The organism is Alkalispirochaeta americana, assembly GCF_900156105.1.
GTDB lineage: Bacteria > Spirochaetota > Spirochaetia > DSM-27196 > Alkalispirochaetaceae > Alkalispirochaeta > Alkalispirochaeta americana.
This window is the reverse complement of sequence record NZ_FTMS01000012.1, coordinates 57,422-115,092: the sequence shown is the minus strand read 5'-3', so window position 1 is coordinate 115,092 and position 57,671 is coordinate 57,422. Positions and strand designations below refer to the sequence as shown.

At 59.6% G+C, this 57,671-nt stretch carries 45 protein-coding genes and 2 tRNA genes (2 of these 47 running past the window's edge); 9 read left to right on the top strand and 38 right to left on the bottom strand.

Annotated features, from left to right (window positions below):
* A protein-coding gene (locus BW950_RS10150; protein WP_076489186.1) for a methyl-accepting chemotaxis protein crosses the window boundary here: on the bottom strand, positions 1-230 show its 5' portion. Its footprint begins 1,861 nt before the window's first position; 230 of the gene's 2,091 nt are visible here — the first part of the coding sequence; its start codon is at positions 228-230; its stop codon lies beyond the left edge, outside the window.
* 183 nt (positions 231-413) lie between these two features.
* Here BW950_RS10150 and BW950_RS10145 point away from each other — a divergent pair, with 183 nt between their 5' ends.
* Positions 414-1,268, top strand: coding sequence for a substrate-binding periplasmic protein (locus BW950_RS10145; protein ID WP_143559202.1), 855 nt, complete (start codon positions 414-416; stop codon positions 1,266-1,268).
* Here the strand turns inward: BW950_RS10145 and BW950_RS10140 are convergent.
* Both BW950_RS10140 and BW950_RS10135 read right to left on the bottom strand, forming a co-directional pair.
* On the bottom strand, positions 1,255-2,163 hold the full coding sequence (locus BW950_RS10140; RefSeq protein ID WP_076489185.1) for an EamA family transporter: 909 nt from the start codon (positions 2,161-2,163) through the stop codon (positions 1,255-1,257). The two genes, BW950_RS10145 and BW950_RS10140, sit on opposite strands and share 14 nt — an antisense overlap.
* Positions 2,164-2,181: 18 nt before the next feature.
* The gene (locus tag BW950_RS10135) at positions 2,182-3,222 is read right to left on the bottom strand and encodes a sugar phosphate isomerase/epimerase family protein (RefSeq protein ID WP_076489184.1); all 1,041 of its coding nucleotides are present in this window, start codon (positions 3,220-3,222) and stop codon (positions 2,182-2,184) included.
* Between the two features lie 21 nt (positions 3,223-3,243).
* Between BW950_RS10135 and trkA the strand changes: the two genes are divergently transcribed.
* Together trkA and BW950_RS10125 are read left to right on the top strand one after the other, a co-directional pair.
* Positions 3,244-4,650, top strand: coding sequence for a Trk system potassium transporter TrkA (gene trkA, locus BW950_RS10130; RefSeq protein WP_076489183.1), 1,407 nt, complete (start codon positions 3,244-3,246; stop codon positions 4,648-4,650).
* Positions 4,647-6,095, top strand: coding sequence for a TrkH family potassium uptake protein (locus tag BW950_RS10125; protein ID WP_076489182.1), 1,449 nt, complete (start codon positions 4,647-4,649; stop codon positions 6,093-6,095). Before trkA ends, BW950_RS10125 begins: the two co-directional genes overlap by 4 nt.
* A gap of 43 nt (positions 6,096-6,138) precedes the next feature.
* On the opposite strand, the gene BW950_RS10120 is transcribed toward BW950_RS10125, so the two are convergent.
* From BW950_RS10120 to BW950_RS10055, 14 genes are all read right to left on the bottom strand, one after another.
* A complete protein-coding gene (locus tag BW950_RS10120; RefSeq protein ID WP_076489181.1) occupies positions 6,139-7,410 on the bottom strand; it encodes a hypothetical protein in 1,272 nt (423 codons plus the stop codon).
* Positions 7,400-10,267, bottom strand: coding sequence for a FecR family protein (locus BW950_RS10115; RefSeq protein WP_076489180.1), 2,868 nt, complete (start codon positions 10,265-10,267; stop codon positions 7,400-7,402). Before BW950_RS10115 ends, BW950_RS10120 begins: the two co-directional genes overlap by 11 nt.
* Positions 10,248-12,104 carry an adenylate/guanylate cyclase domain-containing protein gene (locus BW950_RS10110; RefSeq protein ID WP_083943921.1) on the bottom strand — a complete coding sequence of 619 codons (1,857 nt, stop codon included), beginning with the start codon at positions 12,102-12,104 and terminating at the stop codon, positions 10,248-10,250. Before BW950_RS10110 ends, BW950_RS10115 begins: the two co-directional genes overlap by 20 nt.
* On the bottom strand, positions 12,101-13,447 hold the full coding sequence (locus tag BW950_RS10105; RefSeq protein ID WP_076489178.1) for an InlB B-repeat-containing protein: 1,347 nt from the start codon (positions 13,445-13,447) through the stop codon (positions 12,101-12,103). The genes BW950_RS10110 and BW950_RS10105 overlap by 4 nt, the downstream gene beginning before the upstream one ends.
* A complete protein-coding gene (locus tag BW950_RS10100) occupies positions 13,444-14,511 on the bottom strand; it encodes a cadherin-like beta sandwich domain-containing protein (RefSeq protein ID WP_076489177.1) in 1,068 nt (355 codons plus the stop codon). Before BW950_RS10100 ends, BW950_RS10105 begins: the two co-directional genes overlap by 4 nt.
* A 2-nt stretch (positions 14,512-14,513) precedes the next feature.
* The gene (locus tag BW950_RS10095) at positions 14,514-14,900 is read right to left on the bottom strand and encodes an Lcl domain-containing protein (RefSeq protein WP_083943928.1); all 387 of its coding nucleotides are present in this window, start codon (positions 14,898-14,900) and stop codon (positions 14,514-14,516) included.
* Positions 14,861-16,831: an InlB B-repeat-containing protein gene (locus BW950_RS10090; RefSeq protein ID WP_159438778.1), complete on the bottom strand. Its 1,971-nt coding sequence runs from the start codon at positions 16,829-16,831 to the stop codon at positions 14,861-14,863. The genes BW950_RS10095 and BW950_RS10090 overlap by 40 nt, the downstream gene beginning before the upstream one ends.
* A gap of 315 nt (positions 16,832-17,146) precedes the next feature.
* A complete protein-coding gene (locus BW950_RS10085) occupies positions 17,147-19,414 on the bottom strand; it encodes a fibronectin type III domain-containing protein (protein ID WP_076489174.1) in 2,268 nt (755 codons plus the stop codon).
* Between the two features lie 357 nt (positions 19,415-19,771).
* Positions 19,772-22,255, bottom strand: a complete 2,484-nt coding sequence (hrpB, locus tag BW950_RS10080) for an ATP-dependent helicase HrpB (RefSeq protein WP_076489173.1) — start codon at positions 22,253-22,255, stop codon at positions 19,772-19,774.
* Between the two features lie 17 nt (positions 22,256-22,272).
* Positions 22,273-23,925, bottom strand: coding sequence for a methyl-accepting chemotaxis protein (locus BW950_RS10075; protein ID WP_076489172.1), 1,653 nt, complete (start codon positions 23,923-23,925; stop codon positions 22,273-22,275).
* Between the two features lie 127 nt (positions 23,926-24,052).
* Positions 24,053-25,480 (bottom strand): pyruvate kinase, encoded by a 1,428-nt coding sequence (gene pyk, locus BW950_RS10070; RefSeq protein WP_076489171.1) that lies wholly within the window; start codon positions 25,478-25,480, stop codon positions 24,053-24,055.
* A 166-nt stretch (positions 25,481-25,646) separates the two neighbouring features.
* Positions 25,647-27,287, bottom strand: a complete 1,641-nt coding sequence (locus BW950_RS10065; RefSeq protein WP_076489170.1) for an AMP-binding protein — start codon at positions 27,285-27,287, stop codon at positions 25,647-25,649.
* 82 nt (positions 27,288-27,369) lie between these two features.
* The gene (locus tag BW950_RS10060; protein WP_076489169.1) at positions 27,370-28,083 is read right to left on the bottom strand and encodes a CPBP family intramembrane glutamic endopeptidase; all 714 of its coding nucleotides are present in this window, start codon (positions 28,081-28,083) and stop codon (positions 27,370-27,372) included.
* A gap of 179 nt (positions 28,084-28,262) precedes the next feature.
* Positions 28,263-28,335: transfer RNA gene (locus tag BW950_RS10055), tRNA-Gly, on the bottom strand.
* 23 nt (positions 28,336-28,358) lie between these two features.
* Between BW950_RS10055 and sfsA the strand changes: the two genes are divergently transcribed.
* The gene (gene sfsA, locus BW950_RS10050; protein ID WP_076489168.1) at positions 28,359-29,621 is read left to right on the top strand and encodes a DNA/RNA nuclease SfsA; all 1,263 of its coding nucleotides are present in this window, start codon (positions 28,359-28,361) and stop codon (positions 29,619-29,621) included.
* Between the two features lie 30 nt (positions 29,622-29,651).
* On the opposite strand, the gene BW950_RS10045 is transcribed toward sfsA, so the two are convergent.
* Positions 29,652-31,475 (bottom strand): hypothetical protein, encoded by a 1,824-nt coding sequence (locus BW950_RS10045; RefSeq protein ID WP_143559201.1) that lies wholly within the window; start codon positions 31,473-31,475, stop codon positions 29,652-29,654.
* Between the two features lie 127 nt (positions 31,476-31,602).
* Positions 31,603-31,911: a hypothetical protein gene (locus tag BW950_RS10040; RefSeq protein WP_076489166.1), complete on the bottom strand. Its 309-nt coding sequence runs from the start codon at positions 31,909-31,911 to the stop codon at positions 31,603-31,605.
* A 64-nt stretch (positions 31,912-31,975) separates the two neighbouring features.
* Between BW950_RS10040 and BW950_RS10035 the strand changes: the two genes are divergently transcribed.
* A complete protein-coding gene (locus BW950_RS10035; RefSeq protein WP_234969086.1) occupies positions 31,976-32,530 on the top strand; it encodes an 8-oxo-dGTP diphosphatase in 555 nt (184 codons plus the stop codon).
* 47 nt (positions 32,531-32,577) lie between these two features.
* On the opposite strand, the gene BW950_RS10030 is transcribed toward BW950_RS10035, so the two are convergent.
* The 4 genes from BW950_RS10030 to BW950_RS10015 all read right to left on the bottom strand — a co-directional run bounded on the left by BW950_RS10030 (position 32,578) and on the right by BW950_RS10015 (position 35,745).
* A complete protein-coding gene (locus BW950_RS10030) occupies positions 32,578-33,201 on the bottom strand; it encodes an ATP:cob(I)alamin adenosyltransferase (protein ID WP_143559200.1) in 624 nt (207 codons plus the stop codon).
* Positions 33,202-33,365: 164 nt separating this feature from the next.
* Positions 33,366-34,400 (bottom strand): sigma-70 family RNA polymerase sigma factor, encoded by a 1,035-nt coding sequence (locus tag BW950_RS10025; protein WP_234969085.1) that lies wholly within the window; start codon positions 34,398-34,400, stop codon positions 33,366-33,368.
* Positions 34,401-34,568: 168 nt separating this feature from the next.
* Positions 34,569-35,492 carry a LysM peptidoglycan-binding domain-containing M23 family metallopeptidase gene (locus tag BW950_RS10020; RefSeq protein WP_076489164.1) on the bottom strand — a complete coding sequence of 308 codons (924 nt, stop codon included), beginning with the start codon at positions 35,490-35,492 and terminating at the stop codon, positions 34,569-34,571.
* A gap of 180 nt (positions 35,493-35,672) precedes the next feature.
* Positions 35,673-35,745, bottom strand: a tRNA-Pro gene (locus BW950_RS10015).
* A gap of 168 nt (positions 35,746-35,913) precedes the next feature.
* Between BW950_RS10015 and BW950_RS10010 the strand changes: the two genes are divergently transcribed.
* Together BW950_RS10010 and BW950_RS10005 are read left to right on the top strand one after the other, a co-directional pair.
* Positions 35,914-37,449, top strand: a complete 1,536-nt coding sequence (locus tag BW950_RS10010; protein ID WP_076489163.1) for a peptidylprolyl isomerase — start codon at positions 35,914-35,916, stop codon at positions 37,447-37,449.
* Entirely contained in the window at positions 37,436-39,070 is a 1,635-nt protein-coding gene (locus tag BW950_RS10005) for a 6-hydroxymethylpterin diphosphokinase MptE-like protein (RefSeq protein WP_076489162.1), read from the top strand. The genes BW950_RS10010 and BW950_RS10005 overlap by 14 nt, the downstream gene beginning before the upstream one ends.
* A 20-nt stretch (positions 39,071-39,090) precedes the next feature.
* Here BW950_RS10005 and BW950_RS10000 read toward each other — a convergent pair whose 3' ends face one another.
* Genes BW950_RS10000 through BW950_RS09990 form a run of 3 tightly spaced genes read right to left on the bottom strand, consistent with a single transcriptional unit; the run spans position 39,091 to position 41,533 of the window.
* A complete protein-coding gene (locus tag BW950_RS10000; RefSeq protein WP_076489161.1) occupies positions 39,091-40,038 on the bottom strand; it encodes a 1-phosphofructokinase family hexose kinase in 948 nt (315 codons plus the stop codon).
* A complete protein-coding gene (locus tag BW950_RS09995; protein ID WP_076489160.1) occupies positions 40,035-41,204 on the bottom strand; it encodes an iron-containing alcohol dehydrogenase in 1,170 nt (389 codons plus the stop codon). Before BW950_RS09995 ends, BW950_RS10000 begins: the two co-directional genes overlap by 4 nt.
* A complete protein-coding gene (locus tag BW950_RS09990; RefSeq protein ID WP_076489159.1) occupies positions 41,201-41,533 on the bottom strand; it encodes a YhbY family RNA-binding protein in 333 nt (110 codons plus the stop codon). The genes BW950_RS09995 and BW950_RS09990 overlap by 4 nt, the downstream gene beginning before the upstream one ends.
* Positions 41,534-41,642: 109 nt before the next feature.
* Here BW950_RS09990 and BW950_RS09985 point away from each other — a divergent pair, with 109 nt between their 5' ends.
* On the top strand, positions 41,643-42,470 hold the full coding sequence (locus BW950_RS09985; protein ID WP_143559199.1) for a hypothetical protein: 828 nt from the start codon (positions 41,643-41,645) through the stop codon (positions 42,468-42,470).
* 30 nt (positions 42,471-42,500) lie between these two features.
* On the opposite strand, the gene BW950_RS09980 is transcribed toward BW950_RS09985, so the two are convergent.
* The 10 genes from BW950_RS09980 to BW950_RS09935 all read right to left on the bottom strand — a co-directional run bounded on the left by BW950_RS09980 (position 42,501) and on the right by BW950_RS09935 (position 53,590).
* Positions 42,501-44,135 carry a DUF2779 domain-containing protein gene (locus BW950_RS09980; RefSeq protein ID WP_076489157.1) on the bottom strand — a complete coding sequence of 545 codons (1,635 nt, stop codon included), beginning with the start codon at positions 44,133-44,135 and terminating at the stop codon, positions 42,501-42,503.
* Positions 44,132-45,361 carry an acetate/propionate family kinase gene (locus tag BW950_RS09975; RefSeq protein ID WP_076489156.1) on the bottom strand — a complete coding sequence of 410 codons (1,230 nt, stop codon included), beginning with the start codon at positions 45,359-45,361 and terminating at the stop codon, positions 44,132-44,134. The genes BW950_RS09980 and BW950_RS09975 overlap by 4 nt, the downstream gene beginning before the upstream one ends.
* On the bottom strand, positions 45,348-46,184 hold the full coding sequence (locus BW950_RS09970) for a tetratricopeptide repeat protein (RefSeq protein WP_143559198.1): 837 nt from the start codon (positions 46,182-46,184) through the stop codon (positions 45,348-45,350). The genes BW950_RS09975 and BW950_RS09970 overlap by 14 nt, the downstream gene beginning before the upstream one ends.
* Before the next feature lie 104 nt (positions 46,185-46,288).
* Positions 46,289-47,110, bottom strand: a complete 822-nt coding sequence (locus BW950_RS09965; RefSeq protein ID WP_076489154.1) for an ABC transporter permease — start codon at positions 47,108-47,110, stop codon at positions 46,289-46,291.
* Positions 47,088-48,644 (bottom strand): ABC transporter substrate-binding protein, encoded by a 1,557-nt coding sequence (locus tag BW950_RS09960; RefSeq protein ID WP_076489153.1) that lies wholly within the window; start codon positions 48,642-48,644, stop codon positions 47,088-47,090. Before BW950_RS09960 ends, BW950_RS09965 begins: the two co-directional genes overlap by 23 nt.
* Positions 48,629-49,327 carry an ABC transporter ATP-binding protein gene (locus tag BW950_RS09955; protein WP_159438777.1) on the bottom strand — a complete coding sequence of 233 codons (699 nt, stop codon included), beginning with the start codon at positions 49,325-49,327 and terminating at the stop codon, positions 48,629-48,631. Before BW950_RS09955 ends, BW950_RS09960 begins: the two co-directional genes overlap by 16 nt.
* Positions 49,324-50,262, bottom strand: coding sequence for an oligopeptide/dipeptide ABC transporter ATP-binding protein (locus tag BW950_RS09950; protein ID WP_076489152.1), 939 nt, complete (start codon positions 50,260-50,262; stop codon positions 49,324-49,326). Before BW950_RS09950 ends, BW950_RS09955 begins: the two co-directional genes overlap by 4 nt.
* Positions 50,262-51,188, bottom strand: a complete 927-nt coding sequence (locus BW950_RS09945; RefSeq protein ID WP_076489151.1) for an ABC transporter permease — start codon at positions 51,186-51,188, stop codon at positions 50,262-50,264. The genes BW950_RS09950 and BW950_RS09945 overlap by 1 nt, the downstream gene beginning before the upstream one ends.
* An 8-nt stretch (positions 51,189-51,196) precedes the next feature.
* Positions 51,197-51,604 (bottom strand): response regulator, encoded by a 408-nt coding sequence (locus BW950_RS09940; protein ID WP_076489150.1) that lies wholly within the window; start codon positions 51,602-51,604, stop codon positions 51,197-51,199.
* 483 nt (positions 51,605-52,087) lie between these two features.
* Positions 52,088-53,590 carry a sigma-54-dependent transcriptional regulator gene (locus BW950_RS09935; protein WP_076489149.1) on the bottom strand — a complete coding sequence of 501 codons (1,503 nt, stop codon included), beginning with the start codon at positions 53,588-53,590 and terminating at the stop codon, positions 52,088-52,090.
* Positions 53,591-53,640: 50 nt separating this feature from the next.
* On the opposite strand from BW950_RS09935, the gene BW950_RS09930 reads away from it, so the two are divergent.
* Complete coding sequence (locus BW950_RS09930) at positions 53,641-54,996, top strand: deoxyribodipyrimidine photo-lyase (protein ID WP_076489148.1); 1,356 nt, start codon at positions 53,641-53,643, stop codon at positions 54,994-54,996.
* Here the strand turns inward: BW950_RS09930 and BW950_RS09925 are convergent.
* Together BW950_RS09925 and BW950_RS09920 are read right to left on the bottom strand one after the other, a co-directional pair.
* Positions 54,965-56,920 (bottom strand): amylosucrase, encoded by a 1,956-nt coding sequence (locus tag BW950_RS09925; RefSeq protein WP_076489147.1) that lies wholly within the window; start codon positions 56,918-56,920, stop codon positions 54,965-54,967. The genes BW950_RS09930 and BW950_RS09925 overlap by 32 nt on opposite strands.
* A 140-nt stretch (positions 56,921-57,060) precedes the next feature.
* Positions 57,061-57,671: the final stretch of a S8 family peptidase gene (locus tag BW950_RS09920; RefSeq protein WP_159438776.1), read on the bottom strand. It continues 826 nt past the right edge of the window; the window shows 611 of its 1,437 coding nt (coding positions 827-1,437); its start codon lies off the right edge, out of view; it ends in the stop codon at positions 57,061-57,063.

The window sequence follows — 57,671 nt, the reverse complement described above, 5'->3', positions numbered from 1 at the left end:
ATGATTCGCCGGGCTGCAAGCGATTCCAGAGCCAGAATCGAGTTACCCATTCGCTCCCGGGTCAGCTTTTCAGCCTCCGTAACAGCTGTCCGAAGGCCCCGGGCAACCTCCTCCTCCAGGATCCGTTGCGCCTGGTTCATTGCCAGGCCGATCAGGAGGGCAAAGGCGAAAACCAGAATGCCTCCGATGGAGGCTGCGACCTTGAACTTTATCGACATCTTTACTGACATGGGCTTACCTCTCTTTTGTTACCTTCCTTTTTAAGAGTACGAGCCGGCCCCTGATTTTTCAAATCGACGGTACCAAGTCACCGAAGGGTTTCCTCCAGGACAGGCCGAGTTTCAAAAGAACCCGGAGCACCTGGATTACCCGGAATAGTTGATGGGAGAAAAAAAAGGAGGTACTTTAGAAGGGTGAAAGACAGAATTGGAAGGAGATTCCCCCGGAGCCCCCTGTTGCTCTTGTTTCTCCTCCTGCCCCCAATCCTGGTGGTTTCTCTACCCCGGGATATTCACCTTACTATCGCCTACGAGAACAAGGAGCAACCTCCCTACTACATGGGAAACACCGAGGAGGTCCTGCCCCGGTTTCCCGGAATCGCCGTTGAGATGGTTCAGGCTCTGGAAGAGGAAATCCCCCGTCTGAGGATAACCCTGGTGAGGGTGCCCTGGAGCAGAAACCTGGCCGGCCTGGGCAACAACTCCTACGATGGAATCTTCAACGCCAGCTACCGGAAAGACCGGTTGCACCTGGGTTGGTACCCTACTACCGACGGGAGACACCAGGGTCCCCCGGACCCGGATCGGCGCATTACCACCCTGCGCTACTCCCTGTACCGGCGAAGAGACTCGTCGCTTCGATGGGACGGAGAGGGCCTTCGGGGAACCCCTTCGGCCCTGAATGCGCTGGGAGCCCCCCTGGGGTACTCGATCGTCCAGGACATGGAGCAACGGGGGATTACGGTGCGGGAGGTGCCCGGCACAACCAACGCTCTGGAAATGATCCTTCTGAGCCGCCTGGAGGGCGCCGTGTTACAGGATGTGACCGCCGATGCCCTTCTGGCAGCAGAGCCCGAGCGGTTTCGCCTCATCGTAAAGGAGGAGATTCCTCTTGAGGAAAAAGACTATTTCCTGATGCTCTCACACCGGTTTGTCCAGGCCCATCCCGGACTGGCCCAACAGATATGGGATACCCTGGGGGAGATCCGCCGAACCCGCAGCGAGGAACTCCATGCACGCTATCTCCCGGCTCGGGCTACCCCAGACTGACAAGAACCAGCCCTGCAATGATGAGCACCGTACCCACCAGGCGTGGCGGCGTCAGACGCTCGTGCAGAAGAACAACCCCCATGAGCGTTCCCAGGGGCAGACTCACCTGGCGAAAGGCTACCACATAGGAGACGTTGCGGGCAAACCCGTAGGCCACCAGGACCAGACCGTAGGCAATCACAATGGCTGCTCCGGCCAAAAACGCTGACCCTCCCCAAAGCGCACCGAGAGACCGGGCGAAGCGGCGAGGCCCCTGCCTGATGGTTCCCAGCACGGCCAGAACACCGGCTGTGACAGCCGATTGAAAGGCCGCATAGACGAGGGGCGCCTGAAAATGCACCAGATCACCCGAGAGGGCTCCCCTGTAGGCGCTCAGGGCTCGATCATCGATCAGGGAATACCCCGTTGTGCCCAGACCGGCCAGAAAGGCGTACAAAATCCATCTTCCCCAAAGATGTTCCGGCGAAAAACGGTCCAGGCGATCCTGGGGAAGCACCAGCAACCCCAGAGTTACCACAACCATCCCTCCCAGGGCGATTCTGCCGGGAGGAGCGCCGTTTCCCAGGAGCAGGGAAAAAAGGGGGACCATGAGAACGGGAAACGCCCTGGCCACCGGATAGGCCACAGAGAGATCCCCCCGCCGATAGGCCCCTGCAAGCCCGCCGAAATAGAGGCCCTGAAATATTCCTGTAGGAAGAAGGTACCACCAGACCACCGAAGGGATCTGGACCACCGCAGGCCACCAGAAACACACCAGAGGAAGGAGCAGCAGCGCACCGGTTGCACTGGCCATGCAGAAATAGGCTCCGTTGGCGCTGTCCCTCTTTCCCAGAAGATTCCACCCGGCGTGGACCAGTGCCGATACCAGCACCAGAAAAATCGCAGTTACCGACATAGAAGAACCTGTTCCACACTAGCCTTCCCTGCCGTGCCGCGAGGGTTGCCCCTGGTTACCCGTACCGGCTCTGTTCCGACTCCGGGCAGAGGAGACGAGAGCGGAAAAATCCTCCGCTTTCTGGCGTGCTCCGGCAAGAAAAGACCGGGGTTCACCGCCGTTTGTCCGGGCATCAATCTCAAAAAGAAGAGGTTTTCCCGGCGGGTAGGGAGAAGCAGCGATAACCTCGGCGATGGTTGTCCAGGGAGAATCCCAGGTGAGGGGCGGGGAATGCTGATCTGCATCCCCACGGTTATCATTCAGATGAAGTGTCCTGAGACGGTTCCGGGCAAGGTCACAGGACCACGCGAAGGCTTTCTCCCCCAGGATAAAGGCGTGGCCCGTGTCCCAGCAAAAGCCAAGATACCCGGCATCGAAGCGCTCAAAAAAATACTCCAGCGTTTCAAAGCCCTGGAGAGATCGGTCCCGCTCTTCAAGATGATCACTCTGAAAGAGATTTTCCAGAACCAGCGAGACCCCGCTGTTCCTGACGTACTGCTCCAGCTCACGGAGGCTCTTCTCACCCTGGCTACGCCATTGATCGATCCGGGAGGGATCGGTGATCATGGGATGGAGGACAACGGTATCGCCACCCAGACAGACTGTCATATCCACGCGGTTTCGTATCAACTCTACTCCGGCGAGACGCTCGTATTCGCAGGAGGAATACCAGCACTTCTCCACACCGCTGGAGCCGTGGGTGTCCATAAGAAAGAGCCCCAGCTCGTTCATGCGGGAGGCGATTGCGCAGATCTCGGGCTGAGTATAGAGAAAATCCGTATTCCAGTGGTGCCCCCACATGACATGGGAGAACCCGGCCAGGGCGATCTCTTCCAGGGCGGGCCCGGGCGATCCCCTGTCGCCGGAGTAGTCGGTATTAACCCCCAGGGCAATCTCCATGGAAGCCTCCTTGCGATCCTGAATGGTCCCATCATACCGAAGGCAACGGGTCTTGTCAGCCGCAGCCTTGGTCCCTGTGCCCCGGCCCGTGACCACTCGGGCCGTGACCACCCGGGCCATTTATGATAGCCTCGGGATCTCGTGAAGACTATAATACTTGGCGGAGGATCCGTGGGGTCCCAGATCGCGCAACAACTTATCGACGACAAGGTGGATGTTGTCCTTATCGAGGAAGATCCGGAGAAAGCACGGATTTTGTCAAACCGTCTGGATTGCACCGTTCTGAACCAGCAAGGCAACAGTCTGGACGCGCTTCGCCGCGCCGGGTGCGCCAGTGCCGATGTCTTTGTAGCCGTGACCGGCTCGGACGAGGTAAACATGGTGGCCTGCGGGCTCGTCTCCAGCGAGTTTCCCCAGCCCCGCAAGATCGCCCGAATCCGTAGCATCAACTATTCCGAGGCGACTCTCTCGTCGCGGAAGTTTCTTGGAATCGACGCCATTGTAAACCCCGAAATCGAAGCATCCCGGGAACTGATTCAAAGCATCGAGCACGGGGCCATGAGCGATGTGATTCTCTTCTCGCACTCGGAACTCCAGATTCGCAACCTTCCCGTCCCCCGGGGGGCCAAAATCATCGGGGCATCCATGAAAGACGCTTTTCTCGAGATTGATGTGACCTTCCTGGTGGCAGCGATCTACCGCGACGACAATTATGTGATCCCCGACGGGAATACCGATATCAGGGAGAACGACATTCTCTATATCGTGGGTAAACGGGACGGTCTGGACGAGGTCTTCCGGGCTTTTGGAAAACATCGGCAGCAACTGGACAAAGTGGTCATCGTGGGAGGCGGCAAAGCGGGAATACTGATCGCGGAACACCTTCTGGGGTATTCCCGGAACCCCCTGCAGGACCGATCGTGGCTTCAGCGTCTGAAAACATCGTTCCGGCAAAAGCACGTGGTTCTGGTGGAGCGCGATGCCAGAAAGTGCAAGAACCTGGCTCAGCGTTTTCCCGAGGCCCTGGTGGTCAACGCCGATATCTCCGAAGAGGGAGTCTTTACCGAGGAAAACCTGACGAACTCGGACCTGGTTCTGGCCGTAACGGATAACCAGGAACTCAACATCGTCACGGCTCTCTCGGCCCGTTCCCTGGGCATTCCCCGGTCGGCAGTTCTGGTGAATAACACCAATTACGCAGCAATTTGCTCGCGCCTGGAGATCGACACCGTCACCAGCGTAAAGCAGGCTGTTATCAACTCGGTCCTCTATAACATCAAGCGTAGCGGTGCCCAGAGCGTCCACAGCCTCTTTGACGGACGACTGGAGGTGCTGGAGTTCCGGGTTGAAGCCGGCTCCCGGCTGGCCGGGCGGCCCCTGCGGGCGGTACGGTTTCCCCAGGATACGCTCCTTCTGGCCGTGAGCCGGGGCGAGGACCACTGGATTCCCGGCGGTGACTATATCCCCCAGGGAAACGATACGGTGGTGATCATCGGCAAGAGAGAGCACGCCGATACACTCCAGGCCCTTTTCGTGGCGGCACCGTGAACAAGCTTCTGGTTCTCCGTATTCTGTCTGTCCTGACCTGGATCACGGCGATTATCCTCCTGATCCCCGCCGGGGTTGCCCTGATCTACCGGGAAGAGGCGGCTTTCCTCGCTTTTATCCAGGTTGCGGTGCCCACAGGAATCATCGGGGCACTTCTTTTCTGGCTCACCCGCAAGAGCGGGATCACCCTCTCGAACCACGATGGATTTTTGGTGGTGACCCTCTCGTGGATCACTGTGGCAGCCCTGGGGGCTCTTCCTTTTTTTCTCACCGGGGCAATACCGAACTACACCGATGCCTTTTTTGAGACCATGTCCGGGTTTACCACCACGGGAGCCACGATCCTCACCGATATCGAGGGGTTGCCCCGGTCGCTGCTTTTCTGGCGATCCTTCACACACTGGCTCGGTGGAATGGGGATCATCGTACTCACCGTGGCGATCTTTCCCCTCCTGGGCTTCAAGGGCCTGCAACTGGTCCGGGCAGAAGCTCCCGGACCATCGGTGGACAAACTCACCCACAAGATCACCCATAGCGCGAAGATTCTCTGGCTCCTGTATATTGGCCTCTCGGCTATCGAAACGGTGCTGCTCATGGTGGCAGGGATGAATCTCTTTGACGCCCTGACCCACACCTTTGGAACCATGGCAACGGGAGGGTTCTCTCCCCGAAACGCCAGCGTGGCCGCCTATAATTCCGTGGCGATCGACATCATCATCACCGTTTTCATGCTTCTCGCGGGGGTCAACTTTGTCCTTTACTACAGCGTCATTACCGGGCGGTTTCGCACGGTCCTGCGCGACACCGAACTGAAGGTCTATCTGGGGATTTTCGCTGCCGCCACGGCGGTTACCACGGTGGCGCTCCACGGCGAGACCTATCGTTCCTGGGGAGAGAGCCTGCGCTATGCCTCTTTTCAGACGGCATCGATCCTCACCACCACGGGCTACGCCACGGCCGATTATCTCTATTGGCCCGGAGCGGCCATGGCAGTGCTCTTTCTCTTGATGTTTGTGGGTGGTTGTGCCGGATCAACCGGCGGAGGAATCAAAGTAGTTCGCCTCACGGCCCTCTTCAAGCAGGGGATCAACGAGATGAGCTACCTGCTCCATCCCCGGGGGGTTTTTTCTCCCCACATGAACCGGACTCCCCTGAAAAAAACGATGCTCCTGGGCATTACGGGGTTTTTTTTCCTCTATTTTCTTCTCCTCCTCCTGACCACACTGGTGGTCTCCTTCAGCGGAGAGTCCTTGCTGACCTCCTTTTCCACAGCCCTGGCTACGCTGGGGAATATCGGTCCCGGATTTGACACGATCGGTCCCACCGGCAATTACGCAGCTTTTCCCCGGGGGACAAAGTGGTTTCTCTCGGCGATCATGCTGATCGGGCGGCTTGAGGTTTTTACGGTGTTGATTCTCTTCACCCCGAGATACTGGAGGAAATAGGCTGTAGCAGGAGATTCCCTGCAAGAGATTTCCTGCAAGAGAATCAGAAATGAACCCCTCCGTGAATGCCGGGACTGATAAAACCTGCCGTCTGCTGGTCGTAAAAAACAGCCTGGATCTGCACCCCCGCCTGAAGGCGCACGGTGCGGGAGAGGCGAAAACTCAGAAATGTCCCGCCAAACAGGGCGGGGTCCAGCGTTTCCATCGATGGCCCCTCGCCGGCCTTGCTGTAGTCGAAGTTCATGGTCGTGTAGGCCAGGCCGGGGCCAAGCCGCCCCACCAGGGCCATGCGGGGATTGAGGCGGTACATCCAGGAACCGTGCAGACCCGAGACAAAAAGCATCGCCTGCAGATCGGCATCGCCCTGGCCGCCTCCAAGAGACGCCAGACTGCAATGAAACCCGATGCCAAAAAAGTTGCGACGGCTCTTGTGAACATAGAGGTCTCCCTGAACGGTCAGCCCCAGGGGATAGGCCCCGTCGCTCCAGAGATCGGTGAACCAGGAGTCAAACAGAGGGATTACCGGGCTCCAGCCCAGGGAAAGGGCGAAATCGAAAGGCTTCTGATATCCCACCGGGAAGGGCACAGATTGCACCAGTCCGCCGGGATTCTTCACAACCAGCCGGTACTCACCGGGGCTGATTCTGTCCAGGGGGAGAAGGAGGCGGATTTCTTCCCGCACAGCGGAAGAGGAATCGCCCTCGAAATATTCGCGGGCCTCCTGATCCAGGGCGATGGCCCGACCCTGATCGTTTTCCAGAGTTACCAGAAGATCTTCCTCCAGATCCTCTCCCCGGAGGAGAATCTGGGACTGGCCCTGCTCCAGAAAAAGTCTCGCGGGCTGGACCTCTGTTATTTGAGGCTGCCGGGCCCGGAGAACCTCCAGGGGTCTCCAGGAGGTCTGCAGATCGGGGCGTCCCAGCAGGTTATACAGGGTAATGCGATAGCGATAGCGACCCGGCGAGAGCTGAACCTCCAGGGAGGGGATCTCGACGTATTCATCCAGAAGAATGTCTCCCCGGCCGTTGGCAATCTCTACCCGATAGCGCAATACGTGATCAACCGCTTCCCATATCAGATGCTGGGTATACCGGGGCTCTCCCCTTTCGTCCAGAGAGAAGGAGAAAGAGGAATGTCCGCCAGAGATATCTGTGTATCCAGGCACCGCCAGAACCGGAACCGGGAAGAGATGCAGTCGAAGCAGAACCAGAAACGCCACCAGAGTGACCGATCTGCCTCGGATGGAGTCTGACACCAAGCACCCCGGGGAGTTCTTCATAAACAACCCCTTCGGGAAAAGGAGTTCAGTAGCCATAGAGAGCATCCTGCAAAAACAGCTGGGGGGCGCGGAGATCGGGCAGGTCCACCCTGAAACGACTCGTGGCGGAAGCCCCCTCCTGAATAACCACCTGGGGTTCCTCCCGAAGCTGTCCTCGAACCTCCCACCGAAAGGTTCCCCGGTCGAGCAGGGAGAGATCCTTCAGGAGAAACTCCGGCTCCTCCAAGAGCAGATCCCCCAAGAGGGATCTTCGGCTTTCTTCACAGATCAGCCGGAAGATATACCGGTTTGCCCCAGCCAGGGGTTGCCAGGAAAATCGAAGGTCCTCGGCCCGGCTCAGATAGGAAACTCCCAGGACGGTCTCCCGGGACGGGGCCTCCAGAACGGGAGGGTCAAGAAGGGGGATCGGGGCAACCGAGAAGCCCCGTGTCTCCCTGCTGGAGAGGTCGAACCCCCGGTATCGGCTGCGTATCTGCCAACGGTACTCTCCCTGGGGCAAACGCTTCAGGGTAACCCGGGTTTCGCCGGTATCGGGATCGGTGGCGGCATGGATGCTGGCATGGTTTTCGACATGGATGCCGAGCGAGAGATCTCCCCCGGAGAACTCCGGGACCTCAACCCTTTGGCCGTCACGAAAGAGTTCGAGGTCGATCGTGCCGGACATCTCCCGGGAGATCCAGGAGAGATCCACTCCCTGGCGCAAGGCCTTCAGCCCGGGAAAGGATGACTGGTCCGGCGGCTCCTGGAGTTCTGCAGGAAAGAGTCTCCGGGAAGAGAAGGTCCCGGTAGAACGATAGCCGATAAGACGGGAGTTCTTCTCCGATTCCAGGGCAAAGGCCTGAAGAACGATCCGGTACGTTCCGGAGGGAAGGCTCCCGAGAGGGATCTCAAAGGATGGATCGGGGAGAAACCGTTCCTCGAAGAGAGGGTCCCCTGACTGGCCTTCCCGGAAAAGTTGCATCCGGTAAAAACCGGCCCCCTCCACGGGGGTCCAGCGAAGCTTCGTCAGATCGCCCTCTAACAGAAGATGCTCCTGACCCGGGGCGGGATACTCAAGGCGGGGCGGATCAAGGGGAGGAACAACCCGGAGCTCCCGGGGCGGTGTTTCCAGAAAGACCGAACCGTCCACGTTGTATGTTCGCAGACGCCAGTGATAGGTTCCCGGAGGCCAGACCCGGCCGAAGATCGATTCGCCCTGGACACGCTCCTCCAGGAAAGGATCGGAAAAATCATCGTCCCGGGATATCTGGACGCTCGTGGGCGCGGAAAAGTTTCGCGACCAGGTGAAGCGGGCCTCGGTCCCCAGCGATCGCGCCAGGGTATAGCCGTCGGGAGGAAAGAGCGCCCGCAAGGCAAACCGGCCGTCCACGATCTCCAGGGATCGGGGCGGGGAAACTTCTGACCAGGAGCCTTCCGAATCTTTCCATCGCACGGTCCACAGGAGGCGACGTTCTTCCGCCAGACCCTTCAGGGCCGAAGGATCAAGAACCAGAAAGGGCTGTTCTGTCTGGACCTTCGCCAGGGGCTGCCCAGGGTCGGGGGAACCCAGCAGAATAAGTTCGTACCGACGAGCGCCCTCCCGGGGAAGCCAGGAAAAGGAGAGGCCTTCTTCGGCAAGGCGCAGGACCTCAAGAAAGGTCCCCTCAGCGGGCTGCCGTAAATCCACAGGCTCCATGTCGTCCCGGGCCGACAGATGAAAGGATCTCTCCCGGGAGGGCTCTGGCGGGTGGAGGTATTCCCCGGGGAAGACGGCGTGGACTCGCCAATACCAGCTTCCCTGATGAAGCTCGTCCAGAGTGAGTCCGGGAAGAGCTGTCCGGAACCTTCGCAGACCGGTGGAAAATTCCCGATCCTGCGATATCTCGAGAAGATAGGCCGTTGCCCCGGGAGATTCTTGCCAGGAAAAGCGCACCCGGGGAGCACCGGCACGATACGAACGGTCTTCGTTATCAGCAGGAGACAAAAGACGGGGCGGTGGCAGATGGTGCCAGGCAAAACGCCTCACAGGAGAGGAGATGTCGCCCGAGGGTGTTCGAAGCCGCCAGTACCACTGACCAGGGCCAAGGGGAAGAGAAACACTTCGAACCTCCCGGGCATCGGCAGGGATCATCAGGTGGTGTTCCACAAGAGGAGACGAGAAATCTGCCGACGAGGCTATTTCCAGCAGAAACTTCCGGTCTTCCTCCAGGAGTTCGACCGCTTCTTCGGCCAGGGAAAAACGGAAGGGGATAATGGCCTCTTCCTGGTATTGATGGATGAGTCGGCTGTTCTGGCGCGGCCAGAGCGGCACTACCTGATGCAACCTGTGCCGGCCTTCTCCTGTGGTGGTATCAAGGGTATAGGTGCTATGCTCCGAAACGACAATGGTTTTTCCCTGATCCGTTACGATCTCGGCCTCTCCCTGCGCAACGTCCACGGAAAACTCTCCGGCATCGCCTGAAATGGTGACTGCCTCGGCGCTGTCGGCGCTGATCCGGGCGGAACCAACCCGAATCGACCGCAGGCCGCTTCCCTGAAGGTCTCCTCCTACGTAGATCGTTCCTTCCAGAAAGTCGATCTCGCGAATCATCCCCTGGAAATCCAGTGCGACCAGGGAGTGTTCCAGGAGGTCCAGAGTTGTCCCGTCGTCGAAGATGATTCCTGCTTCGGACTGACCGGCCGTTCTCAGGGTATCGCCCTGATAGATGAGAGCATGATTGTTCAGACGCTCCCAGCGCAAGCTTCGGGCGGGTCTGCGGGTGGCAGTGCGCCGACGAAAGACAATATGCCCTACCCGGGCTGTCTCATCGCCGCGTGAACTGGCCTGGATCTCCCCGTAATAGGCAAAGCCCAGGCAGAAGACCGCCAGGGCTGCTCCCAGGGAAACCAGAAAATCACTCCGGGAGAATCTCATACTTTACTTCTGTCTCCCAGTCCGGCTCCTTTTTGCCGGGGGTATTCAGCGCTGCCGGGGCAGATAGCCCCAGGAGACGGCGGACTTCGGCCAGCGTTTGGGGTCCCTTGAGACCTTTCAGATTTATCACAGCGTAAATCCTGAGAGGTTCAGTCTTCCCCTTCACTCTGATGGGAGGCATCTCCTCGGCCAGGATGTGCTCCCGCACCAGCTCCCAGGTGAACTCCGAAATGAGGATATCCGTACCCAGGGGTTTATTCAGGGCCTCGATTCGGCTCGCCAGATTGACTGCATCACCGATTACGGTATATTCCATCCGCTCTGCCGAGCCAATTTGTCCCGCCAGGCAGCTCCCGGTGTTAACGCCACAACCGATCCGGATGATAGGCCTGCCCGGCCCTCCCCGATCCTGGTTGAAAGTGAGGAGCGCTTTGCGCATCATCAGCATTGCCTTGACCGACAGCAACGCATCAGCTTCGGCAGAACCCTGCGAGACGGGAGCTCCCCAGACGGCCATGATCGCATCGCCGATAAACTTGTCCACCACCCCGTGGGTTTTCTCCACGCAGGAGACCATGAGGGTCATGTATTCGTTGAGAAACTCCACGACTGCTTCCGGATCCAGCTTCTCGCTGATCGCCGTGAAGGAACGAATGTCGGAAAAGAAGATCGTTGCGGTCTTGCGCTGCCCTCCCAGTTCCAGTTTTCCCTGAAGGGCCTGCTCCGCGATGTCCTTGTTCACAAACTTTCCGAAGGTGTCCTTGATGCGTTCCCGCTCGGCCAGGCCCTGCCCCATCTGAACAAAGCTCTCCGTGAGAAGTCCCAGTTCGTCCCGAGTGGAGGGTTGGAGGCTCAGCTCGAAATGGCCCTCCTGGATCTGGCGAGCCCCCTGAACCAGGGCCATCACGGGCCGGCTCACAGTTTTGGAAAAGAACCACACCGCAAGAACCGAGAGGACCAGAACTATTCCCGTGAGGTACAGGTTCTGGCGAACCACGGCCAGGGCAGCTCCCAGGACGACCTCCCGGGATATTCGGGAGAGGACCGTGGCCTGGCCAAAGGGAATCTTCCGAAAGGCTCCAAAGAAGAGTTCGCCCGACGGCAGCTCGTACTGAAATTGCATTGTTTCCAGGGGAGAGGTGAACATGTGCTCCACCAGCGGGTCCGTGCCATAACTGACCTCCAGAAGGACCAGGTCCTGATCGGGGTGCGCCAGAAGCTCGCCGTTGTATCCCACCAGATAGGGCTCGCTGGCGGCGTTGGTCTGGAGAATCGTCTGAAGCTGTTCGGTGGAAAAGATGAGGACCAGGGCGTTGTCGGACCCCATATCGGTATAGGGGGCGGCCAGGAGTGCCGCAGGGATTCCCATGGCCCCGCTCACGTTGATCAGGATCGATTCTCCCGCGCTGGCCCTCTCGATGACGGTGGCGTTCTGTTCCAGAATAATCCCCACCGTCTCCTTCTCGAGTTCCCAGGCGGCAAGGAAGGTGCGATTATGGAGGGCTTGTTCCCCGGGAACCCCCAGGTAAGCCACCACGGGGTTCCGGGCAAAGTAGTTTCCTCCCGCCAGGTTCTCCGCAGCGGCACTTCCCCCGAACTCCCGCAGGGTATCCAGGAAGGAGAGGGCTCCTGAGTAGAGGGAGTGAAGTTCATTTTCAATCTGCACCGCCAGGATCTGGCTCAGGAGGAGGTTCTGCTCTTCTCCCCGGATTCGGGAATCTTCGGCGTAAAACCAGGTGGCAAGACCCGTTACCAGCCCCATGGAGATAACCACGATCAGTGAGATGATACCGATCAGCTTCACCACCAGGGGAAAGGGCACTCTTCGCTCTCTCACAACTCCCTCCATTGGGCAAAGAGCGTTGTATCGCCGCTCAGAGTGATCTGATCACCGGGGTCGTAGACCTCCCCCCCGCCGGCGCGGGCTGTGCTCCATTGGTGGAACTCCAGATTTTCCCCGGTGTAGCCGGGGGGCGTCAGGCCGGTTGCCTCGGCTACCGTTATAGCTACTCCGGAATCGACTGTTTGCGTGGAGACGGTACCTGTCCCACCGTTCGGGTCGTAGGAAAGCCTGTAGGTCCGATAACAGGTGATGGTATATACCCGGCGGGAAACGCGATCGGGACCGGTGACGGCAACGCGCAGGTCCTTTCGCTCGGGATGATCCAGGATCGGGCTCAAGGCTCCCGAGAGGATTCCGATCCAGGGGCCACCGTCCCAGGAATACTCGATTTTTTGTCCCTCTGCAGCCCCCGCTGCGACAAACCGCAGGGGCTCGCCCCCTGTCAGAGAGATCGTGTAGTCCAGGTGCCCGGCGTTGAAGCCGCTCTCGTGAGACCCGCTGCGCTTCAGTTCACCCGCAACAAAGGAGAAATCGGACAGGGCGTTGGCGGCGCGGAGGAACTCATCGGCGGAAAAGAGCCGCTCCTCCAGGAGATCCCCCGACGAGGGGTCTATCCACCGGTTGGAGACCTGGCCGGTCCAGATGTTCATGGCCTCGCGGAAGGTTCCCCGAAGCACCGGGTCGGGATCAGCGGGGGGCGTATAAAAGGAGATGACCATCGAGTGCGCCCCCCCGGGGATGTCCGCCAGGGAGATTGTAACCCGAGGAGTTCCGGGATCTGAGGTGTCAAAATCTGCACTCTCGTAGGTCGCATTCATCCCGGCGAGCCCCTCGATACTCGCGGTGATCCGGGTGATCCCTATCTGAAGAGGCCAGGCCAGGCGCAGCGAGAGGCTGCCCGAGGTGTCCTGGTCATCCTGGAGGTACTCTACCGCCACGGCCAGAGGATCGTTGGGTCCGCTCTGGAGGGGGATCTCCTCACGCGCTCCCGAGGCAAGGACCGTTCCATCCTGGTCCAGGCCCTCCACGATGAGGTCCCAGGTTCCCGGATAGAGGGTGTCTACCTGATGAGTTGTCTCCGCTCCGGGGATTTCCCAGGAGATCTCCGTGCCGTGGTCCCTGCACGTGAAGCGGCCTTTCCAGTCCTCGATGGACCCGGTGAAATCGGGCATTACCGTGGAGGGGACCACCGTAGCAGGGTGCATCCCCTGTGGCAAAAACCTGAGCTCCACCACAGCGGAGCCGGCTCCCTCCTGAAGCGGCCCGGAAGGCCTTCCCTCGAAGGGGTCGGCGCAGGAAAAGAAAGCAAACAGGAGAACACCGATCAGGGCGATCACGAGCGCACCGCCTGAACGGTGTAGGTCAGGGTTGTCTGCCTGTCGGCAGCCGTGACGGTCACCTCGAGGGTGCCGGTGGTATCGCCCGAAGGAAAGGACAATTTCCGGGTCTCATCGTTGTGGATCAACTCGGGATCGCTATTGTTCCAGCGGAAGGAGATGCGCTGTTGGGCAGAGACTCCCCTGCTCCGAAAGGCGACCTCCTGAGCAACCCCTGCGGTGAAGGTGTAGTTCGTGACGGTGGACGAAAAAGGTTGATCCAGCTCCCCCGGGGCGAGACGGAGTTCTTCCAGTTCGGCCCGGGGGCAGAGAAAGAACCCCTCTGCCAGGTGTCGTTCGTCCCGCAAGGTTCCGTCGGGGTCAATCCATTTATCGGAGATGACTCCGTCCCAGAGGTTGATCGTTTCCAGAAGGGTTGCAGCCACAGTTCCATCGGAACCACCCCGACGGAAGACAATCTTCAGGAACCAGGCTCCCGCAGGAATATCGGAGCCCTCCAGGATGGCCTGTTTTTTCTCCCCCTCGATCCCGACGAGAGAGGGGGCCTCACTGAAGTGGCCCTCGATGGATGCTTCCAGATAGTCCACACCGGTGCTGGCGGGAACGGTCAGGGTGAGGCGAAACCCGCCGCCGGCCGAGGGATCGCCGCTTTGCAGAAACTGCACCGAGGGGGAGCGTTGCTCCGATGCGCCCGGGGAGAGGGATATTCCGAGGTCTTCTCCCCGGGCTATGACCGTCCCCTCCGACGAGAGCCCCTTCACCACCAGATCCCACAACCCGGGATAAAGGTTGTCTATCGTGACCGGCTCACCCGAGCCGGGAGCGCCGGTGGCCACACGCTCGGTCAGGTCTGTCTGGTGGGTGAGGGTAAGATCCCACTCTTCCACAAGGGAGGAGAAATCGGGCATCACCGTGGCCGGCGATATCCTCTCCTGCCCCGGCAGACGGACCGTCAGGACAGGGTTCTCCCCGGGCCGGGAAGATTCCTGGAAGGGTGAACTGCACGATGCCAGAAGGAATACTCCCGGGATCGCCAGGATCCACAAATACCATGGGTGCTTCATGGTCAAAACCTCCGTACCGGGCGGACCGTGTATCGCAAACCTTTATGGGCAGAACTTTCAACGTTGGTGCTACTTCGTGTCCAAGCCTTATCGGGCTCCAGAAAATTCTGTGTTGATGACCAGTAGGCGATCACATCCAGATCAAGATTCGCCCCGGCCGGTGGGTCGGAGGTGTTATACCCCATCATTTCTGCCAGTTCATTCCGTGAGGGCAGAAACCAGTCGTGGTAGTCAACTCCGTCGTGGCTGATCTCAAGAGCGAGACAGACCCGGGCTGCGTTCATTACCTGTGATGACTGCCACTGATCTATGGCAAGAGAGTTCTCAAGACCCGTGCCGATCGTGGAACTCAAGCCATTAATGGATTGATATTCCCCCCCCCGATCCATTCATACCTCGGATCTTCCACCGGACCGTACCAGCCCCTTGGGGCCGCCTCAAGGAAGCGCCAGCCCGCACTCGCGGGATTATCGTGCTCGTAGAAGATAACTCCCCCCGCCGGGCCAATAACACCGACGCTGTAGTTATCGTAATCGACGCGCTGTATCTGCACCGTCTGTTCTGGTGCTTCCCCGCCGCCCTCGTATATGGCCCGGACCGAAATATGATAAACCCCGGGTTCGGTGACACCCGCGATCAGGGCACTCCCGGCGCCGGGAGCAACAGAGAAGGAGCCGTTTTCCGACCCGCCCGTCGGGCCCCACGTGACCTGTATCCCCTCCAGGGCCGGGGAATCGGGATCTGTCCAGGTCAGGGACAAGGTCTGGCTCACATGATTTGCAGAACCCTGAAGATTCTCCACGGGCAACAGATCGGGCTCCCAGGAGGCCCGGAACAAAACATGGTTCCCGGGCATGGTGAAGGTATCCCCAGGCTGATGGAGGCCACCGGGTGCGGGAGGAATGTCATCGCTCTGCCAGCCAAGAAAATCGTAGCCCGACCGCGAAGGAGCAGCGCCCACGGTGACGGTATCCCCCGATGCGTGATCGCTCTCGGCGGGAGCCCCTGTTCCCCCGACAGAGTCGTACCAGACGGTGCAGGTCGAAAGATCGCTCTGCCTCACCCGGATCACCGCGTCTCCCGAGTAGCTCACCCCTTCATAGACCACGGAGACCCCCAGGTTGTAGTCGCCCAGAAGATCTGCCGTCTCCAGATTCAGGGAAGCCCCGGTCTGGCCCGCTATGACATCCCCCTGCAGATACCATCGCCAATCGCTTCCGCCGGCCAGAGGAGATCCCCCGGCGAGGCCCACCGTCACGGATTGTCCCTGAACCGCTTCGAGGGGGTTCGGGGTCAGCACCAGGCCGTGGGATCCCGGCGTTGCCAAATCAATATCCACGGTGATATCGGCCGGTTCCTGGGCCTCCCAGAGGGCGGTAAACCAGACGCTCCGGGGGGGCATGGTGAAGGTATCCCCAGGCTGATGGAGGCCGCCGGGTGCGGGAGGAATGTCATCGCTCTGCCAGCCGAGAAAATCGTAGCCCGACCGCGAAGGAGCAGCGCCCACGGTGACGGTATCCCCCGATGCGTGATCGCTCTCGGCGGGAGCCCCTGTTCCCCCGGATGCGTCGTACCAGACGGTGCAGGTCGAAAGATCGCTCTGCCTCACCCGGATCACCGCGTCTCCCGAGTAGCTAACCCCTTCATAGACCACGGAGACCCCCAGGTTGTAGTCGCCCAGAAGATCTGCCGTCTCCAGATTCAGGGAAGCCCCGGTCTGGCCCGCTATGACATCCCCCTGCAGATACCATCGCCAATCGCTTCCGCCGGCCAGAGGAGATCCCCCGGCGAGGCCCACCGTCACGGATTGTCCCTGAACCGCTTCGAGGGGGTTCGGGGTCAGCACCAGGCCGTGGGATCCCGGCGTTGCCAAATCAATATCCACGGTGATATCGGAATCGGGATAGCGGCAATCCAGGGATATCTCCAGGGAGGGAAAGGTTCGCCCGATCTCGGGAGCTCGAAGATCAATCCGAAAGGCCAGCTGGTGATCGCGGGCATCCTCCCGGGGGTGAAAATGGACCTCCAGAAGGCGGTTATCCACCGCCACAAGCTGGGGCTCGGCAGAAAAGAGCCCCTGATCCCCCACCTCCAGTGTGACGACCAGGTCGAAATCGCGGGGGTTCCGCAGGGTGATTCTCAGGGTGTGGGGCTGGTCCGGGATCGCCCGCGGCAGCGGCGCCGTCTCGCCCTGCCGGGAGAGGCGGTGCGACTCCATCGTCACCAGCGAGAGGCCATCGTCGACAAAACCCCGCACGTCCTGCTGCCATATCCCGGCGGGGGAACAGGAAAAGAGGAGAGCTATTAACCCTGCTGTCATAGAGACCCTGAGTCCCCGCGCGCGTTCCGAAAAAAACCTTGTCATGTGGTATTACCGGCAGGAGTTCCTGCCCACGCTACAAAGCTAGCACCCCGGAACGGAAATATCCGGTGTCAGGCGAGTTTTTTCTTGATTGCCCGCGATCTCTTTATACCTGGAGGGAGTTTTCTGAAGAGAAATCATTCAGATTTTCTGCCTGCCCTCGGGCACACACTAAAGTTCAACGCAGAAAAAGGGCCTGCGAAAGAGTTTCCGCAGGCCCTGCTGTATCCCGACAGACGCCGCTTCAAACGGCGTCTATCCCTCAATCAATCATCAGGGAGTCTTTTCGAAAGAACTCCAATCAGAATAGGAGCGCTGCTGCGTTCCGGCAGCATCCAGAGCACGGATGGTCCAGTGCCATTCCTGATCAGCAACACCGCTGAGATCGAAAATATGGCCGTCCAGAAGATCAACTTCCAAGACAACGAACGTTTCCACTGCAGCGTCTGAGTCAACCGGGGTCGACTCAGCATTATGTAGCTCAAGCCGGTACTGGACATCCACACCGTGCACCGCTTCGGAGATCCGCACCGCCAGCTGGTTCTGGGCGTTATTCCAGCTAGACTGGGCGATGTTCGCCTGGTCCAACCCGTCCAGGAAGTTTCTTGCAACGTTCGATCTGGTGCTTACCATGGTCTCAGTATGGTTCAGCGATTTCATGCGGAAGTAGTATTCCGTACCCCGAACGAAGAGGTCTCCTACCGGGATATCGATACGAAGGTCGTAGCCCTGGTTGGTACTCTCGCTCAAGGTTCCTACTCCGACGACGCTGGCGTTAGAGGTGGTGCCGTTGATCGTGGAGATCAGGGTATACTCACCGTTTTCTTCAGTGGAATAGTAGAGTCTGTACCCTTCGGCACCAAGCGCACCTTGTACAGGATCAGCCTCTACATTCTGCCACTGGACCCGGATCTGTCCAGCCTGTCCACCCTGGGAGTGGTATGCGATATGGGGGGCCACCAGAACGTTGGTAATGGAATCGTCTTGATCGAAGGGAGCCACGTGACCACTGACAGCCACCGACTTTTCGCTGTAGACGCTACCGTCCGCTTTCACCGCGATTACCATATACCAGTAGTAGCGGTGTTCGTCCAATCCTGGTTCAACATCCTCGTCCTCGTAGAAAAGTGTATTTTCGGTCCCTTCCTTCCACTCAAACTCGCTCGGACCCACCAGTTCCACATACGTTCCGTCGGCCGGGTAGCTTGCACCGTGATTATTGGATCGGTAGATGATGTACTGCTCAGCTTCGTCCACTGCAGGCCAGGTGAGTTCAATTTTGTTTGTAAAGGTTCCCGAGGTTGCCGACAACACCGGTTGTGCCAACGTTATAGTGCCAGCTTCGTTGGTGATGTTTCCACTTTCCATATCGGAAAAGAGAGCTACAACACTGGCATCACCTGTATCAACTCCGCGGACCTTGTAGTAATAGGATTTAGTGTATCCTACACCGGCTTCGAGATTTTCATCGCGGTCGTAATACCAGATCTTATCTTCAGCAGAGCCATAGGTGATAAAATCTCCGGGATCGCTTTCCAGAAGAGTCCAGGGACCATCGGGTGATTCAGATCGGTACACCTCATAGGTATCTGCACCGGCAACTTTTTCCCAGGTCAGAATGATCTCTTCCTTGTGGGTGGTTGTGGCGGTCAGGCCTCCGGGGCCATCGAGGATACTTTCGGGTCTGACCGAAAGAGAAACTCCGCTGGCCGTGAAGTAGTCATCGTACGGAAAAGCAACAACACCGTAGATATAGCCCTGGTACAGGTATTCCGGGCCATTATCCAGGCTGACAGCATTCTTGGTCCAGAGGATATCCTCAAAGGGGGCACCAGGAGTATCATCGGCCTCAATAACAACACCAGCGTTTATCAGCTTGTGATCCCGCGCCTGGGGAGTTGTCTCGGCCAGAGCGTTCCGAACATCGGTATCACCCAGATCGAAGCTCATCAACAGATACCCTTTGGCCAGATCGACCCGGTCCCAGGAAACACGACGGAACCCCTGGGAAGTAACCCGTACATTTTCCGGGGCAGGAAGGGGCGTATCGAGCTCCGGAATCGAGGGAACCTCCACGGTGATCGTGCGGGAGACTTTGCTGTCCGCATACAACAAGTCCGATACGTCGGGTCCGCTGTTCCGCATGGCCATAACAGCGTAATTGTACTGCAGATTCTGCATCCGGTTGTCCAGATTGACGTAATCCATGTAGGTGGTGCCTCCACCCACGGTGGGGGCTCTCCCGGCGGGATAAACCATGGGTTCCTCGGCATCTACAATACCGATCAGCTGAAGCGCCGTGGCATCGGGGATACCCCGGTAGATAGCGTACCGCTGGGCATTGTTTACAGGGTTCCAGGACAAATACACGAAGCCGTCGTAGGCACTCGCGGCCAGCCCCTCGGGAGCGGGCAACGTATAGGCCAACTGATCATGGGGCGTATCGTTCGGCTTTTCGTTGTATTCAAAGGGATCAGCGCAAGAAAAGGTCATAATCACCGCTACAGCGATGACCGCAACCACGGGCAATCGAAATTTCATAAAATAATTTCTCCTACTTGTGTAACCAGGGCGATGAGCCCCTCGGCAGATGGTGCTGAGGGGCTCCCAAGAGAATGTCTTTCAGGACAGCAACAACCTCCTTCTAAACTTTTTGAGAGAGGACATTTTTTAAATTTAAAAAAACAATTATTGTTCATATATGCTCTTTGATTAAGCCACTCCAGAAGAACATACCCCGGCCATAAAAAAATTCAATGATAGCCATAATTTTTTTAATCTTTTCCCGAGAAATTTTTTCTGAACCATCAGAGAAGATAGGAACAATAGATACACCGGATATTCACTCCGGAAATATCCGGTGTCAGGCGAGTTTTTTCTTGATTGCCCGCGATTCTTTTATTGTCTGCGCCGCGATCGGGAGCCCTCTCCGGAGGGAATCTCCAGAGGATTCTCGGGCCAGGCGTGTTTGGGGTACCGCCCCCGGAGTTCCCGGCGCACCTCCTGATAGGTAGAGCGCCAGAACCCGGCCAGATCGGAAGTACGCTGTACGGGCCGCCGGGCGGGAGAGAGAAGCTCTACCTCCAGAGGAATACCCGCCGGCCGGGGCAGATCCACCAGGCCAAAAAGCTGCTGTATCCGTGCCGAGAGAATCCACCGGTCTCCCTCGTAGCGAAGACGCTGGCGAAAGCCATCAGGAAGCCGGAAAAAGTCCGGCGCCAGCCGGTCCAGAAGCGGAAGGATATCCCAGGGAACCCGGCCCTGCAAAACAGGAACCATGGACACCGCTTTCAGGCAATCCGCTCCCGGAGAATCCGACAAGACGGAAGGCAGCCACTCATCCAGCGTCTCTTCCAGTCCCTGGTCCGAGAGATCGGGCCAATCCTGCCCGAGCCGGACCCGGTGCGACCAGAGAAAAATCAACCGTTTTTGAAGGCGCCGGGCAGAATCGCTCCACCCCAGGCAGGAAATCCCCTCGCGGCGAACCAGATCAACCAGGGCATCCCGGGCCCGACCCGCCTCTTTCAGGGCCAGGGGAGTCCCTGAAAGGAGGATATCTCCCAGGTATCGCTGCCGGCGAACCCGAACCAGACCATCCTGAAGGAAAAACTCGTCCTGCACCGTTTCACGGTCAGCCACGAGCGAGGACAGGAGAGGCTCTTCCAGAGACATGGCCAGCTGTATCGAGGCGCCAGCCGGCCCCTGCTGGAGTTCGGCGGCAACAATCCAGTCAGGGGCAAAGCCGTCCCGCCCCGGCAAGAGCCGAAACTCGCCTCCCCTGATCAGACGGTAGCGGTTTCCTTCCAGACGACGCCCCACCCGATCGGGAAAGGCGCTCACCAGCAGGCCACTCCATCCCTCGACGCGACCCCGCTCCTCTCCCGAGAGTTTTCCGGGAATCTTCCGGAGGACTCCCTGAATACGCCGGGCCTCGGTTTTGATTCGCCGGGCCGCACCGGGGCGAAGGTCGTCGCTCTCGCTCCCCTGATCCAGATCGTGGTGTTCCAGAATCTCGAGCCGCCCTTCCAGATTGGCCCCGGCACGGCTGGCTGCGTGGGGTTGGAGGATCTCCCCCTCTTCCAGAAGCGCTGCCAGCACAGGGGCCCTCGCAGAATCGCGGGCGTCAAGAACCATGGCAGCCAGACGGGGTTCCAGAGGAAGCTGGTAGAGGGCCTCTCCCCGGGGGGTGATCGTTCCCCGGGGATCGAGAGCTCCCAGATCGGCAAGAAGCTCCCGCGCCTCCAGAAGATGTTCCGCAGGAGGAGGATCGGGCCAGCTGTAGTGGTCCCGCGAGATATCGCCCCAGGCCGCCAGGACAAGAAGAAGCCCCGCCAGATCCGCCGTGGTGATCTCGGGAGGGTCAAAAGGACGAAGCTGTTCCGTCTCGGGCCAGAGCCGCAGCGCCTCGCCCGGCCCCGTCCTGCCGGCCCGCCCCGCCCGCTGGACCGCTGAGGCCTGGCTGATCCGGTCTGTTACCATCCGGCGAACTCCCCTTCCCCGGTCAATCACCGGGCGGCGACGCAAGCCCCCGTCGATCACGCAGGTTATCCCGGGAATGGTCAAGCTGGTCTCGGCAACGTTGGTGGCCACCACAATTCGTTGCTCACCCTCTTTGGGAGGCTCCAGGGCACGATTCTGTTCCCCGGGTGTTTGCCGTCCGTAGAGAGGAAGAACTGTAGCTTCCGGGGCGTTCCGTTTCAGCCGTTCCAGGCAACGGCGGATCTCGCCCTCGCCGGGGAGAAACACCAGTATCCCCTGCCTGCCCCGCCGAAGCCGGGCCAGAGCAACCCCGGCAGCCTGGTCGATCTCGCTTTCTCCCGGACCAGGAGGCAGATATCGGATCTCAAGGTGATGACTTTTTGCCTCGGCCTCCAGCACAGGCACTCCCAGGGAGCGAACCCAGGCAGCATCCAGTGTAGCCGAGAGAATCAGGATCCGGAGATGAGGAGCAAACACATCCTGGGCCTGCCGGGCCAGAACAAAGGACAGGTCCACCGCCAGAGAGCGTTCGTGGAACTCATCAAGAAGAAGGCAGGAAACTCCCCGGAGCTCGGGATTTGCCACAAGACGCCGGAGAAAGACCCCCTCGGTCATGACAAGGATCCTGCAGTTTCGGGGCAGATCTCTCCCGTCTCTGGTGATCCACCCCACAGGAGCGGTCTCCCCTGCCAGGGTTCGCAACCGTTGGGCCACGGCCCGCACGGCCGCACGACGGGGTTGCAGCAACCAAATCTCCCCCGGGACAGCCTCGGCGAGAAAGAGCGGCACCAGGGTGGACTTGCCCGTTCCCGGGGGTGCCCGGAGAACCGTCAGGGGACAGGTCCGAACCGTCTGCGTGAGCTCCTGGCGTATCTCCGAAACGGGATAGGAGGGAAGCCTCACGGCCTGAACCGAAACAGTCAGCCCGCCATCGCCGCTGGAATCTCCTGATCGATCTGCACGCCCCGGGTCTGACCAAAGGCTTCAATGGCTTCGACGAACCGGGCAGCGCACTTCATCAGGCTGCGGTAGTCTGTCTCCAGGGAGCGCTCAAGCTCGGTGGAACGCCGCCCTGCGGGTGTCCCCTGGGCATTGTTCATGATGCGTGTCAGGAGGGTGTGAAACTCCAGATGCACCTCCTGGACCTGTTCAAGGGCAGGGCTTCCGGCGTAGTGCTGACCCTGAGGACTCTTGATCCAGCGGGAAAGCCAGCATTTCTCCAGCTCCGGCGAAGGAAAGGTCCGTCGCGAATCATCTCCCTCGATCACCTGGCGAGCGCTCATGAGCCAGCGCAGGTGGTTCAGGGCCACCATTTTGCAGTTCATGGCGGACCCGGAATCTGCGGCAATATCACCCTCCAGGTTCTGTACTGCCTCAATACCGTGGAGACTGGCCGCAGCCAGGGTAGCCAGGGTCTGGTTGTTCAGGGTGAGAATCCCGTCGATTTGCTCGGAGTTCCGGTCCGTTGCGGCACTGGCCTCAAGGATTCCCCGAACGCTCGCGTCCAGCTCCCGTACACTGGTGGCGATCTCCTGGCCACCCTGCTGGATCTCCCGGGTAATGTTGACAAGCTCCGTGGATGCCTTCAGGACATCGCTGCTCCCCTGGGATATCTCCACGGTGGCCCGGTTGATCTCGTGAAAGGCCTGGGTAATCTCCTGGGCATCGGTGCGGACGCTGCGGAAATATTCCAGGTTTTCGCTCCCCAGCCCCTTGGCCTGGCCAATCTCGGAAACGATCTTCTTCAGGGTTCCCCCGATGGTTTTGGAGTTCTGGGCGGTAGTCTCGGCCAGTTTCCGGATCTCGTCGGCCACAACGGCAAAGCCCCGGCCCGCTTCCCCGGCATGGGCAGCCTCGATGGCGGCGTTCATGGCGAGGAGGTTTGTCTGGCTGGCCACGCTGTTAATAACCTGGATGACAGCCTGGACGGCTCCTATGTGGTTGTGAATCCCCTCGATGAGGGTGTTGGTCTGTTCGGCCTGCTGCTCTCCCTTGCCGGTGAGATCCACCAGTTCGGTCATGTTTTCCCGGTGCTGGTCGACGATTCGGGAAACGTTCCCCAGATGGGAATCCATCTGTTCCACCGCCGACGAGGTCTGAACCACCGCGGAGGACTGGGAATCGATCCGTTTGGTGAAGGCCTCGATGGTTGCTCCAATTTCCTCAATCGCCGCAGAAGAAGAACGAAGACTCTCTTTTGTGCGGTCCACCTGGCCGCCGATATCATCGATTCCCTGGTGGATCTTCTCGTTGATCTCCAGCGCGCTGAAAATGCTGCTGATGAGTTCCTGGGCGTTGTCGCTATTCCTGCTGGCGAGAGAGAAAATCTTGCTTTTCAGATCCTGGAACGCCTGGTCCCGATCCCTGGAGTTCCGAAAGGCCTCTTCGATGTCCCCCCAGCGATGCAGGGCCCTGACACAGGCCCAGCCCGAAAGGCAGACCCCCAGAACTCCTGAAACGAGACCCGGCAGGGGAAACCCTGCAACCCCTGCCACCAGGCCCAGCACAACCAGCACCTGGCCGAAAACTCCCGCGTGTATTACTTTTTTACTGAGTTCCGTACGTTCACCCATGTCTCGGCTCCTTATGCTCCCGCATATACCATGAAATCGCGAAATACCTTTACGATAGTTATTTCCACAAGAACGTTAGTATACCGGGAGGCGAAGCCCGTCACAAGGGAAAAATTTATCTTTCCCGCTATTTGGGGGTTCCCGCGCTGTAGAGGTGGAGACAGGCCGAAGCTTTGTTAATCTCGACAAAGTTTGTCCCTTCGCTCTGCCCGGGGGCTCCTCCCATGATCACCACCAGATCGAGTTCATCGATAACTCCATCCTGGAGCAGACCAGCCAGGGAGTTGGCCACCAACTGGTCGGTGGAAGCCTGATACTCCATATAGGCGGGAAAAACGCCAAAGCTCAAACTCAGTTCCCTCACCACGCGTTTGCTGGGAGAGCGGGCAAAGATGGGAACCTCCATGCGGTAGGAGGAGAGGACCCTCGCGCTCCGGCCCGTTTCGGTATCGCTCAGGACCGCCTTTATGGGCAGCTCCCGACAGGCGGAGTCGACCGTCTTGGCCAGGAAGTTCCGCTGGTTTGTGTCGGGGTCGATCCATTGGGTTCGGGAAAAATGGGAACGGGCCCGTTCCGTTTCCCGGGAAATCCTGGTCATAGTCTGGACCGCCTCCAGGGGATACGATCCCTGCGCCGTCTCGCCGGAGAGCATGATCGCGTCGGTTCCGTCGTAGACAGCGTTGGCCACATCGGAGACCTCGGCCCGGGTGGGACGGGGGTTTTTGATCATGCTGTGCAACATCTGGGTTGCGGTGATCACCGGGCGCTTATGCTTTCGGCACAGCTCAATGATATGCTTCTGATAGGCCGGCACCTGCTCGGCCGGTATCTCGATCCCCAGATCTCCCCGGGCGATCATGACCCCCGCTACGTGGGGAATGATCTCTTCGAGATTTCTGATCCCTTCGCGGTTCTCTATCTTGGCGACTATTTTGACAGCGCTTCCGGCATCGTCGAGAATCTTCTGTATTGCAATCACGTCCCCGGCGCTCCGCACAAAGGAGTGGGCAATAAAGTCCAGATCCTGCTCGATAGCGAAGTCGATAAAGGCCATGTCTTTTTCCGAAAGGGCCGGCACGTTCAGATGGGCATCGGGCACGTTGATGCTTTTCTTGTTCTCGATCTCTCCGTCGTTGCATACCCGGCACACCAGACGGCCCGGTTCTTTTGTCAGGACCTGTAACTCCAGGCTTCCATCGTCGATGAGAATGCTTTTGCCCGGAGAGAGGTCATCCACAAATCCTTCGTAGGTGGTGCCCAGTTCTTTCTCCTTCAGGGGAGCATCGGTGACGACAACGGTATCACCGGCAGAGACGGAAAAGGGCGATCCCGTGAGGCGAGTCCTCACCTCGGGGCCTTTGGTATCCACCATGAGAGCTATCTCATCGGAGACAGCCCGGGTGTTTTTGATTACCTGCAATGATCCCTCGGGGTCCTGGTGGGCGGTGTTCAACCGCACCACGTTCATACCCGCTGTGTAGAGGCCCTTGATAAAATCGACCTCGCACCGTCTGTCTGAAACGGTGGCAACAATCTTTGTAAGTTTTTTCTCCATAGTTTTTCCGCTGGTGATAATAAAAAAACCGTCCCGGCGGTGCAAGCGAAACGGAGAGAAAAGGAGAATTGGCAGATATATTTTTTCTATACCCTGTATATATCCCTCCCGGGGGCCTCGTCGAGGCCTCGGGGAGATTCAGGACAGGCCCTGCCGGGGAGAGTTGCTACTGATCCTGGTCGTAGTAAACAGCGCGCTTGATTTTGTTGCTCACGGTCTTGACGAACTCCGTTTCCTGAAGCTGGACCGCCGTGATGTGCGAATAACCGGGCAACCGCCCGTTAACCTCACGACGCACCGCCTCCAGACGGTCTTCGACCTTCCTGCGAGCCTCTGCCTTCGTTCGATCTTCCGCACCCTGGCGGTTCATCTGCTCCAGCAGATCCGGCGAGGGATAGATCAGCGCAACCAGCCTGCCCTCTCGCTCAAGGACCAGAGCCTCGTCCACCTCGACGCACTGGAGCAGGAGTCCCTCGATCACTTCGGGATAGATGTTCTCTCCCGAGGGACCGATGATAACATTTTTGCTGCGTCCCTTGAGGTAGAGGTAGGAATCCTCGTCCAGGTATCCCTTGTCACCGGTCTTGAGCCACCCGTCGGGGGTCAGAACAGCGGCGGTCTCGGCGGGGTCCTCGTAGTAGCCTTTCATCACGTTAGGTCCGCGAACCCAGACATCTCCTACGCCCGTTGCCGGATCCGGATCGACTATCTTGATCTCGACATCCGTGACGGGGTGGCCCACCGAACCGATCTTCACGCCTTCCCGGGAGCTGAAGGTGATCAGCGGCGATGCCTCGGTCATGCCGTAGCCGAGGACGGTGGGAATCCGGGCAGCCCGAAGAAAGAGCTCCACCTCCCGGGAGAGGGGTGCGCCTCCGATGATGGCACACTCGATCTTTCCTCCGAAGCTCTTGCGAACCCGCGCGCCAATGAGAGTGTAGAGGAATTTCTTGCGCCGAGGCCCCGCTGCGAGCCAGCGAAAAAGAGGTTTGCGGGCGATCAGGGGAGCGATCCTGCGGGCGTAGAGTTTTTCAAAGATCAGGGGAACCCCACCAAGGATGGTGGGCTGGATCTCGGCCAGGGCCGACATAAGAAGCTTGGGCGTGGGCTTTTTGCCCAGGAAATACAGGGCCGACCCGTTGTAGATGATGGAGAGGAACCCCGAAGTTGAACCGTAGGCGTGGGCCAGAGGCAGGAGCGAGAGGGTGCGGGAGTGATCGTGGATGCACCCCACCAGGTCCGGCCCCTCGAAGAGGTTGGAGACCAGGTTCCGGTGGGTGAGCATGACGCCTTTGCTGAAACCTGTTGTCCCTGAGGTGAAGAGAATCTCGGCGAGATCATCTTCCTGAAGGGGCTCTCGCTGTCGCGGCTCACCGGGATCTTCCTGAAGAACCTGGTTCTGCTGCATCTCGTAGACCAGCCGGAACCCCGTGAGACGATCCCCGCCAAAGCCGTTCCACAGATGCTCCGTGGTAAAAACGCCCTGCACCCGGGCTCGCTCCAGGATTCCCCGGATATCCTCGGGGGGAAACTCCTCCATAATTGGTACAGCTACGGCCCCTATGGTCATGACGGCCAGATAGGAAATTGCCCACTCCGGGGTGGATGTCCCCACGATAGCGACTTTGTCCCCCCGGCCGATTCCCCGGGAGAGGAGGAGATCCTGGCGCTCCACCATCTGTTGCTGCATCTCGCGATAGGTAACAGGATCGTTGCCGTAAGAAGCAAGGGAAGGACGATCTGCGTACAAGGAAAAGACGCGGTCGGCAAAGCGATCCAGGGTATAGGCTTCGAGTTGAAATTTCATGATGCTTCCTTTCTCCTGATCCATGGTACACCGAAATCGGTCGGGAGTACACCAAATTGGAGAGAGGCCGAGTGAGGTTCCCCTACTGTATAACCCCCAGGGCAACCAGGACAAAGACGGGACCGTTGTACAGCCCATGGATCAGCATTGCATTGGACGTGTTTTCGGTCTTCTTATGCACATAGGGTATAACAAACAGCAAAGGGATCAGCACAATCATCAAATCAAGTCCAAAGGGTATATGGAAAACCATCCATAAAAATGAGCAAAGAAGCCACGAATAGTTACCACGCAATCGGGTCTGAATATACCCTCTCCACAAGATTTCTTCTCCCGCAATATTAAAAAAGAACATTGGGAACCAGAAAAGAAGAAAGAAACGTTCATGACCTTGAAACGATTCAAATTCCATAAACCAGGGTGTGGTTGAAAGTGGCCGTATCCCGAATCTATGCGTTAATGCTGCGGATATTCCAAAGATGATGCCCGTGCAAAGGAATACGAAGATCAACCCGACAATCGAATATTTCAGGTCTTTTTTTGAAAACCCTCGCACTCCAAGGGAAAGCCTGATATTCTCGATGTCGCGGCTCCCCTCTCTCCTGACAGAAAGAATGGCAAAAGCAAACATGGGTATAAAAAGGAAATATCCCGTTATGAACCAGTAAAGCCCGGCATGTACAACGAACGCCCCTTCAAGAAACGGCAAAAGGGTGAAAAGCAACAGAAAAAACCAGCCTGTGAAGAACAAAAAAATGCTAACCGCGTTTGAAATGGATAGATTCACCGTCTCCATGCAGATCCTCCTGATCCTTGCCGTCTGTTGCCTTCTGTAGCTCGGGCGTCTTTGCCTGGCAGAGAAAAAACCAGTACCTTTCATGGAACGTGGTCTGCAGCGCTCGCCAGCTATACCAAGGGAGCTCATACCCAGTAATGAATGATTCGGAAATGGAACTGAAGAATTGAAGGGAAATCAGCGAGCGATGGGAATCGAACCCACATCTCCAGCTTGGAAGGCTGGGGTAATAAGCCATTATACGACGCTCGCGCTGTTGCTGAAAGGAATCTAGCATGGACCCAAAAAAAACGTCAAGCGGGTTGATCTCTTTTGGTGTAGCAGAATCGTTTGCTCCATCGGGGAATCTCCGCACCGCCTCTTTCCTGCGCCGACGAAACCGGTTTGTCGTGGAGATAGCCCTGGAACCATCGCCCGGAGGACAGCCCGTGTCCGAAGAAGAGGAAACCTCAGCCTACTTGCCCAACCCGGGGAAATTGCGGGAAATACTGCTTCCCGGCACAATCCTCTCGGTCACTCCCGGGGGCGAGGGATCGATTCACCCCTGGAAGGTGGTCAGCGCCCGGCGCCCTGACGGGAGCACGGTCTATCTCGATACGGGCCGAACCAACCGGGTCGCGCAGTACCTGATCGATCAGGGACTGATTCCCGCCCTGACTGGCTGGAAGATCCTCCGTGCCGAAGTGCCTCTTCCGGGAACCCGCAGTCGGGTGGACTTCCTTCTCCAGAACGAAACAGGAGAGAAGCGGTATCTGGAGGTCAAGTCCTGCACCCTCTTCAACGGCCCCTTTGCCATGTTTCCCGACGCCGTGACCGAACGGGGACGACGTCATGTGGAGGAACTGGCCCAAAGCCGCCGGGGAGCACTCCTGGTGATTATCCACAGCGATGAATGCCAATGGTTTGTACCAGAGGTCCACACCGATCCGGCCTTCGCCCAAACCCTCGCCCAGGCAAGAGACGTCCTTTCCGTCATTCCCCTGGGCGTAGCCTGGGGAGGCCCGGGAGAGATCACGGCCCTGCGCACGGACATGACCGTACCCTGGGAAGCGATCTCTTCCCACCTGGATGACCGGGGGTGCTACGCCATCATGCTTCACCTCCGCCGGGAAACACCCATCCCCACGGGAGCGCTTGGAACGGTCCGGTATCCACCGGGATGGTATCTCTACGTGGGGTCAGCCCGGCAGGGGCTCCAGGCGCGAATAAACCGCCACCGGCGGCGGGGACGGAAGAAGCTGCACTGGCATATCGATTATCTTCGCGAGGAAACTTCCTGGGTTGAGGCCTTTCCCTTTCGGGGCCCCGGGCGCGACGAGGCGTCGCTGGTGGAGGCTTTTCTGCCTCTGGCAGACAGCTCGATCCCCCGGTTTGGCGCCAGCGACAGCACCTGCGAATCTCATCTCCTGCACTTTCACCAGGACCCCCGACGATCACGGGATTTTATCGAGGCTCTTTTGCAGGAACGCCGTCGCACGCTCCTGACGGCAATCGGCACGGAAGAGGACAGCTCCGGCCTTGGACGGCTTCGGCCTTGATTGACAGCCGACGACCGGCAGGATCGAAGCTTAGTCGACCACGATGACCGAGACGCCTTCGGGCACCAGGCGGGTCCGATCCCGGGTGACCACAAAGGGGCGATGCACGGAAAAGGCTCGACCCTGTTCCGCCGGGACAATAGCTGGTAGCGTAACGATCCTGTCTCCCAAAGAGACGATCTCTCCCGCAGGCCCCAGGATTATCACCCAGGATCCCTGGCCTGGCTCGAAGGTCCGAGAGAAGATATCCCCGGCCGCCGAAATTATCCGGCCCTGCTCTTCCCTGCTCCAGCGCTGAAGCAGACGATCCCCCGGCGTGCGGCCCCGGGCGAGGCGAACCGCCGAGACAATCGCCAGAACCCCCCCTGCCACAAGAGCCCCCCCGGCAGCCATCTCCACCAGCTCGGACTCGCTCCAGTCAAAGAGCGGCCCCGGGCTGTTGCTGTAATTATCGGCCTCATCGGTGGCCAGCAGGTAGCCTCCCCCCGCAATCCCCCCCAGACCGGCACCAATCCCCAGGAGGGGAAAAACCTTGCCCCGCCCCGTCTGCTGCTCGGCCCTCACCAGGAGGGAAAGATAATCCTGGCGAAGCCTGGCAAGAGCTTCGGTTTCTCTTAACTCAAAGGTTTGATCAATTGTAACCAGGTCTTCCAGAACCAGGGCGGCCTCGTCCCAGGCTTCTTCGGAAAGCGCCTCGGCCCAGCGCAACTCCAGAAGTCTGAAGAGTGCCAGAGCGTTTCGGCGCACCGGAGCCGCTTCCACGGTCTCCCGGGCGATCTGTTGTTGCAACTTCGTCGCCACGGGAAGTCCCCGCAAGGGATCTCCCGGACGATACCACTCACTCCTGCGGGAGAAGTTCCCCGGATTCAGTCCATGGAACTCCCGATCCAGATCCCACAGCAGTTCCAGCCGTTCCTGCTCGCGCCGGGACGGTTTCAGGCGGTCTTCGGGAACTTCGGCAAGAAGCCGGGAGCTTTCCTGCAACAGCCTTTGGGCTTGCTCGTAGAGGGCGGGATCACCCAGAAGGTGGAAGGCTCCGCGCTGGAGCTCCTGAATCTCCCGCTGCTCCAGGCTGGTGATCTCGGGAAGCGCAAAGGATATCTCCTGGACCTCGCCTGCTCGCAGGAGACGATCCGCCACATAAACCGGGATCTCGCCACGACTGGTTGCAATGGTGATCTCCAGGGTACGCACACCGTCGGGGACATAGCGAATCTCTGGGGGGCTCGCTCCCAGAAGAATCCCGTCCAGAAAGACCCGGTACGGCACACCCTCCCGGGAAGGCCGAAATACCAGCGACGCATAGTGGACAGGGTACCCCAGCAAGGCCGAAGCGGTGCTTCTCAGGAGTTCCCGGGCTGCTTCGTCGATGTCGAAGTCACCATAGCTGCGCCGTTCCTCACTCCCAAGAACCACCCCCCGGGAGACATCCAGAATCGATGCCGTGAGAAGGACCTCTCCCGGGGATGTTTCCTGGAAATCCCCCCAGAGAACAGCATCGATGCGCCGCTCCCGGGCCACCCGGAGGAGCGCCTCCTGACGGGCCCCACCTTCAGGAGGTATCCTCTCGAGCGGTAACGACCGAAGATCAAACTGCCCGCTCACTTGAAGGGTCAGCTTCAGCGCCTCCGTAAGCTCCCGAGCCACTCTGTCCAGGGGTTGCCGGCCGGAACGATTTTCAAAAGGAACGACAGCGATTCCTTCACCACGAAGGTTTCTGAAGGATTCCTCTCCCCAGACCGAAGAAGGAGAAAGCACCAAGCCTGCCATGAAGCAGGCCGCTAGTGCAACAAGACGGACCTTCGCGGGACGAACCCTGGCGAGACAAGAACCTGTTTTTTGTATGCTTTGCATGAAGCGTTCCTCTATCACTCTATAATCCCCTCCCTGGCCCTCAATCCCCTCCCTGGTCCTCTCCCGGCTGTCACAGGCCCGGACCTTCGCTCTGACGCGGGACCCTCACAGGACCGGCTGGCCTCTCTCATGGCGATTCTCCCGGCTGTGTACGGATAACGATGGCGGTACACGAATCGGTATAGAGGGGCAGTCCGAAGATCTCGTACTTTCCCAGGTAATCGGGCAACCCCTGGGGGCTTTCCCCCAGATGAGCGCGGTAATCCTGTATAAGCCGGTATACCGCAGGAGGAAGAACAATTGAGGTCGGCACCTTGCCCTGATCCCGAAGGGTCGCAATCCGGCCGTACACGGCAGCAATCACTTCCTCGGCCCGAGGCTGAGCGTCCCCGGGATGGTCCTGGCTTGTCTGTTTTCCATCACCCACCGATGCCACAGTATAGCACCCCCTGAAATCCTCTCGCAATGATCGATCCTCTCTGATATAAGATAGAGTCGGTATGAAAAGGGCTTCACTCGAGACATCTTTCCCCCGATCCCTGGCAAAAAGCGCTACTTCTTCGCCCCTGGACTGGAGCAGCTATCGCCCCGATGATACGGCGGTGCTCTGTTTTCTGCGGAAACCGGGGTGGCTGCTCCTGATCAGAAAAAAGCGGGGCCTGGGAGCAGGGAAGATTAACGGCCCCGGCGGCAAGACGGAACCGGGGGAGACGCCCCGGGATACGGCGATCCGCGAGACCCGGGAGGAAGTAGGGCTCATTCCAAGCGAGCCCAGACATCAGGGAGCGTTACGCTTTGCCTTTGCCGACGGCTACCGCCTTGAGGTCCACATTTTTACCGCCACGTCCTGGGAAGGCTCCCTCTGCGAAACCGACGAGGCCCTTCCCTTCTGGTGCCCCCAGGAGGAGATTCCCTACACAGAGATGTGGGAAGACGACATTCTCTGGCTTCCCGCCGTTCTTGAGGGGAAATCCGTGGAGGGCGAGATGTTTCTGCGAGGGGATTCCCTGGAGTTCTGGGACCTGCGTTGCTCTGACGATCACCAGGTCGGCTGACCCGGCCGGGCCCTCTCCATCCACCACGGCCCGCCGGGAAACCCGGATCAGTCGGCCAGAGGGAACCCCTTGTCAGCCCAACGGGCGAGGATAAAGAACCAGTCGCTGAGCCTGTTGAGGTAGCGGGAGACCGCCTTCTGCTCTTCCCTCCCCTGGGCGCGAACCACTCGAACCACTGCCCGCTCCGCCCTGCGAACCACCGTGCGGGCCCTATCGCACTCGGCGCCCAGAAGGGAATCACCAGCAACGAAGAATCGGGGCTCCAGCTCGGCGCGTTGACGCCACCAGGTTATCCTCTCTTCCAGACGCGCCACATCGGCGTCGGTGATAATCTCCTGTCCCGCAACAAAGGGGACGTTCACCGGGCAGGCCATGACTCCGCCAGCCACAAGAAGCTTGTACTGTTCCTGTTCAATCTGCCCAACCAATGATTTCACCAGAGGGTCCGAGGCTGTCTCTGGTGCTCCTGCAACAGCCCGGCAGCAGCCCAAGGCCACCTGGGTTTCGTCCACGTAACCCAGGGCGTCAAAGACCGGATCATCCTTGAACCGCCGCGAGCCATCGAGCAGGCCACTTCGTCCGTCGTCCCCGCCACGGGTGGTCACGGGTGTGAGATCTTCCTGAGGATCTCCACCAGCACCACTCTTCCCGGATTCCTTACCAAACCACATGGCTTTTAATATACTAAAGAAGAGCCCGGCAGGAACACGCCGGGCAAAAAAATCCTCATAATTCTGAGGAGAGGCTCCTGACCTCCGGGGGAGGCGGTCGCTTCCCCTCAAGGCCAGTCGCCCTCAGATTAATCGCTGCACCAATAATCACGCTGCACCAATAATCAATAGAGATGGCGAAAATCCTGGATGATCGCGTTCTCCCGCAACTTCTCCAGGGCCTTCTCCTGAATCTGGCGAACCCGTTCACGAGTGACCCCCAGAAAACGCCCCGTCTCCTCCAGGGTGTAGGGCCCCTCACCACCCAGACCAAAGCGAAGCTTGATAATCCGCATCTCCCGCTCGCTGAGCTCCTCCAGGACTCCCTCAATGGTATCCTGCAGGGTTAGATGGAAGGCCAGATCGAAGGGTTGCTCCTGGTGGTCATCCTCAATGAGGTCTGAAAGGCGAGTACCACTTTCGTCGTCCAGAGTGATATCGAGGGACGCCGTGTCCTGGGAAAGCCTGCTGATCTCCTGGACCCTGTCGGGGGTAACATTGAGGTATTGCGATACTTCCTCGCTGAGAGGATCCCTGCCGAGTTCCTGAGTGAGATGTTTGGATACAAAAAAGCATTTCTTGATGGTGTTGAGCATGTGCACCGGTATCCGGATAACCCGCCCTTTGTCCGCCAGGCTCTTGATAATCGCCTGCCGTATCCACCAGGTTCCGTAGGTGGAAAAGCGGCACCCCCGGGTGTAATCAAAGCGCTCCACTGCTTCGATAAGCCCGATGTTTCCCTCGTCAATCAGATCAAGAAGAGAGAGCCCCCTGTTCTGGTATTTCTTGGCGATGGACACAACCAGGCGCAGGTTGGCGTTGATCATCCGGGCTTTGCAGACCCGCAGTGCTTCTTCCCGGCGAAGAATCTCCCGGGCCAGCTCGTCCCGGGTGTAGGAGTGATCTTCCTCACCGGAGCGGAGAGCTTCCAGATTGGCGCGCAGATCCTGTATACGATGACCGATTTCCTGCTCTTCTTCCACCTTGAGCAGGGCGTACCGGGAAATCTGTTTGAGGTAAAAGGCAAGGGGGTCGGTATCCCCCGCTCCAGCCTGGCCTTCGCGCCCGCCAGGTGCAGACCGCGCAACTGCTCCAGAGTCAATCAAGTCGGTCGATAAACGGGAACGCCCCCGTCCTTTCCGTGTTGCTGTCGAACCCATTCAGATGCCCCCGTACCTTTTGTTTTCTTACAATTCTATCACCACCTGAAGAATATCCCACGATAAAAACGGGCGAAAAGAAAAAGAAAACGTTTTCCCGAGAACAATTTTTTTACAGCCCCTGGAAAAGGTCCGAAAACCGGGAAGTATCGGGCAATTTCTCCTGTTCTAGCCGCGGGGAGCCGTTTCGGGGTCCACAAAAGACTCTCCGCGCCATACCGAAAAATAGAGCGCTGCTCCCCCCGATTCGGCAGGGCTGGTACCCACAGTTCCCAGGGTGGCCCCGGCCGAAACAGCCTGGCCCACCTCTACCTGGACACGCTCCTGCCCTCCGTACACGTAGATATAGCCTTGGGGAGACTGGATAAATACCACGTTTCCAAAGGTTGAATGGGGACCGGAGTATACAACTCGCCCCGCCGCCACGGCGGAGACGGGACTCCCCCGGTCGGCGCGAATCAACACACCCGGAAGCTTTCCCTTCAGAAGGGTGTGCTCTCCAACCACGGGCCATGTCCCTCCCTGGGAATAGGAGAGGGGAGCCTCCATCTGTCGGGCCAACGGGATCAGTGATGGCCTCTCCGGAGACTCCCGAGAGGAGTCAGGAGAGTCGCCTGTCTGGTCATCGTCTTTTCGGGAATCCCTGGAAGCCACTGCCCCGGAGGAATCGCCTTCTGTAGTGGACGGTTGGTCTGCGGCGGCCCGGGGAGAGGTCTCCGCGCTTCCCGGAACCGCGCGTGCCGGCCCCGTCAGGGGTACCAGCAGACGCTGGCCCGCCCGGATGGTGGTTCCTTCAATCGTGTTTAATCTTTTGAGGTCTTCCACCGTGGTCTGGTACCGCCGGGCTATTCCGTAGAGGGTCTCGCCCCGGCGAACCTCGTGGTGGCGGGCTACCGTGAGGAGGGTGCCCGGCAGAAGCAAATCAGGAGACTCCAGGCGATTTGCCTCGGAGAGTTGCTGAACCGATATATTGTAGCGCCGGGCTATTCCATAGAGCGTCTCGCCCCGTTTCACCTCGTGCTCCGTGGGTTGCCCCCAGGCAGCACCCCCAGCCAGAACGAGAACAATCAAAGCTGTCAACATGTGCCGCATAATTACTTCCGCTTTTAATGGTCGGCACCGGAATGCCTCTGGTTTAGGGACACCCCGCGGAAAAGATCGCTTCTCCCCCAACGTCCGGCAGGGACTTCTTGGTCTTGGAGAAGATGATCAGGGGAACCTGCAGGAAACAAGGCCACTCCGCGACCAGAGGTGTGTGACTAGGGGGATAAGTCGGGCTGAGAGGATTTGAACCTCCGACCTCACCGTCCCGAACGGCGCGCGCTAGCCCCTGCGCTACAGCCCGATAATACAGAAAGGGAATCTATCAAAAGGCAGGGCGTCTGGTCAAGCCCCGGACAGATCACCCCGGAGATCCATCCCTTGGGGCAATCGGGGGTTCGTTGACAGCCGGAAGGTCACATGCTACCGTTGCACCTCACATCACGCTCTCTGGAGAGGAAGATTCAAGCTCATGGGAGATTCCAAAGAGACCGGTAGCATCCGGTCAGACAGTCGCACAAAAAGTGCCAACAACAAACCCGCCCACCGGTCCACCCGAAATACCCTGCTCTATATCGGCAGTGTGGTCATTCTGATTCTGGTGGTGGTAACCTTTGTAGGTGTACCCGCTGTGGGTGGCTTCGGACAACCCTCAGGAAGGATCATCTTTGGTCGTTACAACGGCGAAGAGATCGCCTACCGCCCGGGCAACTATTTTGCCCGCCAGTACGAAACGATAGCCCAATCCTTGCGCGACACCCACGGCGAGCTGGATCTGGAACTGCAGCTCCGCATCGCCTGGCGGCAAGCCTTCAACAGGGCAATCATGCGCACCGCCCTTCTCCAGCAGGGAGACCGCTCGGATCTTCGCGTCAGCGAAGCCCGGGTGGATGAGCTGATCGCTCAGGACCCCCGATTCATGCAGAACGGACGGTTTAACAGCGCCGCCTACCGCGCCCTGGGAAACCAGGAGCAGTTCGCCCTGCGTACCCTTCACCAGGAATCGGAGCGCTTCGATCTCATTGCCGAAGATCTTCTGGGAGGAAGCCGGGCAAGCTCCCGGGAAGCTTCCTTTATCGCGTCCATGGCGGGACCGGAACGGTCTTTCCATATCGTGCGCTTTCCCTTCTCAGGTTTTCCCGATCAGCAGATCGCTGAATACGCAAAAACAAACCGGGACCTCTTTAGCGAGCTAAACCTCTCGGTGATAACCCTGGCCACCCGCGAGGAGGGGCAGCAAATTCTCACCCGGGCCCGCCAGGGGACAACCCCCTTCGAAGAGCTGGCCCGAACCTACTCGCGGGATCTCTTTGCTGATCAAAACGGAGAGATCGGGCGAATCTGGGGATACGAAGTTCAGCAGGAACTGCTGAATCCCCAGGATCTGACGGCGATCACCACCATGGACGAAGGGGATCTCTCTGATCTGGTTGAGACAACCTCGGGCTGGTCCTTCTACCGTGCTGACGAGGCCCCTGCACAGTTCAGCACCGATGACACCCGCCTGCTTCAGGAAGCCCGGGATTACATGCAGATGTTCGAACAGGGGAAAATCCAGGACTTCGTCCGCGACGAGGCGGAGGCCTTTGCCGTGGCATCCCGCGAGGGCCTGCTGGAGGGCGTTGCCCGGGAATGGGGGAAAGAGATCCACGAAACCCCCTTCCTGCCTATCAACTACGGGAATCTTCAGCTCTTCACCCCCTGGAACGTTCCGGACGTTCCCGATCTTGCCGAAGCAGCCTCCCGCGAGGATTTGCTGATCACAGCCTTCTCCCTGGAAGAGGGGGCAGTCAGCGAGCCGGTGATGTTACGGCGATCAGCCATCGTCTTGAGCCTCCGCGAGGAACGCCAGGTGGATCCCGAGGATGTTTCCTTTCTCGCCGATGCCTATGACATGATTCTCCGCCAGTTCTTGATGGATGATGTTTCATCCAGCTACGTGAAGGAGGAGCTCCTGGACGATTTTTTCCAGGAGGCCTTCAACCGTTACGTTCTTGGCAACACCTGACAACGAGAAAAGACTTCGTCTTGATCCCACCCCTTCGGGGGTGGCTATCTCGCTGGGAGGACGTCGCCTGAGCGGTCGCGACGGTACGGCGTCCTTCCTCCGGCGCTTCCCGACCCCTCTTCCCGAACAGACACTCCTTGTTGTTTTCTCTCCGCTTCTGGGAGAAGGAATGACGGAGTTATTGGGCGACCTCCCCTCCACTACAGCCCTGCTCCTGGTGGATTTTGAGGAGGACCTCTTCCACCTTGGCAGCCATCCCCTGAGCAAATTCCCTCCTCTCCCGTGCCATCGGTGCCTGAGAGCCTCCTCCCGGGATGAAGCGATACGGGGAGCACGTCGCCTTGTGGAAGAGAGGGGGTTGCGCAGGGTCACGGCTGTCCATGCCACGGGAGGAGCCAGACTTCATGCAAGCGCCTACGCTCGCCTGGAAGAGAATCTGCGCGAAATAGTCCAGCGCTTTTGGTCAAACCGGGGGACCCAGATCCGGCTGGGACGCCGCTGGGTTTCGAATCTTTTGGCCAACGCCTGCCTGGAACAGACGCCCCTGCAGAAGGTGGCCCAAAGCTGCTCTTTCTCCCGGGCGGTCCTCCTTGGGGCCGGTTGCGATCTGGACAACCACCTGGAAACAGCCCGATCTCTTCAGGGTCGTGGCGTCCCCCTGATTGCCCTGGACACAGCATTGCCCGCCCTGGCCGAGGCAGGGCTGGAACCGGAGGTGATCGTCGCCATGGACAGCCAGCTGGCCAACGCCAAGGATCTTCTCCCCTGGCGCTGGGACCGGACGACCCTGATTGCCGACCTCACGGTTCACCCCACTATCCCCCGCCGGTTCCTTCCGGAGCAGCGCAGCTTTTTCGTCAGCCGCTTTGGGAAGGTCTCATTCTTTTCCCCGGACCCTGCCTCGCAGGTGCTCGCAGGGATTCCTGTGGTATCGCCCCGTGGTTCCGTGGCACCGGCAGCGCTGGATATCCTCGTGCGGCTCCTGGGAGTCAGAACGGTGCTCACTATCGGAATCGATTTTCACTACCGCCTGCCCCGGACCCATGCACACCTCACCGCCGGGGACCGGCGCATGCGAAGCGAGATGACCCGCCTCCTGCGGCGCGACGGGAACCACGAGTATCTTCTGCGGCCCCGACGGGATGTGCTTCTGCGAACAGGCCAACCGGCCCGGGGAGATGCAATTCTGGCAGACCAGGCCCTCCAAATGCACCACACCACGACAGAGCTGCAGCGATTCCTGCCGGATCTGCGCGTTTTTTGCCTGAACGGCGAAGGGCTTGAGACGGGGGCAACGCTGATACCGACCGGAGACCTTCTCTCCCGCTTCCAGGAATCACCCCCTGCCCCTGCCATGGAGCAGGCAGGAAGTGAAACCGGAGGCCCTTCCGGGCAGGCTCTGCGCCGGGAGGCCCTGGAGAGCCTTCTCGCCCGTCTCCGCCTCCAGGAAGAACATCCGGGATTCATCGATTCAGGACTGGATTTTGTCCTCCTCGATCTGCCCCAATGGCCTCTTCTGACAACCCGAACCGAGTGGGCTCTGCTTCAACGGGAGAGGATTCTTCGCTCCACCCGGGACTATCGGCGGCGGCTGGAACGAATACTCTCTGCTTTTTCCTGAAACCACAGTCTCTCTCGGAATCAGCGGTCGCGGGAGCTCTCGCGGATACTCCCGGGCTTGAGAAGCACGGCGTTCATGGCAGCGGCGGCGTGACCGGCCTCGACAGCCGGGGCAAGGTCTCCGTCCCGAGCAAAGGAAACCGAGAAACCGGCAGTAAAGGCATCGCCGCAGCCGATGGTATTTACCGGCTCCAGCGGAATCGTCGGAGCTTCCTGGAATACCCCCTGGTTGTCCAGAAAGAGCGCAGGGTTCCTGCCTCTGGTAAGCACCACCCGGACCCCCGACTCGGCCAGCTCCTGCATGACCCCCCGGGCCAGATCGAGGGTCTTGGCGTCACCGGTATGTTCGCCAATTCTGGCAGCCTCACCGGAGAAGAAAGTGGCGGCGAACTCCTGCAGATTGGGCTTGATCACCTGGGGCCGCTGATCAGGCTCGTTGGCCAAAGCCCGTTTCAGCGGTTCGCCACGAAAATCAGCGATCACCAGAGACCCGGCGCGACGGGCTTCGGCGATCATCCGGGCAAAGAGATCATCCCCGTAGCCCGGTGCGGTGGAACCGGAGATGACTACCACCTCCACCCCCGGGAGAAGCTCCCGGTACCGTGCAAAAACCCGGCCTTCCACGTCGGCCTCTACCGGCCGGGTCGGTTCAATAAGCTCCGTGGTACTGCCTGTGGCTCTCTCCAGAAGGGTCGTGCAGGTCCTCAAGGGGCTTTCGCAGGAGATGATTTCCAGAGAGAGATCATCCTCCCGGCAGAGGGCCTCGAAGAGTTGGCGATCCCTGCCCCCGGCGTGAGTCAGATGCACCACGTCCTCCCCCAGCTGGCGAAGAACCCGGGTAACGTTCACACCCTTCCCCGAGGCATCGAGCCGTTCCTCCCTGGCCCGGTTGACCTCGCCAACACCAAGGGTGTCAAAGACCAGGGTTTTCTGCAGGGTCGGGTTGAGACAGACCGTGAGAAACGTCATAGCACCTCGCCAAGCAACGCCGTCAGCGCGGCCTTGTCCAGCGTGAGGGGATGGTTTTTCAGTCCCGTCCCCGCCACAACCAGGTCCAGATCCTCCCGGGTAAAGCCGTAATCACCGAGCCGGCCCAGAGGGGCTGCCCAGGTTTGCACCGTTTCTGCCAGAACTTCGCCACAGGGCGAGAGTCCCAGAGCCCGGGCAGCTCGACCATACCGGGCAACGGTATCACCATCAGCCTCCCGAAGGGTGCGGCGGCTGACAGGTCCCAGCAGGATGCCGCAGACCGCCCCGTGAGGAATATTCCGCATCGCCCCCAGGGGAGAAGCAAAGCCGTGAACCAGCCCCAGTCCGACTGCTGCCAGACAGACCCCGCTGAGGTAGGCCGCCAGGGCCATCTTCTCCCGCAGGACAGGCGTATCCTCACCCTGAAGCAAGGCGGGGAAGGCCTCGCCTGCGCAGGTCAGCCCCTGAAGAGCCAGGGCATCGGTGAGAGGGTTTGCCCGGGTTGAGAGATAGGCCTCCAGAAGCTGGGTAATTGCATCGAGCCCGCCCGCACGGGTGATCTCAAGGGGGCACCCTTTGTGGAGATCCCCATCGATCACCGCCAAAAGGGGGATAAAATTATCGTGGCGCAGGGATTTCTTGAATCCCCCGGGGCCAATGGTGCTGAGCACAGCGTTCGCTGTGGCCTCGCTGCCTGTTCCGGCCGTGGAAGGAAAGGCAATCAGGGGAAGGGTTGCCCCCGAAGGTTCCCGATCACCAACTCCTTCCAGATAGGCCGTGATGTCGAAACTGTGGGGATCGGCCTCCCCGGCCGCCATGGCGCATCCGGCAGCCAGGGCCTTGGCTGCATCGAGAACGCTGCCCCCGCCAACAGCCACGACCACATCGCAATCGGGCAGCTCGGTCCGCACCCGGTCCACCATACTGTTCACCAGGGCGGGACCAGGCTCACCCTGCACCGACTGATCATACCAGCGCCACTGTTCCGCCCCGAGGCGTTTCAGGAGGCTATCCCACTGGGGTCGTCCTCGAAGCGAGCCCCCGGCGGTAATGATCGCCGGCCGGGAGAACCCCTGGTTCCGCAGAATCTCGGGAAGCCGGAGAAAGCCCCCCTGCTCTACAAGAAGCGCAGGCTGGCGAGGGCAGGCAAAAGAGGGACTCGTCACAGGGGGCCTCCCCGGGGACGTTCCGGCAGATGGAGTTTTCGCTGTTCCGGATCCCGGGAAGGCCGATAGAGTATGGCCACATGGCCCACCACCGCCACCAGGGTGGCCTGAAGTTCCCGGGCTAGAGCCTGGGCGATCTCCCGGCGATCGTCCTTGTGATCGGAAAAACGAACCTTAATCAGTTCGTGATTGTCCAGCTCCTGATCCACGTGGCGATGCACGCTCTCGGAAGGCCCCTGCTTCCCCACCGTCGCCACGGCGTTCAGCCGGTGGGCCTGGCGCAGGAGAAAGGCCCGCTGATATCCTGCTAGTTCTCGGCTATCTTCCATAGTCTCAGTCTACACCGGGAGCTCTTCCCGGGTCCACGAGGTTGCCCCGAAAGACAATCACCTTTATCATAGCTTCGTGACCGGAAAGATCGTGTCACCAGGAGATTCTGTGAAGATGTCCGTGAAGAACCACCTTGCCTGTACCGCATATTCTCTTGTGGCCCTGCTTTTTGTAGCGGGACACGCCCCCGCCGCAGCAGAAACCTCTGGAGCTCCCCTCGTACGGGACGATTTTTCAGCGGTTCACAACTGGCATCCCGGGGCGGGGGAGTGGACTGTTCGCGAGGGACGCCTGATTCAGGAGGATCCCCGGGACCCTCTGGCCAGGGCCGATCGACGGGTTCCTCAGGACGAGCCCTACGAGTTGGAGTTTTCCATCCGCTACGTTTCGGGAGGGCTCGGCGAGCAGCCTCTTGAGGAGGCTCCTGAACTCCACGCCGGTTTTGGAATTCACCTGGGCGTGGATGCTCCTGCCAGGGGCCGGCGCGCCTGGGGAAGCGGCGAGAGCTATCTGCTCTGGATGAACCTGGACACGCGGGAGCAAACCCGCCTGACCAGACCGGAACACTACGGGTTGCGGGCCCAGCTCTACCAGAGCACCACCAACAGCGTTATGGACCTGGCCCGGGATCCCCTCCTGGCGAGAAACCCCGAGCTGAGCAACTTCCTGGTTGATGATTTTGTCAGCCTTGATATCGTGGAAGCCCTGAAACCCTGGGGGGTCAACCTCACCATGGAAGATCTGGCGATCCTCCTGGAGGAAGACCTGCGCATTAATATCCAGGTCGACCCCCGAAGCGGGTCCATCGGAATCCTGGACCCCACCGCTCCTGTACGCTTCTATTTGCAGGCAAACCCGGAAATCCTGCGGGGAACCTACGTTTCCCTCAGAACCAACAAGATGGCCGCCAGCATCCCCTACTTCCAGGTTCGCTAAAAGGAGCGCTCTCAAGCCCGTGGGGGGCGCTCAGGACGAGGACTCCTCCAGCAGATTTCCCAGGGCCCCCACCAGATCCACCATGGCTCGGGTATCCACAGCACAATAGGCGCAGACATCCTCCAGGGAGGCAAAATAGGATTCCCTGCCGGGAGACTCCCCGGAGAGCTCCTCTTCCAGGAAGAGGCTCGCTCCCTCGGCGGCACAGGCTCCAAGGGAACGAACCGCTTCCTTCGCTCTTCCTGCAGCCCGGTCTGCCCAGCGGGTGCAACAGAGGTTTGCCTGAAGCCCGTCGCGAACGCGCAGATCCTCATAACTGCCTTCGGTAAAGAGGGGCAGGACCCGTTTCAGGGAAACCTTGCCGCACTGCTGCGGATGGTACACCAGGAAATCAGCGAAGGGCTCAAGCAAATCAACCATACGGGTCACCAGAGCGCGTCCCCGCTCGGGCTCTCCTGCCACGGCGGCCAGCTGCCGTACCATGGCCGATTCGAAGGGTTTGCTGAAGACCACCAGGCTTCCCTGGTCTCCGACCTCCCGGGAGAGCCATCGAAAGAACTCCTCTCGCCGGTCTTCCCCGGGAGGACACGCAAACCAGCCGGGCTGGACACTCTTTCCCGGCTCGTCCTGGCGCTGCAACGAGGCGATCACCGGAGTATGTTCGTAGGGAGCAAGCCCCGCAAAGGGAGGAATCGATTGCGAGTAGGCTTCGAAATCGAGAAAGAAGAGGGGCCACTGAAGGCGTTCAAGGAAGGCGGCCAACCCCTGATGGTCGATAAAGAGGCGCTCCGAGAGAACGGAGCTGATCTGACGACGCTGACGATCGGTGAGCGCTTTCTCCCGGGACTGATCGATCTCCCGGATATCGCAGATTCCCCGGGCCTGCAACTCCCGTCCCAGATGGCGCCCCTTGTGGAGCGTCAGCACACTGTATCGCGCCTCTGCCACTTGCGGGGGAGGAGCTTCACAGAGAAGGCACCCCTGGCGGCAACGGTAGTCTTCGGGCAGGCCTCGCTCCTCCCGGGCGGCGTGGTCCTGGAGTTCCTGGCGCTCCCGGGAGACCCGTTTCAGAGCTTTCCCGGCACGACCTGTGAGCGTGCTCTCCCGAAAGAGTTCTCGCCACTCGTCGCGGGACCAGGACTGATCAGGGCGAATGTTCTTGCCCAGATAGCGCAGATGTATTCCCGCCAGGGGAAAACCCTGGCCATGCCAGGCCTCAAAAAGCAGGGTTGCCTCATCTTCGTAGATTCCCCGCAACCCCGTGGCCGGGCGAAAAAAGGAAAGCTCCCACCCCCCTCCCCGGCTGTGAAAATAGCCCCAGTCCACCACCAGGGCCAGACCTCCGAAAATAACCAGCCCGTTTATGAAGGCCTCTCCCCGAGCCACAGCGGCGGCAGTCTCCTCTGCCCAGAGGGACATCTCCGCCGGAACGCTTTCGGCCCGCAGCACCCAGGCCGCGGGGGGAACCTGCCGTTCCCGGGCCTGCCGGGGGAGCAGATCACAAGCATCCTGTGCAAAGAGAGCTTGCCCCGTGGCAACGGCCCGAGCCGTCTCCCGCAGGTTTACTTCGCTCGTCATATCCCGGGGAAGAGGTCCTTCCCCCGCCTCCCACTGCCGCCGGCAACGAACCCACTGGTGAAAATCTGTTGCGGTAAGAAGGCTCATGTAGCGGAGACATTCCCCAGATCGTAGGTATCGATGGCGATTTGCAGCTCCTCGTTGGTGGGCTCCACAATGATCGTGGTGGGAGAATAATCCTTGGAGATGATTCCCTCGCGGTTTCCGTTCTCCAGGTTTTTCCGGTAGTCCATGACAATCCCCAGATTCTCCAGACGGTGGCAGATCCGCTCCCGCATTCGCGTACCGAACTGTCCGATCCCGCCGGTGAAGACCAGGATATCAACCTTCACGATATTCGCCGCGTAGGCACCGATAAACTTTCGCACCCGGTAGGCGTAGGCATCGAGAGCCTCGATCGCGTTGCGATCCCCCCGTTCTACTGCTTCTTCCAGATCCCGAAGGTCGTTGGAGATTCCCGAAAGCCCCAAAAGGCCGCTTTTCTTGTTGAGAAGCGTTTTCAGCTCTTCTGCAGAGTAGCCCCGTTCGAGAAGATAGAAAATAATCGAGGGGTCCAGATCGCCACTGCGGGTTCCCATGAGGAGACCCTCCAGGGGCGTGAATCCCATGGAGGTGTCCACGGAGCGGCCGTTCTGGATCGCCGTGATGGAGGCTCCGTTGCCCAGATGACAGGATATGACGTTGGTGTTTTCCACAGCCCGTTTGGCAAAACGCACAGCCTGGGCAGACACGTAGCGGTGCGATGTTCCATGAAATCCGTAGCGGCGAATCCGGAACTTTTCGTAGAGCTCCCGGGGAAGCCCATAGAGAAACGCTGCGGGGCTGAGAGTCTGGTGAAAGGCGGTATCGAAGACAGCCACCTGGAGACGCCCCGGGAGGAGCCGCATTGATTCCTGGATTCCCGTGAGGTTGGCCGGGTTATGCAGCGGCGCCAGCTCGATATTTTCCTCGATGGCTGCCAGAACTTCATCATCGATCACCACGGAGGACGAATATTTTTCCCCTCCGTGGACCACCCGATGCCCCACTCCCCAGACCTCGTCAAGAGTGGTGAGAATGCCATTCTGGCTATCGGTGAGCGCCTCGGTCATGAGGGTCAGCGCTGCCCCGTGGGACTCCAAAGGCTGACGGAGGTCAACCGTCCCGTTCCAGCCTGATTGCTTGAGAAAGCTGTCATCGGAACCGATCCGTTCCACTGTGCCCTTCCCCAAGCTGGTGCGGGAGGGCATATCGTAGACCTCGTACTTGAGAGAGGAGCTTCCGCTGTTGATGACCAAAACGTTCTTGCCGTCAAGATATTTACGAATCGCCATGGTCTTCCTCTCTTTCTTCCTGCCGGGGTTTCTCCTGCCGGGCTTCTTCGGCGGCGGCCACGGCGCTCACCCCCAGATTGTACAAGACGTCGCTGTTCTCCCCATCCTGCTGGTGGAGCAACAGAAACTCCTCGAAGGCCTGGCGAAACTCTCCGACCTGGTACAAGGCGTTTCCCAGATTGAATCGGGCCTTGGTGAATGAATCGTCAATTTCCAGAACAAGCCGGTATCGCCCGATCGCCTCTTCAAAATCGCCCTGGTCGTAGAAGATCGTTCCCAGGTGAAAGAGGGGGTCCGGATAATCGGGCGTGTACTCGTGGGCGAGCTCAAAACTGCGGATCGCCTCCTGGATGTCCTCAAGCCGAACCAGGACCACCCCCCGGTTGTTCAGGATCGCTGAATCCTCGGGGGCTTTTTCCCAGGCCCGATCGTAGTCGCGAAGAGCCCGGTGGAGATGCCCTGTTTTGGTGAAGGCGATTCCCCGATTATAGAAGAGGCGGGACGAGAGGGCTCCCAGCTCTTCGGCCTCGGAGAAAACTTCGATCGCCTCCTGGTAGCGTCCCAGATCCATGAGCAGGGTGCCCCGATTGTAGGCGATATCCCCCTCTTCGGGGGCCAGGTTCTGGAGTTCTTCATAGAGGCGAAGCGCCTCCTGGGGATTCCCCTGCCCGTAGGCTCGACGGGCTTCATCCTGAAGGGCCTCGTACCGGGCCTGCTCTTCCGGGGAAACGACGGGTCTTTGCTCCGCTGACGCAGCCTGCAGAATGACTCCGCAGAGAAACATCCCCAGGCAAAGGTTCTTCCAGTAGCGATAGGACTTCATGCAAGCAAGTGTAGCCCATGAATCAGGGGAGGTAAAGCGATGGAAACCGGGTTTGATCCTCGATCGATCCACCCGGAGCAAACAGGGACCCACCCTGCCGGTTGCTACTCCTGGAGGTGGAAGAACTCGGCTCCGTAATCAGAGAGGAACTGAAAACAAAACGCCAGGAGCGCAGCGGCAGCCCCGGGAATAATCGACAAATACGGTGCATCCAGAAGATATCGCCGGGCGTCGTTCAACATGAGGCCCCAGCTGGGATTCGGCGGCTGTGCGCCTAATCCGAGGAAGGAGAGAGCTGCTTCGGTCCCGATCGCCAGAGCGGCGAGACTGGCACTCTGAACCAGCACCTGGGGAACCACGTTGGGCAAAAGGTGCAGGATACCCCGCAGGACCCGACCCGTCCCGAGCATCTGCGAAACTTGATAAAACTCCTGTTGCATCACCCGCCGCGCCTCAACCCGGGAAACCCGGTACAGCACGGGGGCAAAGACGATTCCCAGGGTAACCGTGACCTGGTAGATCCCCGGAGAGAAGATGATAGCCACGGTAATGGCCAGAAGAATGGTGGGAAAGGCCAGGATCGCATCGTTGAGAACTTGCAAAAGCCGGTCAAGACTTCCCTTGCGGTCCATGGCCGAGACGATCCCCAGAAAGGTTCCAAGCACGGCGGCGAGCCCCGCCGACCCCAGGGAAACCAGGAAGGAACTTCGCCCTCCGTGGAGCACCCTGCTGAGCACATCCCTCCCCAAATGATCCGTCCCCAGAAGGTGCCCCGGACTCAGGGGCGGCAAGAACATCCGGGCCAGATCCTGATTCAGGGGGTCCCCCGCCAGGGGGACCGCTGCAAGGCTTGCAAGCCCTGCCAGGATCAGAAGCCCCAGGGCCGCCACCGCCCCGAGACGGTCAGTCCGCAGAGAATCGGACACGACGCAAATCCGGTGTATCCAGCTGGCTGTCCATAAAGAAGCCCTCCAGCGCAGCATTCAGCCCCACATAGCGGTAGGGGCTCCCCACAAAGACGAAGGGCAGCTCCCGGGCCATGCGGTGCAACGCCTCTCCGTAGAGTTCACGGCGCCTCTCCGGATCGAGGGCCCGCCGAGCCTCCTCGATTGCTGCTGCCGTTTCCTCATCTTCCCAGCCCACGTAGGTCTTTTCCGTACCATACCGGGCCAGCCGGCCGTGGGGATCCAGTTTGCCCGTGTGGCCAATCACGGTCAGATCGAACTGCCCGCCCCGATAGACATCACTCAGCCAGGTTGACCAGTCTACCAGCTGGGTTCTCACGGGAAATCCCGCCTGGCGAAGCATCTCGTGATAGAGTTCTCCGGCCCGCACATGGGGTTCGAAGTTCTGGGGTAAAACGATCACCAGATCCCGATCGAAGGAGGTCCTGTCTGCTACCTCTCTGGCAAAATCCGGATCATGGCAATACAGGTCGGTAAAGTCGGCGTAGTAGGGGTTGGAAACATCCATGAAGGTTCCCACCACTTGCCCCCCGGCATAGGCGATATCCAGAGCGGCCTGCTTGTCGATCGCCGCGTTGATTCCCTGTCGCACCTCCAGCTGATCAAGGGGAGCCCTTCTGGTGTTGATCGCCAGCACCATCACCAGGGCCGAGGTCGATTCGTAGAGCTTCACCGCATCGGTATTCCGCAAAAAGGAGAGCTCCGGTTCCACCACGATATCGGCAACATCAATGCGCCCCCGCGCCAGGGCCTGGGCCATCACCGCCTGCTCGGTGATAACACGGAACTGCACGTCCTTCAGGAAGGGGGCCTCCTCCATCCAGTAGGAATCGTTGCGGGAAAGGAGTATCTCGCTGTCCCGGAGCCAGCGCTCGAAACGGAACGGACCGGTTCCCACCGGTTCCGCTCCAAAATCATGGCCCTGGGTTATGCGATCTGCCGGGAGCATGGCAGCCCACCCCGAAGCGAGGGTTGCCAGAAGCGGCGCGTGGGGCTCTGCGAGAACCAGCTCCACCCGCCAGGGCCCGTGGGGGATTACCTGATCCACCACGGCAAACTCGTGGGAGCTGGGAGAGGCGAAATCAGGATCGCGAAGACGCTCAAGCGAGGCCTTCACGTCCCGGGAGGTGAACTCCTGTCCGTCATGGAAGACGACACCCTGACGCAACTCAAAGACCCACCGCAAGCCATCGCTGGAAACCTCCCAGGACGAGGCCAGGGCGGGAACGATTTCCCCCTCCTGATCTGGTTCAACCAGAGTGTCGTAGACGCTTCGCATCGTCTGGAAAGTGAGCGTTCCCGTGGTAGCGTGAGGATCAAGGGTGTCGGGATCCCCCGAGATTCCATAGACCAGCCTGGTTCCGGGAGCTGCGTCCTCTTCTGTCCGTCCGGCAGCACCGGCCCAGGCCGGCAGCATCAAGAGCCCCGTCAAAACAGCCAGAACCACCACCGCCAGGGGAGTCTTCCCCGTTTTGCCTGCTATTCTTCCCGCCATAGTTTTCCCTCCTGCAAGGAATAGATTTCTCCACACAAATGGCGCAGCACCGCCGGATCATGGGAGATCACAACCAGCGCGATCGGCCGTGCTTCCTGAAGCCGTTCTTCCCGAAGACGCTGGAGGAGATTAAGAATCCTGGCCTGAATACTCAGATCCAGAGCCGCCACGGGTTCGTCCAGAACGAGCACGGCCGGATTCATCAGCAGTGCCCTGGCAATGGCCGCCCGCTGCCGTTGCCCTCCCGAGAGGCGCCCTGGAGTCCGTTGCAGCAGAGACGGCTCCAGCCCCACCTGGGCGATTGCCCGGGAGAGAAGAACCTTTCTTTCCCGGCGGGAACCCAACCAGGAGAGCTGCCCCGACGCTGCCAGAGCCTCACCAAGGGATATCTCCAGGGACAACCTGGGGTTGAAAGCCTGCAGGGAATCCTGAAATACCATCTGCACCGCTGCGTCGGGAAGATCCCCTGCCAGCCACCGGGCCCCCGAAAAGGAACGGTCCAGGCCAGCCAGAACGCGGGCAAGGGTGGTCTTTCCCGTTCCCGATGTTCCCTGAATGCCCGTAACGGTGCCAGGCAGAATGGTACAATCCAGATCGTTCAGCACGGACCGGACCGTTCCCCGCCAGCGGTAGGACCGGGAGATCCCCCGCAGCTCCACCACCGGCGATCCCTGGCTGATCATGGCGTGGTTCCTCTCGCGGGGTAAAAACAGCGAAACCTGTGGGTTGATCCGCCCTGCCAGGGAGGCATCTCCTGCAGGCACAATTCGGCTGCACCAGGGCATCGTCCGGCAAAGGGACATCCTCGTTGGTGCTGAGACACCTCATCTTCGGCTTTGAAGGCATCGGGCGGAATTTCGGGAAGCTTCCCGCCCCGGGTGTGGATGCCCGGGTGACACCGCACAAGAAAATCGGTATAGCGATGGCGGCTCTCGCGCAAAACGACCTCGGCAGCCCCCTCTTCCACGGCGAGCCCCCGGTACATGACCACCACCCGATCGGCGTGACCCACCAAGCCGGGCAGATCGTGAGAAACGACCACGGCAGCCATGCATCGCTGGCGGCATATTTCGGCAATGAGATGGAGGATGCGGTCCCTCGTCGCCGGATCCAGGGCACTGGTGGCCTCGTCAGCGCACAGCACCTGAGGATCCACAGCCAGGGCAATTGCGATAGCGCTGCGTTGGGCCATTCCCCCCGACATTTCGAAGGGGAAAAGCTCACCCTCTTCCCGGGAAAGCCCTACACTTTCCAGGAGTGATTCCACCAAAGGAGCAATCTTCTCCCGGGGAACCTTGCGCACCACCCGAAGAACCTCGGCAATGGAACGAAACATCCGCCACCGGGGGTTGAAGTAACTGAAAGGGTCCTGAAAGACCATTCCGCACCGCGATGAAAGCGGAAGATCGCCGGGAGATGCGGTAATACCCAGGCCGCGGGGAGGAACACCGGCGAGGGCGCGAAGGGTCAGGGTTTTTCCGCTCCCGCTCTCGCCCACCAGGGCGAGAATTTCCCCAGGCAGTATCCTCAGGTCCAGAGGACCCACCAGAAGCCGGGGGTTTTTTTCCTGAAGGGTCTCCACCCGGAGATTTCTCACCTGAATTCCCGCCGTTTTCATTACCGGCCCTCCAGACGCAACCGGGGCCACAGAAGACCCACCAGAAAATCACCCAGGGCATTCAGCAGGGGAAAGGCAAGACCAAAGACAACAATGCTGCCCTGAATGACCGGCAGATCACGCTGGACAATCGCCGTCAGGGTAAGACGGCCCACCCCGGGAAGGCCGAAGACCTGCTCTACCACGATGGCTCCGGCCAGAAGATACCCGGCCTGAATCACCAGGACCGGCAGCAAGGGAATCATTGCAAGAGGCAAAAGGTGGACCAGGAAAATTCTTCGGGGCGAGATCCCCAGAGCCCGGGCAGCCGCAGCGTGGTTTCCCCGGAGGAGATCCTTCAGGCTGGCTCTGGCCGTTCGGGAGACCACGGCCGCGTTGGAGATCCCCAGAGAGAGAGCAGGCAGCACCAGCGATCCCGGCTCCCCGGCGCCAAAGAGAGGAAACCATCCCAGACGGAAGGCGAAGAGATAAATCAGGAGCAACGCCACCCAGAACTGCGGAAAGGCAAAGGCCAGATACTCAAGAATACGCACCAGGCGCTCTCCGATCCGGCTGGCAGAACCAACCAGGGCCATCGCCAGCCCCATAAAAACGCTGGACACCAACGCTGCTCCCGCAAGAGAGAGCGTTACCGGCAAGCGCTGGGCGATCAGTTCCTCCACAGGCCTGCCCTGGATCAGGGAATCGCCCAGGCGGCCTCGGAGAAGTCCGGAAATCCAGCGGAGGTAGCGCAGATAGACCGCCTCGTCGAGCCCCATGGAGCGACGCACCGTCGCGAGGGTTGCCTCGTCGGCGTCAAGGCCCGCCACCACCGCCGCGGGATCGCCAGGTATGACCTGGAGAAGAAAGAAGGAGGCTGTGGCAACCAGAAAAACCACGGCCAGAGCGTGGAAGAGAAGCGAAAGAATCCAGCGGAAAGAACCCAACGCGTCTGTCAGCCCAGGGCGAGAACGATCCGTTCCAGCACCTTCTTTCGATCCAGAGGCTTCACGATATAATTTTTTGCGCCAATCATGAGCGAGTTTTTGACGAGGTCATTTTTACCCAGAGCGCTGATCATGATGACCCTGGCGGCTTTGTCGAAGTCGATAATTTTTTGGAGCGCCGACACGCCGTCCAGCTTGGGCATGGTTATGTCCATCGTGACCAGATCGACGGCGGGGTACAGTTCCTTGTACTTTTCCACCGCCTCTTCGCCGTTCTCTGCCGTGGCGGCGATCTCGAAACCCGCCGACGTGAGAATCTGGGTGAGCTGCTTCGCTACAAAGATCGAGTCATCGACGACCAGGACACGGTACGGCGTACCATCAGGGCGCAACCCCTCAAGCGGCTTTTCATTCATACCCGGGCACCTCTGCTTTTCATCAGGCTACGCTCCTCCCTACCGTGACTTATACCCAAAAAACCATCCCTTTGCAACCAGATACAACGGAGGGATTCTCCAGGGAGTCAGAAACAATACAAACCAGCGGGGACTACGCCACGCCGAGCAACCTGCCTGAAAGGCAACCGCCTTTTTACATATTACATCACTTGTTACATCTTTACCTGTTTTTTTACCTGTCTTTTACCTGTTTTTTACATCTGCATTTTTTACTTTTTTACACACCCCCCCGCACCCTTGGGTTACCCGGGGGATCACAGTAAATACATAGCAAGATACATGCCAACAAATGGGAAAACGAGACAAAGAAACCCATCTTATTGTCCAGGAATAAATTAAAAGGCCAGAAAAATAAATTGATCACCCCGGGTCGTCGCGGAAGACCGAAAAACACCAGGGGTCCATGCAAAATGCATGGAAAGAATCATGCATTTTGCATAGCTATGCATTCTGACCGGGGGCATTTTTCCGCAACCACCGGCTCAAAGTGGACTGAGAGACACCCAGAAGCTGGGCAGCAGCAGTCTGGTTATTGTCGCAGCGTCGAAGCGCCTCGGTAATCAGGAAACGCTCGGCCTCTGCAAGCATCGGGAAAGAGCCACTCCAGGAGAGGCGCTCCCCCTGAAACCCCTCGGGAGAAACTTCACCGGCCGCGAGGGATCGACCGCCCCCGGGGGAGACCCCGGCCCCCTCGCGAACTCCCTGATCCTCCCCGAAATCTCCCCGGACAGATTCCCCCTGAGTCGTTCGAAAGTATTCCCGGATCACCGAAAGAGGCAATTCCCCACCCCGGGCACGACTCACGGCATCGGCCACGATCGCCTGAAGCTCCCGGATATTCCCGGGATAGCCAGCCCGGGCGAGCAACCGCAGGGCATCGTCAGAGACAGCGGGAGCAGGCTCTCCCAGCTCGGCTGCTGCTTCGGCCACAAAATGATCCACCAGCAAGGGTATGTCCTCACGTCGTTCCCGCAGTGCCGGAACCCGTATGCGATGGGACACCAAGCGATAATAGAGGTCTTTGCGAAACGTTCCCTGATGTTGCCGTTCCAGAAGATCGGCGTTGGTGGCTGCCACAATCCTGATTGAGGCCTGGCGGGGCTCGTCTGATCCCAGCGGATAGTACTCACCCTCCTGGATCAGGCGCAGGAGCTTTACCTGGCTCAGGGGCTCCAGATCACCGATCTCGTCAAGAAAGAGCGTCCCCCCCTGGGCCCGTTCGACCAAACCGCCCCGGGAGCGATCTGCACCTGTAAAGGCCCCCCGGAGATGCCCGAAGAGGGTATCCGAGAAAAGAACATCGTCCAGACCGGCCACGTTCACCGCCACAAAAGGCCCCTCCCGATCCCCCGCCTGGTGGATCGCTCGGGCCAGTAGTTCTTTTCCCGTTCCGCTCTCGCCGGTGATAAGCACCGCCTTGGGGCTGGGAGCGATTGCCTCAATATACTGAAAGATCGCCTGCATCCGGGGCGAGCGCGTGATGATCCCGGAAAATACTCCCGGTTCCCGGGGGCCGGCGACCTCTTCAGGGGGCTCCTCGCCAAAGAGGGTCAGCCGCTTCTCCAGCTCCCGAACCCGCAGAGCGTGATTCACCGCGCTGGCAAGGCGATGACGGTCCACCGGCTTTGTCATGAAATCGAAGGCTCCAATCTTCATGCACCGCACCGCCGCATCGATGGTGTCATCCGAGGTAAGAACGATCACCGGTATATCGGGGAAGTCCTGAACCATCTGTTGAAGCACCTCGAAACCCGACCGTTTCGGCATAAACAGGTCCAGAAGCATCACTGCCACGGAACGGGTCTTCACCATCTCCAGAGCCTCCAGCGATTCGCTGCAGAGCTCCACATTTCCAAAGCCGTTGGCCTGGAGAATTCTTTGAATAATCTGCAGCGCCACGGGATCATCATCGACAAGCAAAATGGCTGGACTGGTACTTTTCATAGGCTCCCCACGTCTATACTATCGGTTCTCCAAGGTAGTATCTTACCCCCATGAATCAGGAAGACCGAATCTCCTTTCTTTCGCCGCCCCGAGGGGCTGCCCCCCTCCCTCCAGGACCTGTGCGATACTGGATGCAGGCAGCAATCCGCACCCGATACAACCACGCCCTGGAATACGCAATACACCTGGCAAACCACCGAAAAGTTTCCCTGGAGGTGTTTTTCGTCCTTACCTGGAACTATCCCCAGGCCTCCCGGCGGCATTACCAGTTTCTTCTGGAGGGGCTTGCCGATGTACAAGCAAACCTTTCCAGCCGGGGAATCCCCTTTGTTCTGCACCAGGGGGACCCTCCCGGAGTGGCCCTGCGCCTGGCCGGAGAGAGTTCTTCCATCGTTACCGACCGGGGATACACCCGGATACAGCGCGGCTGGCGGGACGAACTGGCCCGGCAGGCCCCCTGCCCGGTTATTCAGGTTGACACCAACGTGGTTGTCCCGGTGGAGACAGCCAGCGTGAAAGAGGAGTACAGCGCCGCCACCTTCCGGCCGCGCATAACGCGGCAGAGAGACACCTTTCTTCAACCACTCTCTCCGGTTCCTTACTGGAACAGCCGGGGACCTCTGGCTCCTGCCGCAGCGCTACCCCCGGCAGATTCCGTTCCCGGCGAGCCCCTGGAAGAGGCGCTCCCCGGCGGCGAGGACGCAGCAGCCCGGGAACTTACCCGTTTCCTGGAAGAACGCCTTTCCCGCTACAGCGAACTCAGGAACGTTCCCGACCGGGACTGGACCTCCCGCATGAGCGCGTACCTTCACTTTGGCCAGATATCTCCCCTGGAGATCGCCTTGAGAGCGGTTGATTATCACGAAGCGGTCCTGGAACCGGGAGACGCCTCGGGAGTAGAGACCCTTCTGGAAGAACTTATTGTCCGCCGGGAGCTGGCGATAAACTACACCTTCTATAACCCCCACTACGACTCCTACCAGGGCCTTCCCCAATGGGCCCGCACCACCCTGGAAGAACACCGTGACGATCGGCGTCCCTGGACCTACTCGTACCGCCAGCTGGAAGCAGGCGAGACCCACGACCCCTACTGGAACGCGGCACAGCACCAGATGCTCCGTTCCGGCAGGATCCATGGGTATATGCGAATGTATTGGGGTAAAAAAATTCTCGAGTGGTCCCCCGATCCCGAAGAAGCCTTCTCCCGGGCAATTACCCTGAATGATACCTACCAGCTCGATGGCCGGGATCCCAACGGCTACGCCGGTGTGGCCTGGTGCTTCGGAAAACACGACCGCCCCTGGAAGGAGCGGCCCGTCTTCGGCAAAGTTCGTTACATGAACGACCGCGGTCTGGAGCGAAAGTTCAAGGAGATCAGCCGCTATACCCGGCGCTGGACCTCGTAAGCCAGCAGAAATCATAGGGTTCCAGGCGAAGGGGCACACCGAAAACCCGTCCCCGGTGGGCAATATCCACAGCCCCCGGGCCAAGACCTGCCGGCAGAAGCGTTTCCTCGCCTACCTGCTGGACGGCCCTGGAACAGTTCATCAGGACCAGCACGGTCTCTCCTCCAGAGCCGGTCCGGACATACGAAAGAACATGGGGATTCCCCTGGCGGATCACCTCGGGCACCGAGGCGCTTCGCAACGCCGCCGTGGAGCGCCTCACCGCCAGCAGACGCTGCAGTTCATGAAAAATCCTGTGCGCCACCGTTCCCTCTCGAAGCCGCCCGACCCGATCCTCCCGGTGTATCCAGGGGCGATGAACCCAGCGGTTATCCCCCGCCAGATGGGGCTCGTCAGCAAAGGAATAGTCGTTACAGAGGCCCAGCTCATCACCGGCGTAGACGATGGGCACCCCCCCCAGGGAAAAGATTACCCCGTGAAGCGCCACCTGAAGGGCCAGGGCTTCTTCAAGCAACGCCGGATCATCCAACTCCAGAGCGGCCTCGATTCCTGCAAGACTCGCCGTGGTACCACTGATCCGGGCATCGCCGTTGCGGGGATTATACATGAACCGCAACCCCCTGGCGGGAGAGCCGGGAAACTCGCCGGTGAAGTAGCGAACCATGAAATCCCGGTGAGCCCGGGGGTCCCAGCCCTGGTCCCGCAGATGGTGGTCGTCGTAGCCCAGGCCGATGTCGTCGTGGCAGCGCACGTAATTCAGCCAGGCCGTATCCCCGGGCGGGTGAGGGAGCTCCCGGAGCCCCCGCTGAAGCAGCGCGCTCCGACCCGTTGCGACGGCATCCCACAAAAGCACCATGAGTGAGGCGTTATAGGCCAGCTCGCACTCCCGGCCAGCCCACTCCTCCTCGCCAAAGTACCGGGCGATCTCCCGGGGCTGGACGATCGCCTCGGCGATAAAGACCAGGCCGGGAGCCGCGATGCGGGCGCAAACGTTCAGGAGTCTCAGCAACAGGTGTGCCTCGGGCAGGTTCTGGCAGGAGGTGCCCAGGCGCTTCCAGAGATACGGCACCGCATCGAGACGCAGGATATCCACCCCCTGGTTCGCCAGATCAAGGAGAATCCCCACCATCTCCCGGGTCACCCGGGGGTTGGCATAGTTCAGATCCCACTGGTACCGGTGAAAAACGGTCATGACCCAGCGGTTCATCTCGGGGATCCAGGTGAAGTTTCCCGGAGCGGTCTCGGGGAAGACCTCGGCCATGGTCTCGTCAAAGCGATCGGGGATCTCCCGATCGAGGTAGGTGAAATAATACCCCTGATAGCACCCCTCACCGGCCCGGGCCGCCTGCGCCCAGGGGTGTTCGTCGCTGGTGTGGTTCAGAACGTAATCCAGGGCGAGAACCATACCCCGCTGATGAAGCTCGCAGGAGAGCTTTCGCAGGTCCTCCATGGTGCCCAGGTCCTCCTGGACGCCACCATAATCGGAGACGGCATAGCCGCCATCGTTATGATCCCGGGGTGTTTTCAGAAGGGGCATGAGGTGAAGCATGTTCACTCCCAGATCCTGGAAATAATCGAGTTCTTCCGTAACTCCCGGTATGGTCCGGGCAAAGCGGTCCACGTAGAGTTGAATCCCTGCCAGATCACCCTGACGGTACCAGTCCGCCCGGGAAACCCGCTCCCGATCAATCTGGCGAAGCCGGGAATCCCGGTCCTGCCGCTTCTGCCACAGGAGCAGGCAGAACGATTCCACAAGCTCCCGGATACCACCGGAAGCACCATAAAGACGCGAGACAAGGCGATACAGGTCGGCGTAGTGCGAGGCCAGGCGCAGGGAAAACTCCCGATCCTCCTCAATCTGCGGATTTTTCTCGAGGAACCGGGAGAAATCGGCCTCGGCCCTCCGCGGAAAGGGTCTTCTCATGGCAGGAACACTCACTTTCTCTCACCAGGACGATTCGGCCCCGACGAGTATTCTCTTGGGGGGAAACCGTAGTGCAGGAGGCCGGTCTTCTGCAAGATACCCCGAACAAGGGCAGATTGCAGCCAGTCCTGCCGGCGGGTTCACCGGGAAAAGTGGATGATCTCGTCCTGAAAGGCTATCTGCACCAGAGGATGAGCGTTCAGCTCCTCCAGGAGGGTCGAGCCCCGTTCCCCGGAAGAAACCTCTGCCCGCAGGAGAACCCCCCGGGACACAAAGGATATCCCCCGTTGCTGCGAGAGCTCGCGCCCCAGCCGGTCCAGCTCCTGCGAATCCTGAAGGATCTCCCGGACAGGGACCACCACAACCCGGGGAACCCCCTCCTCGTTCCAGAGAAGATCCTCCGGAGCAGGAGAGAACCCGGGGTCGGTCCCGGCAACGCTACGGGTGCTCAAACGAAGCGAGGGACTCCCCTCCCCGGCTGCCTGAACAACGGCTGCACCGGCATCGACCAGGCCGAAACCGAACTGGTCGTTCCGGCCGGGACTTCCCAGATCCCGGGCCGTTTCCTGGAGGATCTGCCGGATTTGCTCCGCCGAAAGGCGGGGATTCACCGCACGCATCAGGGCTGCCACGGCGCTCACCAGAGGAGCGGCCATGGAAGTACCAGACATGGCTTTGTAGAGATTTTCCGGCGTTCCCTCACCAGGAACGGTACTGACAAGGTTTTCCCCCGGAGCCACCAGCTCCAGGT

Excerpts from the sequence above, each read along its gene's own strand:
- BW950_RS10140 (WP_076489185.1), bottom strand. The coding sequence starts at position 2,163 with ATGTCGGTAACTGCGATTTTTCTGGTGCTGGTATCGGCACTGGTCCAC.
- BW950_RS10135 (WP_076489184.1), bottom strand. The coding sequence starts at position 3,222 with ATGGCCCGGGTGGTCACGGCCCGAGTGGTCACGGGCCGGGGCACAGGG.
- BW950_RS10120 (WP_076489181.1), bottom strand. The coding sequence starts at position 7,410 with ATGGCTACTGAACTCCTTTTCCCGAAGGGGTTGTTTATGAAGAACTCC.
- BW950_RS10115 (WP_076489180.1), bottom strand. The coding sequence starts at position 10,267 with ATGAGATTCTCCCGGAGTGATTTTCTGGTTTCCCTGGGAGCAGCCCTG.
- BW950_RS10100 (WP_076489177.1), bottom strand. The coding sequence starts at position 14,511 with ATGAAGCACCCATGGTATTTGTGGATCCTGGCGATCCCGGGAGTATTC.
- BW950_RS10095 (WP_083943928.1), bottom strand. The coding sequence starts at position 14,900 with ATGGATCGGGGGGGGGAATATCAATCCATTAATGGCTTGAGTTCCACG.
- BW950_RS10090 (WP_159438778.1), bottom strand. The coding sequence starts at position 16,831 with ATGACAGCAGGGTTAATAGCTCTCCTCTTTTCCTGTTCCCCCGCCGGG.
- BW950_RS10085 (WP_076489174.1), bottom strand. The coding sequence starts at position 19,414 with ATGAAATTTCGATTGCCCGTGGTTGCGGTCATCGCTGTAGCGGTGATT.
- BW950_RS10075 (WP_076489172.1), bottom strand. The coding sequence starts at position 23,925 with ATGGGTGAACGTACGGAACTCAGTAAAAAAGTAATACACGCGGGAGTT.
- pyk (WP_076489171.1), bottom strand. The coding sequence starts at position 25,480 with ATGGAGAAAAAACTTACAAAGATTGTTGCCACCGTTTCAGACAGACGG.
- BW950_RS10065 (WP_076489170.1), bottom strand. The coding sequence starts at position 27,287 with ATGAAATTTCAACTCGAAGCCTATACCCTGGATCGCTTTGCCGACCGC.
- BW950_RS10060 (WP_076489169.1), bottom strand. The coding sequence starts at position 28,083 with ATGGAGACGGTGAATCTATCCATTTCAAACGCGGTTAGCATTTTTTTG.
- sfsA (WP_076489168.1), top strand. The coding sequence starts at position 28,359 with ATGGACCCAAAAAAAACGTCAAGCGGGTTGATCTCTTTTGGTGTAGCA.
- BW950_RS10045 (WP_143559201.1), bottom strand. The coding sequence starts at position 31,475 with ATGCAAAGCATACAAAAAACAGGTTCTTGTCTCGCCAGGGTTCGTCCC.
- BW950_RS10035 (WP_234969086.1), top strand. The coding sequence starts at position 31,976 with ATGAAAAGGGCTTCACTCGAGACATCTTTCCCCCGATCCCTGGCAAAA.
- BW950_RS10030 (WP_143559200.1), bottom strand. The coding sequence starts at position 33,201 with ATGTGGTTTGGTAAGGAATCCGGGAAGAGTGGTGCTGGTGGAGATCCT.
- BW950_RS10025 (WP_234969085.1), bottom strand. The coding sequence starts at position 34,400 with ATGGGTTCGACAGCAACACGGAAAGGACGGGGGCGTTCCCGTTTATCG.
- BW950_RS10020 (WP_076489164.1), bottom strand. The coding sequence starts at position 35,492 with ATGCGGCACATGTTGACAGCTTTGATTGTTCTCGTTCTGGCTGGGGGT.
- BW950_RS10010 (WP_076489163.1), top strand. The coding sequence starts at position 35,914 with ATGGGAGATTCCAAAGAGACCGGTAGCATCCGGTCAGACAGTCGCACA.
- BW950_RS10000 (WP_076489161.1), bottom strand. The coding sequence starts at position 40,038 with ATGACGTTTCTCACGGTCTGTCTCAACCCGACCCTGCAGAAAACCCTG.
- BW950_RS09990 (WP_076489159.1), bottom strand. The coding sequence starts at position 41,533 with ATGGAAGATAGCCGAGAACTAGCAGGATATCAGCGGGCCTTTCTCCTG.
- BW950_RS09980 (WP_076489157.1), bottom strand. The coding sequence starts at position 44,135 with ATGAGCCTTCTTACCGCAACAGATTTTCACCAGTGGGTTCGTTGCCGG.
- BW950_RS09975 (WP_076489156.1), bottom strand. The coding sequence starts at position 45,361 with ATGGCGATTCGTAAATATCTTGACGGCAAGAACGTTTTGGTCATCAAC.
- BW950_RS09970 (WP_143559198.1), bottom strand. The coding sequence starts at position 46,184 with ATGAAGTCCTATCGCTACTGGAAGAACCTTTGCCTGGGGATGTTTCTC.
- BW950_RS09960 (WP_076489153.1), bottom strand. The coding sequence starts at position 48,644 with ATGGCGGGAAGAATAGCAGGCAAAACGGGGAAGACTCCCCTGGCGGTG.
- BW950_RS09955 (WP_159438777.1), bottom strand. The coding sequence starts at position 49,327 with ATGATCAGCCAGGGATCGCCGGTGGTGGAGCTGCGGGGGATCTCCCGG.
- BW950_RS09950 (WP_076489152.1), bottom strand. The coding sequence starts at position 50,262 with ATGAAAACGGCGGGAATTCAGGTGAGAAATCTCCGGGTGGAGACCCTT.
- BW950_RS09940 (WP_076489150.1), bottom strand. The coding sequence starts at position 51,604 with ATGAATGAAAAGCCGCTTGAGGGGTTGCGCCCTGATGGTACGCCGTAC.
- BW950_RS09935 (WP_076489149.1), bottom strand. The coding sequence starts at position 53,590 with ATGAAAAGTACCAGTCCAGCCATTTTGCTTGTCGATGATGATCCCGTG.
- BW950_RS09930 (WP_076489148.1), top strand. The coding sequence starts at position 53,641 with ATGAATCAGGAAGACCGAATCTCCTTTCTTTCGCCGCCCCGAGGGGCT.
- BW950_RS09925 (WP_076489147.1), bottom strand. The coding sequence starts at position 56,920 with ATGAGAAGACCCTTTCCGCGGAGGGCCGAGGCCGATTTCTCCCGGTTC.